General features: G+C 71.6%; 43 protein-coding genes and 2 pseudogenes (2 of these 45 cut by a window edge). 17 read left to right on the top strand and 28 right to left on the bottom strand.

Going from position 1 to position 57,671, the window contains the following annotated elements; genetic code table 11:
- Both IPN03_15410 and IPN03_15405 read left to right on the top strand, forming a co-directional pair.
- Positions 1-895 carry the 3' portion of an O-antigen ligase family protein gene (locus IPN03_15410; GenBank protein MBK9375066.1) on the top strand. It extends 1,091 nt beyond the left edge of the window, so the window shows 895 of its 1,986 coding nt (coding positions 1,092-1,986); its start codon lies beyond the left edge, outside the window; the stop codon is at positions 893-895.
- Entirely contained in the window at positions 892-1,866 is a 975-nt protein-coding gene (locus IPN03_15405) for a M23 family metallopeptidase (protein ID MBK9375065.1), read from the top strand. Before IPN03_15410 ends, IPN03_15405 begins: the two co-directional genes overlap by 4 nt.
- Positions 1,867-1,879: 13 nt before the next feature.
- Here IPN03_15405 and IPN03_15400 read toward each other — a convergent pair whose 3' ends face one another.
- Complete coding sequence (locus IPN03_15400; protein MBK9375064.1) at positions 1,880-3,034, bottom strand: aminotransferase class V-fold PLP-dependent enzyme; 1,155 nt, start codon at positions 3,032-3,034, stop codon at positions 1,880-1,882.
- 5 nt (positions 3,035-3,039) lie between these two features.
- Positions 3,040-4,218, bottom strand: a complete 1,179-nt coding sequence (gene aroC / locus IPN03_15395; protein ID MBK9375063.1) for a chorismate synthase — start codon at positions 4,216-4,218, stop codon at positions 3,040-3,042.
- Between the two features lie 195 nt (positions 4,219-4,413).
- Here aroC and IPN03_15390 point away from each other — a divergent pair, with 195 nt between their 5' ends.
- Positions 4,414-7,275, top strand: coding sequence for a DUF11 domain-containing protein (locus IPN03_15390; GenBank protein ID MBK9375062.1), 2,862 nt, complete (start codon positions 4,414-4,416; stop codon positions 7,273-7,275).
- 113 nt (positions 7,276-7,388) lie between these two features.
- On the opposite strand, the gene IPN03_15385 is transcribed toward IPN03_15390, so the two are convergent.
- Positions 7,389-9,095 (bottom strand): Kef family K(+) transporter, encoded by a 1,707-nt coding sequence (locus tag IPN03_15385; GenBank protein MBK9375061.1) that lies wholly within the window; start codon positions 9,093-9,095, stop codon positions 7,389-7,391.
- A 133-nt stretch (positions 9,096-9,228) separates the two neighbouring features.
- Entirely contained in the window at positions 9,229-9,843 is a 615-nt protein-coding gene (locus tag IPN03_15380) for a PEGA domain-containing protein (protein MBK9375060.1), read from the bottom strand.
- A gap of 223 nt (positions 9,844-10,066) precedes the next feature.
- Between IPN03_15380 and IPN03_15375 the strand changes: the two genes are divergently transcribed.
- The 3 genes from IPN03_15375 to IPN03_15365 all read left to right on the top strand — a co-directional run bounded on the left by IPN03_15375 (position 10,067) and on the right by IPN03_15365 (position 14,389).
- Positions 10,067-11,704, top strand: coding sequence for a C69 family dipeptidase (locus IPN03_15375; GenBank protein ID MBK9375059.1), 1,638 nt, complete (start codon positions 10,067-10,069; stop codon positions 11,702-11,704).
- A 55-nt stretch (positions 11,705-11,759) separates the two neighbouring features.
- On the top strand, positions 11,760-14,009 hold the full coding sequence (locus tag IPN03_15370) for a carbohydrate binding family 9 domain-containing protein (protein MBK9375058.1): 2,250 nt from the start codon (positions 11,760-11,762) through the stop codon (positions 14,007-14,009).
- A 173-nt stretch (positions 14,010-14,182) separates the two neighbouring features.
- Entirely contained in the window at positions 14,183-14,389 is a 207-nt protein-coding gene (locus IPN03_15365; GenBank protein ID MBK9375057.1) for a hypothetical protein, read from the top strand.
- A gap of 34 nt (positions 14,390-14,423) precedes the next feature.
- Here the strand turns inward: IPN03_15365 and IPN03_15360 are convergent, their stop codons facing one another.
- Positions 14,424-15,128 (bottom strand): cytidylate kinase-like family protein, encoded by a 705-nt coding sequence (locus IPN03_15360; GenBank protein MBK9375056.1) that lies wholly within the window; start codon positions 15,126-15,128, stop codon positions 14,424-14,426.
- A 256-nt stretch (positions 15,129-15,384) separates the two neighbouring features.
- Here IPN03_15360 and fadB point away from each other — a divergent pair, with 256 nt between their 5' ends.
- The 3 genes from fadB to IPN03_15345 are packed head-to-tail and all read left to right on the top strand — an operon-like array spanning position 15,385 to position 19,963.
- Positions 15,385-17,532: a fatty acid oxidation complex subunit alpha FadB gene (fadB, locus tag IPN03_15355; protein ID MBK9375055.1), complete on the top strand. Its 2,148-nt coding sequence runs from the start codon at positions 15,385-15,387 to the stop codon at positions 17,530-17,532.
- A 4-nt stretch (positions 17,533-17,536) separates the two neighbouring features.
- Entirely contained in the window at positions 17,537-18,700 is a 1,164-nt protein-coding gene (gene fadA, locus IPN03_15350) for an acetyl-CoA C-acyltransferase FadA (protein MBK9375054.1), read from the top strand.
- A 15-nt stretch (positions 18,701-18,715) separates the two neighbouring features.
- A complete protein-coding gene (locus tag IPN03_15345) occupies positions 18,716-19,963 on the top strand; it encodes a hypothetical protein (GenBank protein MBK9375053.1) in 1,248 nt (415 codons plus the stop codon).
- A gap of 121 nt (positions 19,964-20,084) precedes the next feature.
- Here IPN03_15345 and IPN03_15340 read toward each other — a convergent pair whose 3' ends face one another.
- Positions 20,085-23,714, bottom strand: coding sequence for a S8 family serine peptidase (locus tag IPN03_15340; GenBank protein MBK9375052.1), 3,630 nt, complete (start codon positions 23,712-23,714; stop codon positions 20,085-20,087).
- A gap of 187 nt (positions 23,715-23,901) precedes the next feature.
- Here IPN03_15340 and IPN03_15335 point away from each other — a divergent pair, with 187 nt between their 5' ends.
- Complete coding sequence (locus tag IPN03_15335) at positions 23,902-24,804, top strand: exopolyphosphatase (GenBank protein ID MBK9375051.1); 903 nt, start codon at positions 23,902-23,904, stop codon at positions 24,802-24,804.
- A gap of 4 nt (positions 24,805-24,808) precedes the next feature.
- Here the strand turns inward: IPN03_15335 and corA are convergent, their stop codons facing one another.
- The 7 genes and pseudogenes from corA to IPN03_15300 form a co-directional block, all read right to left on the bottom strand.
- Positions 24,809-25,768: a magnesium/cobalt transporter CorA gene (gene corA / locus IPN03_15330; GenBank protein MBK9375050.1), complete on the bottom strand. Its 960-nt coding sequence runs from the start codon at positions 25,766-25,768 to the stop codon at positions 24,809-24,811.
- Between the two features lie 49 nt (positions 25,769-25,817).
- Entirely contained in the window at positions 25,818-27,026 is a 1,209-nt protein-coding gene (locus IPN03_15325) for an ATP-dependent 6-phosphofructokinase (protein MBK9375049.1), read from the bottom strand.
- Positions 27,027-27,076: 50 nt separating this feature from the next.
- Positions 27,077-29,737, bottom strand: a complete 2,661-nt coding sequence (locus IPN03_15320; protein MBK9375048.1) for an efflux RND transporter permease subunit — start codon at positions 29,735-29,737, stop codon at positions 27,077-27,079.
- Between the two features lie 40 nt (positions 29,738-29,777).
- A pseudogene (locus tag IPN03_15315) lies at positions 29,778-30,185 on the bottom strand (efflux RND transporter permease subunit).
- A 15-nt stretch (positions 30,186-30,200) separates the two neighbouring features.
- Positions 30,201-31,115 carry an efflux RND transporter periplasmic adaptor subunit gene (locus IPN03_15310; protein MBK9375047.1) on the bottom strand — a complete coding sequence of 305 codons (915 nt, stop codon included), beginning with the start codon at positions 31,113-31,115 and terminating at the stop codon, positions 30,201-30,203.
- On the bottom strand, positions 31,112-32,422 hold the full coding sequence (locus tag IPN03_15305; protein MBK9375046.1) for a TolC family protein: 1,311 nt from the start codon (positions 32,420-32,422) through the stop codon (positions 31,112-31,114). Before IPN03_15305 ends, IPN03_15310 begins: the two co-directional genes overlap by 4 nt.
- Entirely contained in the window at positions 32,419-33,051 is a 633-nt protein-coding gene (locus IPN03_15300) for a TetR/AcrR family transcriptional regulator (protein MBK9375045.1), read from the bottom strand. The genes IPN03_15305 and IPN03_15300 overlap by 4 nt, the downstream gene beginning before the upstream one ends.
- Before the next feature lie 250 nt (positions 33,052-33,301).
- Here IPN03_15300 and IPN03_15295 point away from each other — a divergent pair, with 250 nt between their 5' ends.
- The gene (locus IPN03_15295) at positions 33,302-34,243 is read left to right on the top strand and encodes a hypothetical protein (GenBank protein ID MBK9375044.1); all 942 of its coding nucleotides are present in this window, start codon (positions 33,302-33,304) and stop codon (positions 34,241-34,243) included.
- Positions 34,244-34,319: 76 nt separating this feature from the next.
- Here IPN03_15295 and IPN03_15290 read toward each other — a convergent pair whose 3' ends face one another.
- From IPN03_15290 to IPN03_15260, 7 genes are all read right to left on the bottom strand, one after another.
- Positions 34,320-35,156: a carbohydrate ABC transporter permease gene (locus tag IPN03_15290; GenBank protein ID MBK9375043.1), complete on the bottom strand. Its 837-nt coding sequence runs from the start codon at positions 35,154-35,156 to the stop codon at positions 34,320-34,322.
- Positions 35,153-36,046 carry a sugar ABC transporter permease gene (locus IPN03_15285; GenBank protein ID MBK9375042.1) on the bottom strand — a complete coding sequence of 298 codons (894 nt, stop codon included), beginning with the start codon at positions 36,044-36,046 and terminating at the stop codon, positions 35,153-35,155. Before IPN03_15285 ends, IPN03_15290 begins: the two co-directional genes overlap by 4 nt.
- On the bottom strand, positions 36,043-37,314 hold the full coding sequence (locus IPN03_15280) for an ABC transporter substrate-binding protein (protein ID MBK9375041.1): 1,272 nt from the start codon (positions 37,312-37,314) through the stop codon (positions 36,043-36,045). Before IPN03_15280 ends, IPN03_15285 begins: the two co-directional genes overlap by 4 nt.
- A complete protein-coding gene (locus tag IPN03_15275) occupies positions 37,311-39,017 on the bottom strand; it encodes a chloride channel protein (GenBank protein MBK9375040.1) in 1,707 nt (568 codons plus the stop codon). The genes IPN03_15280 and IPN03_15275 overlap by 4 nt, the downstream gene beginning before the upstream one ends.
- A gap of 86 nt (positions 39,018-39,103) precedes the next feature.
- Positions 39,104-41,494 carry a sucrose synthase gene (locus IPN03_15270; protein MBK9375039.1) on the bottom strand — a complete coding sequence of 797 codons (2,391 nt, stop codon included), beginning with the start codon at positions 41,492-41,494 and terminating at the stop codon, positions 39,104-39,106.
- Complete coding sequence (locus IPN03_15265; protein MBK9375038.1) at positions 41,488-43,632, bottom strand: HAD-IIB family hydrolase; 2,145 nt, start codon at positions 43,630-43,632, stop codon at positions 41,488-41,490. Before IPN03_15265 ends, IPN03_15270 begins: the two co-directional genes overlap by 7 nt.
- On the bottom strand, positions 43,629-44,588 hold the full coding sequence (locus IPN03_15260; GenBank protein ID MBK9375037.1) for a carbohydrate kinase: 960 nt from the start codon (positions 44,586-44,588) through the stop codon (positions 43,629-43,631). Before IPN03_15260 ends, IPN03_15265 begins: the two co-directional genes overlap by 4 nt.
- Before the next feature lie 106 nt (positions 44,589-44,694).
- On the opposite strand from IPN03_15260, the gene IPN03_15255 reads away from it, so the two are divergent.
- On the top strand, positions 44,695-45,201 hold the full coding sequence (locus tag IPN03_15255; protein ID MBK9375036.1) for a MarR family transcriptional regulator: 507 nt from the start codon (positions 44,695-44,697) through the stop codon (positions 45,199-45,201).
- Here IPN03_15255 and IPN03_15250 read toward each other — a convergent pair.
- From IPN03_15250 to IPN03_15215, 8 genes and pseudogenes are all read right to left on the bottom strand, one after another.
- Entirely contained in the window at positions 45,158-46,483 is a 1,326-nt protein-coding gene (locus tag IPN03_15250) for a permease (GenBank protein MBK9375035.1), read from the bottom strand. The two genes, IPN03_15255 and IPN03_15250, sit on opposite strands and share 44 nt — an antisense overlap.
- On the bottom strand, positions 46,480-47,118 hold the full coding sequence (locus IPN03_15245; protein ID MBK9375034.1) for a hypothetical protein: 639 nt from the start codon (positions 47,116-47,118) through the stop codon (positions 46,480-46,482). The genes IPN03_15250 and IPN03_15245 overlap by 4 nt, the downstream gene beginning before the upstream one ends.
- Positions 47,115-47,585 (bottom strand): hypothetical protein, encoded by a 471-nt coding sequence (locus tag IPN03_15240; protein ID MBK9375033.1) that lies wholly within the window; start codon positions 47,583-47,585, stop codon positions 47,115-47,117. The genes IPN03_15245 and IPN03_15240 overlap by 4 nt, the downstream gene beginning before the upstream one ends.
- 44 nt (positions 47,586-47,629) lie before the next feature.
- Positions 47,630-48,883 (bottom strand): cation:proton antiporter, encoded by a 1,254-nt coding sequence (locus IPN03_15235; protein ID MBK9375032.1) that lies wholly within the window; start codon positions 48,881-48,883, stop codon positions 47,630-47,632.
- A 404-nt stretch (positions 48,884-49,287) separates the two neighbouring features.
- A pseudogene (locus IPN03_15230) lies at positions 49,288-49,818 on the bottom strand (DUF2202 domain-containing protein).
- 257 nt (positions 49,819-50,075) lie between these two features.
- Positions 50,076-50,507 (bottom strand): hypothetical protein, encoded by a 432-nt coding sequence (locus IPN03_15225; GenBank protein MBK9375031.1) that lies wholly within the window; start codon positions 50,505-50,507, stop codon positions 50,076-50,078.
- Positions 50,508-50,718: 211 nt separating this feature from the next.
- Positions 50,719-52,128, bottom strand: coding sequence for a sigma-54-dependent Fis family transcriptional regulator (locus IPN03_15220; protein MBK9375030.1), 1,410 nt, complete (start codon positions 52,126-52,128; stop codon positions 50,719-50,721).
- Positions 52,106-53,899 carry a CHASE2 domain-containing protein gene (locus IPN03_15215; protein ID MBK9375029.1) on the bottom strand — a complete coding sequence of 598 codons (1,794 nt, stop codon included), beginning with the start codon at positions 53,897-53,899 and terminating at the stop codon, positions 52,106-52,108. The genes IPN03_15220 and IPN03_15215 overlap by 23 nt, the downstream gene beginning before the upstream one ends.
- Before the next feature lie 90 nt (positions 53,900-53,989).
- Between IPN03_15215 and IPN03_15210 the strand changes: the two genes are divergently transcribed.
- From IPN03_15210 to IPN03_15190, 5 genes are all read left to right on the top strand, one after another.
- Positions 53,990-54,715 (top strand): FecR domain-containing protein, encoded by a 726-nt coding sequence (locus IPN03_15210; protein MBK9375028.1) that lies wholly within the window; start codon positions 53,990-53,992, stop codon positions 54,713-54,715.
- Positions 54,716-55,181: 466 nt separating this feature from the next.
- Positions 55,182-55,775 carry a thioredoxin family protein gene (locus IPN03_15205; GenBank protein ID MBK9375027.1) on the top strand — a complete coding sequence of 198 codons (594 nt, stop codon included), beginning with the start codon at positions 55,182-55,184 and terminating at the stop codon, positions 55,773-55,775.
- A gap of 114 nt (positions 55,776-55,889) precedes the next feature.
- Positions 55,890-56,420, top strand: coding sequence for a sigma-70 family RNA polymerase sigma factor (locus tag IPN03_15200; GenBank protein MBK9375026.1), 531 nt, complete (start codon positions 55,890-55,892; stop codon positions 56,418-56,420).
- On the top strand, positions 56,417-56,773 hold the full coding sequence (locus IPN03_15195) for a hypothetical protein (protein ID MBK9375025.1): 357 nt from the start codon (positions 56,417-56,419) through the stop codon (positions 56,771-56,773). Before IPN03_15200 ends, IPN03_15195 begins: the two co-directional genes overlap by 4 nt.
- Positions 56,770-57,671 carry the 5' portion of a hypothetical protein gene (locus IPN03_15190; GenBank protein ID MBK9375024.1) on the top strand. The gene runs 208 nt beyond the window's last position, so only the first 902 of its 1,110 coding nucleotides appear in the window; its start codon is at positions 56,770-56,772; its stop codon lies off the right edge, out of view. Before IPN03_15195 ends, IPN03_15190 begins: the two co-directional genes overlap by 4 nt.

Genomic DNA, 57,671 nt, shown 5'->3' with positions numbered 1-57,671 from the left:
CGAACCCGAGAGGCTCCTTCTCTACGAAGGGGCCCTCGCCCTCGCCAGAGAGCATCCGGTCACGGGCCGCGGCCTCGGTTCCTTCCGCACCGAATTTCCCGACGCCGCCTTCGATCTCCTCGGCAAGACGGTGGCGTTCACCGACCACCCTCCGTCGCTCTACCTCGGCGTCCTCGCGGAGACGGGTCTCGCCGGAGCGGCCGTCTTCGCCCTTCTTCTCGCCGGGCTCGCTTCGGCGCTCGGCGGGGCGCTCTCGTTCGGTGCGGAGAGGACGGAGGAATCGCTTCGCGCGGCCGGGGCGGCGGCCGCCATCGTCGGGATGCTCGTGATCTTCCTGTTCGGGTCCCACCTCGTCTACGCCGAGATCGGCGCGCTCGTCGGACTCCTCACCGCGCGCCTGCCCGCGCCGCCGGAAGGACGCTCCGTCCGCGTTCTCGGACACGTCCTGCCCGTCCTCGTCGCGGGCGCCTCCGTTCTCCTCGTGGGCGGAGCGCTCGCGAGGTGCGTCGAGACGTGGGGCACCGCCTCCGCGTTCGCGCACGGGCCGACTGCCGGCCTCTGGGCGGTGGAGCGTGAGCCGGACGGCCGGCCGTTTCGGTGGACGGCCGAGGCGGCGGCCTTCCGGATCGATGCTCCCGGCGGCCGGCGGTCGTTTCTCGACCTTCCCGTGAAGAACGCCCGCCCCGACTCCGAGAGCGTGACGGTGACCGTCTACTGGAACGACGCGATGCGTGGCGCCGTGGAGCTGCCGCACGGCGGCTGGAAGGCGCTCCGGCTCGCGGTCGAGGGCCCCGGCGTCCTCCGACTCGTCCCCGAGCGGACGTTCCTGCCGCTCTCGCGCACGGACGGACGGCGGCTCGGAATCGAAACCGGCCTTCCCGTCGTCGGCCCGTGACGGAGATCCGCTTCCACTCGCGCGATCCGAGGCGCAGGCCCCGCGCCTGGAAGCTCGACGAACGGGGCGGACGCGTCGCCGCGGCCCTCCTCGTCCTCGCGGGGACGCTGGTCGCGATCGGTCTCTTCGGTGCGCCCGACCTCGTCACGTACGTCGTCCGGTCGGCCGAGCGGCTCGCGCTGCACGTGAGGGCGCAGCGGGGGCTCCTCGCGCTCGATTCCGTCCGGCTCCGCTTCGAGCGGCTCGAGAAGAGGGTCGCGGCCGACGAGCTCTTCCTGGCCCGCGTGGCCGCCGTCCTCTCCCTGCCTCTGCCCGGGACGTTTCCGGAGCAGGAGCGCCCGAGCGAGGGCGCCACGGCGACCGATCTCGAGGTGGAGGTGCACCGGCTGGGCCGGAGGCTCCGCGCGATGGAGACGTTCCGGAGGAGGATCGCCTCGGCGGAGACGTCCGATCCGGCACGCATTCCCTCGCGCTCGCCGGTCGAACCCTCGTCCGCCGTTCCGCTCTCCGCTTTCGGCCCGCGCATCTCGCCCCTGACCCACCGCCCCGAGTTCCACGCCGGCCTCGCGCTCGCGGCGTTCGCCGGTACGCCCGTCTTCGCCCCGGCCGGCGGGCGCGTCGTCTTCACCGGGCGCGTGCCGGGGAGCGCGGGCGCCGCGTGGAGGACGTTCGGCACCGTCGTCGTCCTCGCGCACGACGAGCGGACCCGGACGCTCTTCGGCTACCTCGGGAGCGTCCGGGTGAAACGCGGCCAGACCGTGCGGCGCGGAGAAGTGCTGGGCGCCATCGGTCCGAACCGCTTCTCGCCGACGTCCCAGCTCCACTACGGCGTCTGGAAGCACGACGGGAAGAGCTGGCGTCCCGTCGACCCGCGCCTCCACGTCCTCGACGCGGAGTGGATCACGGCGCCGGAAGTGAGGAGCCCGCCGGAGCCCCCGCGCGACGCCGAGCTGCCGGCGGCTTTCCGCTGAGGAGGCGCCGCGATCAGAGCCGCGCGAGGAGGTCCAGGACTCTCACGGCCTCTTCCGGTTCGTTCCCGACGTGCGGCGAGAGCCGGAGGAAGCCGGCGCGGGCCGAGCAGGCGACCCCGTTCGACTCGAGGTGGCGCATGGCCCGGCGCGGGTCCGTGCCGGCGGGCGGGCGGGCCGAGAGAATGCCCGAGCGTATCGCCTGAGCGTGGAGGACCGGCTCCCAGCCGAGGCGCGGCAGCCCCTCCTCCAGGACGGCGAGCACCGCGCGGATCCTCTCCCCGATCACCCCGGTCCCGGCTTCGAGGAGGAGACCGATCGAGGCGTGGAGGGCGTAGACGCCCGGGGTTGGCGGCGCGCCGATCTCGAACTTCGTCGCGTCTTCGACGTACTCGGGCCGGTCGCCGACGTCGTACTGCGCCGGGCTGGTCCGCTTCAGGTTCAGCCAGCCCGACGGAGGGCGCAAGCGCGTGCGCAGCGACGGGGTCGTGAAGAAGAGCCCGCACCCTTCGGGCCCGAGCATCCACTTGTGCCCGTCGGCAGAGAGGTAGTCGGGCCCGAGCGCGGCGACGTCGACGGGGACCGCCCCGACCGCCTGGATCGCGTCGAGGCCGAAGACGATCCCGTTCCCGCGGCAGAACGCGCCGATCTCTGCGGCCGGCGCGACGAATCCGGTGTGGTACGCGACGAGGGAGAGCGAGACGAGGCGCGTGCGCGGATCGCAGGCCGCGAAGACCTCCTCTGCCGTGAACGCCCCGTCCCGGGTCGGAATCCGCCGGACCTCGACTCCGTGACGCGCCAGGTCGAGCCACGGCGTCAGGTTCGCCGGAAACTCCGACTCCGTCGTCACGACGACGTCGCCCGGCCGCCAGTCGAGCCCCTGCGCGACGAGGGAGAGTCCGAACGTCGTGTTCGGGACGATCGCGATCGACCCGGCGCCTCCGAGCTCCTTCGTCACGCCGAGGAGCCTCGCCGCGGTTTCGCGGAGCGCGGTGATCCGGGCTGCCATTTCGGAGAAGGCGAGCGGCCCGCGGGTCGAGAGCAGTTGCGCGTACTCGGCGAGAGCCGCCACGGCGCGCGTCGGAAGCGGCGACACCGCCGCGTGGTTCATCTGGATCGTCGAGAGGCGCGAGGGGAACTCGCGGTCGAGGGATTCGCGGGAGAAGTCCATCGCGCTCAGAACCTCCGCTGGGCCGCGAGGAAGCCCTCGAGGTTCCGCCGGACCTCTTCCATCGCGTCTCCGCCGGTCTTCTCCAGGAGCGCCCCCGCGAGGACGAGCGCGAGCATCGCCTCGGCGATGACGCCGCAGGCGGGGACGGCGGTCACGTCGGAGCGCTCGTACTGCGCCCGGTGCGGCTCCTTCGTGTCGAGGTCGACCGACGGCAGCCCCTCGCGCAGCGTGGCGATCGGCTTCTGGAAGAGGACCACGAGGACGTCCTCGCCGTTCGTGATCCCGCCCTCGAGGCCTCCGGCACGGTTCTGCGTCCGGTGAAAGCCGCGCTCCTCGGAGTAGGCGATCGGGTCGTGCGCCAGGGAACCCGGAGCGAACGCGTTCGAGACGCCCGAGCCGATCGAGACGGCCTTGACCGAGGGGATCGAGAGCATCGCCTGGCCGACGATCCCGTCGAGCTTGCGGTCCCACGAGACGTGCGACCCGAGGCCGGGCGGCACGCCGCGCGCCGCGACGAGGATCGTCCCGCCGAGCGTGTCGCCCGCCTTCGCGGCGGCGTCGACCGCCTGCGTCATCTTCGGCTCGAGGCTCGCGTCGACGGCGCGGAAAGGTGAGTCCTCGCGCACCGCCGCCAGGCTCGCGAACGACCATCCCTCGCGCGGCTCCTCGCTCGCGACCGGGCCGACCGACAGGACGCCGCTCTTCACCTCGATGCCGAACGCGCCGAGGAGCTGCCGGCAGACGGCGCCCGCCGCCACGCGCGCGGCCGTCTCTCTCGCGCTCGCCCGTTCGAGGACGTCGCGCAGGTCGTGGCGGCCGTACTTGAGCCCGCCCGGCAGGTCCGCGTGCCCGGGGCGCGGCGAGGAGAGCCGCCGCTTCGCCGCGGCCTCCGGGTCGACCTCGACCGGCCCCATCACCTTCTCCCAGACGCCGTGGTCGAGGTTCTCGACCGTCATCGCGAGCGGAGAGCCGAGCGTCTCCCCGCCGCGCAGCCCCCCGGTGAACCGCACCCGGTCCCGCTCGAGCTTCATCCGCCCGCCGCGGCCGTACCCGTGCTGGCGCCGTGCGAGGTCGGCGTCGATTGCGGCGAGGTCGAGCCGCAGGCCCGCAGGGAGCCCCTCGAGGATCGCCGTCAGGAGCGGCCCGTGCGATTCGCCGGCGGTCAGGAGGCGGAGGCGTGGCATGGCCGGAAGTGTAGCGAAGCGTCTGGGCGGGTCCCCACGGTACGGCCGGGCCGACAGGCGAACCGCACCGAGACGAGAGGCTCCCGTGGCCTCCTCGAACTTGTCACGAGTGCAGGTCGAAGATAGGCTGCGGCGACTTCAACGAGCCTCGAGACTGCCGAGTGGGCGCCGGACCGGCGCCCGAGAGGAAACCCCATGCGCCAGACCTGGATCGTCCCCTCTATCCTCGCCCTTTCGCTCGGCGTTTCCGCCGGCACCGTTCGGGCGCAGGTCGCGGGCGGCCTGCCCGTCGTCGAGATCGCTCCGCAGGACGACGCCCCTGAGAAAGCGGGCACGAGCGTTCCGATGACGGGGTCGAGGGAACCGCGGGTCTCCAGGGTCGGTTCCGTGAGGCGCGGTCAGGGGCTGGGTCGTGAGGTCGAGCCGAACGGAACGGCCGTCACGGCCACTCTCCTCGGCGGATCGAGCGCCGTCCTCGAAGGGAACGTCTTCCCCAACGGCGACGTCGACTTCTACGTTTTCGCCGCCGGGGCGGGAGACCGGGTCTATGCCGCCACGATGACCTCGCTCAGCGCGAACGCGTCGGTCGACTCGGTCCTCGACCTGCTCGCCACCGACGGGACGACCGTCCTGGAGACGGACAACGACGACGGCAGCTTCGGCGCGACGTCCTCCTCGATCGCGGGCTTCACGATTCCCTCGGCCGGGAGCTACTACCTCCGGGTGAGGCACAACGTCGGCACGAGCCAGCTGCGCCCCTACCGCCTCTATTTCCAGCTGCGGACCGGCGCCCCGACGGCGGAAATCGAGCCCAACGACACCCTGCCGGGACAGGGGCTACCCGCGGGCGGGTGGGTGAGCGGTTCCACCAGCGCGACGACCGACGTCGACCTCTACTCCGTCGCCCTGAACGCAGGGGACACCGTCTTCCTCTCGCTCGACCTCGACCCGGAGCGGGACACGACGGAGTGGAACGCCCAGCTCGGGCTCGGTCCGTTCGGCGCGGGCGCCTCGATCCTCGTCGTGAACGACGCCGGGACCCTGACCCCCGACTCCGAGGCGTACTTCATGACGGTCAGCGCCGCCGGCAACTATTCGGTCTTCGTCGGCGTTCCCGCGGGAGGGACGACCTTCGGGACGTATCACCTGAGCGTGACGGTCTTCCCCGCCGTGGACGAAGGGGTCGCCTGCACGACGTACACCTCGACGGACGTGCCGTCCGTCATTCCGACGGGGCCCGGGATCATCACGTCGACGCTCAACATCCCGGGCAACCCCCGGATCGCCGATCTCGACGTCTCGATCCAGTTGACGCACGACTTCATGGCGGACCTCGACGCCGAGCTGACGGCCCCCGGCGGCAACACCGTGGGTCTCTTCACGGACATCGGGTCGGCCGTGGCCGGAGTCCAGACGACGATGGACGTCACGCTCGACGACGAAGCGGGCGCTCCCATCGGCTTGTACACGATCGTCCAGGGCCTCACGTTCGCCCCGGAGCTCGCCTATCGCCTGTCGTGGTTCGACGGCCAGCCGGCGGGCGGAACGTGGACGCTCACGCTCCGCGACGACGCGGCGGGAGACGGCGGCACGCTGACCGGCTGGAGCATCCGGGTCTGCGAGCCGCCCCCCGCGGCGACGTGCGCGGCCGGCTACGCCCCGACGACCGTGTACGCGACCGACTTCGAATCGGGGGCGGCCGGCTTCACGCACTCCGGGACGCTGGACGAGTGGGAGATCGGCCTCCCGACGTTCGCCCCCGTGACGGGCTGCAACAGCGGCGCGAACTGTTTCAAGACCGACCTCGACAGCGGCTACAACGCCTCGAGCGACCAGGAGCTCCTCTCGGCGCCGATCGACCTGACGGGGCTTTCGGGACCGGTCGTCGTGACGTGGGCCCAGAAGTACCAGATGGAGAGCGCCACGTTCGACACGATGCTCGTCGAGATGCGCGAGGTCGGCGCTCCCGCGAACGCGATCCGGTTCTTCGACTGGCTCGGCGCCACGATGACGAACACGGTCGGAAACCCCTCCACGACCACCCAGGAGGCGGCGGGCTGGGGGCTCTTCTCGGCGAGAGCGGACGACCTGGCGGGGCTGAACACCGAGCTGAGTTTCCGCCTCACGAGCGACACGACCGTGCAGCTCGCGGGGCTGGCCATCGACGACGTCACCGTCACCGCCTGCCTGGCCCTGCCGACGCTCGCGATCACGAAGACCGACGGCCTCGCCGCGGCGGTCGCGGGGCAGGCCACCACTTACACCATCGTCGCGTCGAACGCCGGGCCGGGCCCCGCGCCGGCAGCGACGGTCAACGACACGTTCCCGGCGGCGTTCTCGGGTGCCATCTGGACCTGCATCGCGGCCGGGGGGGCGACCTGCACGGCGGCCGGGGCGGGGAACCTCGCCGACGCCGTCTCGCTTCCCGCGGGCGGGTCCGTCACCTACACCGTGCAGGGAACGATCTCCGCGGCGTTCGTCGGCGTCCTTTCCAACACCGCCTCGGTCGACGACGGCGGGACGCCCGTCGAGGCGACCGACGTCACGCAGGTCAGCGCTCCCGCCCTCGTGACCGGCACGAAAACAGTCTCCGGGGCGTTCGTCCCGGGAGGAGGCGTCGTCTACACGATCGTCCTGACGAACTCCGGTGGCGGGTCGCAGCTCGACAACCCGGGCGACGAGTTCACCGACGTCGTGCCCGCGCCCCTCGTCGTCGGGGCCGTCGGGGCCAGCAGCGGGACCGCGGGCGCTGCGGGCAACACCGTGACCTGGAACGGCTCGATCCCCTCGGGCGGCTCGGTCACGATCACGATCCAGGCGACGATCTCATCCGTCGACCCGGGCCTCGTCGTGAGCAACCAGGGGTCGATCGCGTTCGACGCGGACGGGAACGGCACGAACGAGTCCGCGACCGTGACCGACGACCCGGGAACGGCCACGAGCGGCGATGCAACGGCTTTCGCCATCGCGGCGGAGTCGATCCCGTCGCTTTCCACCCTCGGTCTCCTGGCGCTCGCGGCGGCGCTTGCTCTCGCGGGAGCGTGGCGTCTGAGGTAGCGGTCGCGGGCCGCCCGGGCCTTCGGCAGAACGCAGCCGGCGCCCGTCCGACCAGGTGGTCGGCGGGCGCCGATCCTCTTTTTCGGGGTAGCCTCCCCGACGCCGGACGGGCTTCAGCCGGCGGCGGGGTGGTCCATCCGCGCGAGGACGTGCCCCGCCATCGCGAGGGCGAGCTCGTGCTCGCCCATGAAGACCGTCCCCGCCTTCTCCTCGCGCAGGAGGTCGGCCTCCTCCTCCGTGTGCGTGCGCAGGACGATCTCGATCGACGGGTTCAGGAGCCGGGCCGTCTCGACCATCTTCCGGACTTTCGCCGGGTCTGGTGTCGCGACGACGAGCATCGCGGCATTGGCGATGTGGGCCTGGACGAGGACGGCCGGGTCCGACGCGTCGCCGGAAACGGCGGGAACGCCCTTCTCGCGGAGCGCGGCGACGGCTTCCCGGCTCATCTCGGCGACGACGAACGGGACATTCCTCTCGGCGAGCGCTTCGGCGATGCGCCGGCCGACGCGGCCGTACCCGACGAGGACGACCTGGCCCGCGAGCCGCGACTCGTCGACGGTCGCCGGGAGCGCGGCCGTCTCGTGCTCCAGAGCGGCCAGGTGCCGCGCAAGGGCCGACTTCCGCTTGAGCCACTCCGTCAGCGGCCCCACCGTGGAGAAGACGACCGGATTGAGGCCGATCGAGATGATCGAGCCGACGAGGATGAGGCTGTGCCCCGCGGCGGGGAGGAGGCCGAGGTCGCGGCCGAGGACCGCGATGATGAAGGCGAACTCGCCGATCTGCGCGAGCGCCGCGCCGACCGTCAGCGCGGTGTGGAGCGGGTAGCGCATCGCCAGGACGAGCCCCACGGCGCCGATCGTCTTCCCGAGCATGATGATCGCGACGACCATCAGCACCTTCACGGGCTGCTCGACGAGGACCCGCGGGTCGAAGAGCATTCCGACCGAGACGAAGAAGAGGACCGAGAAGGCGTCGCGCAGGGGGAGAGACTCCTCGGCCGCGCGGTGCGCGAACTCCGACTCGCGCATCATCATTCCGGCGAAGAACGCCCCGAGCGCGAACGAGACGTCGAACAGCATCGCCGAGCCGTAGGCGACGCCGATGGCCGTCGCCAGGACGCAGAGCGTGAAGAGCTCCCGCGAACCCGTCCGTGCCACCCAGAAGAGGATCCGCGGGAAGACCCTTTTGCCGACGACGAGCATCAGGACGACGAAGAGGGCGACCTTGCCGAGCGTGATCGCGACCGCCGCCAGGAGGCTCCCTCCGGCCGCTGCGCCGGCGGAGGCGTTTCCGCCGAGGAGGGTCGCGAGCGGCGGGAGGAGGACGAGGGCGAGGACGCAGGCGAGGTCCTCGACGACGAGCCAGCCGATCGCGATCCGCCCGTCCTGAGACTCGAGGATCCCCCGGCTCTCGAGGGCCCGGAGGAGGACGACCGTGCTCGCCGTCGCGAGCGAGAAGCCGAAGACGAGCGCCGCGCCGGTGCTCCATCCCCAGAGCTTCGCGGCGCCCATCCCGAGGAGCGTCGCGAGCGCGATCTGGACGATTGCGCCGGGAACCGCGATCTTCTTGACGGAGAGGAGCTCCCCCATCGACAGGTGCAGCCCGACGCCGAACATCAGGAGCATCACGCCGATCTCGGCGAGCTGGCTCGCGAGCCCCATGTCGGCAACGAAGCCGGGCGTGGCCGGCCCGATGACCATGCCCGCAACGAGGTATCCGACGATCGCCGGCACCTTCAGCTTCGACGCGATCAGGCCGAAGACGAGCGCGAGGCCGAAGCCCGCGGCGAGCGTCGTGATGAGGCCGACTTCGTGAGGCACGCGGCTCCTTCCCCCGTCGCGCGGGGTCAGTGCAATCTTGCTTCAACGTTCCCGCTCCCGGAAAGATTCCCGGAAGCGAGGGCGGCGGCGACCGAAGAGGCGGGGATCGGAGCCGTCGGCCCGGGTCCGGTCGTCACGGCTTCGGCAGCGGCCTCGGCAGCATCACCCGGAACTCGTACAGCCCGTCCTTGCGTTTCTTCATCTCCTCGAGCGCGGGCGTGCAGGCGCACTCGGACTTCAGCCCGTCGATGAGGGGGAGGACGTCCGTGGCGCCCGACGCGACGCCGGTGACGAGGGTCCCTCCGGGCACGTTCTTCCGGTCGAGGATCACGGCGCGGACCGGGACCGGCGTCGGCGCGGGGGTCGCGCCCGGGGGAGGCGTCCAGCCGGGCGGAAACGGAGTCGGCGTCGCCTTCGGTTTCAGGCCGAGAATGCGGACGTCCTTCGTGTCGCCCTCGGCCACCGTGACCTTCACCAGCTTCGGCTCGAAGCCCGGCTTCTCCACGCGCAGCGTGTAGGTCCCCGCGGGCAGGTCCTCGATGACGAGACCCTGCCGGAGCGCATCGGTGGTCCCGGCCGGCGCGTCGTCGAGGAAGACGGAGAGGCCCGGCGCCGCCACGACGCGTATCGACGAAAAACCCCTGGGCCTGGAGATGACCCCGAACTTCGGCAGCTCGACCGCCGCCGCGGGTCCCGCGAGGACCAGGGCTGCGAGAAGCGTACCGATGTGAAAGGGGGCTCGGTTCACGGCACCGCCATCGTATTCGCGCAAGGGCCCGGGAGCGAGCGGGGCCGGGACTGCTCCCACGACCCGGCCGCGCGGCTGCGAGCGACGCCCGGCACCTCCTGTCGAAGTCGGAGCCCTCTCGCGGCGCGCGCCGGACCCGTTCCTCCGGTAGGATCCCCGGTCGGGGCGGCTCCCCGCGGCGCACGCGGGCAGGGCGGCCCCGTCAAGGAGCCGCGAACCCCTCATGAGAAAGCCCGCTGCCCTCCTCGCCCTCGCGACGACCTTCGCCCTCGTCACGCCCGACGCCCTCGCCTGCACGAACATCCTCGTGACGAAGGGGGCCTCGGCCGACGGCTCGACGATGATCACCTACGCCGCCGACAGCCACGAGCTGTACGGCGAGCTCTACTTCACGCCGGCGGGGGTCCACACCTTCGGCGCGATGCGCGAGATCGTCGAGTGGGACACCGGCAAGACGCTCGGCCGGATCCCGCAGGTGTCCGTGACGTACCAGGTCGTCGGGAACATCAACGAGCACCAGGTCTCGATCGGCGAGACGACGTTCGGCGGGCGGAAGGAGCTCGCCGGGCCGGCCGGGATCATCGACTACGGCTCGCTCATGTGGCTCGGCCTCGAGCGCGGGAAGACGGCGCGCGAGGCGATCGACGTCATGACGAAGCTCGTCGACGAGTTCGGCTACGCCTCGTCGGGCGAGTCGATCTCGATCGCCGACCCGAACGAGGCCTGGGTCCTCGAGATCATCGGGAAGGGCGAGAAGCAGAAGGGGGCGGTCTGGGTCGCCGTCAAGGTCCCCGACGGGATGATCTCGGCCCACGCGAACCAGCCCCGCATCCGGCAGTTCTCCCTGAACGACCCGAAGAACGTCCTCTACTCGAAGGACGTGATCTCCTTCGCGCGCGAGAAGGGGTGGTTTTCGGGGAAGGACGAGGAGTTCTCGTTCGCCGACGCGTACGCCCCGCTCCGGGCGAGCACCCTCCGGAGCTGTGACGGGCGCGTCTGGAGCGTCTTCCGCCGCGCGGCGCCGTCGCTGAACCTCTCCTCCGACTGGATCCTCGCCGTTCCGGGCGCCAAGCCGATGCCCTGGGCGATCAAGCCGGACAGGAAGCTGTCGACGAAGGACGTCATGGAGCTGATGCGGGACCACTTCGAGGGGACCGAGCTCGACATGACGAAGGACATCGGCGCCGGGCCGTTCGTCCTGCCGTACCGCTGGCGCCCGATGGGCTTCAAGGTGGACGACGTCGACTACGTCCACGAGCGGGCGATCTCCACGCAGCAGACCGGCTACTCGTTCGTCGCGCAGCTCCGGTCGTTCCTCCCGAACCCGGTCGGCGGCGTCCTCTGGTTCGGCCTCGACGACACCTACTCCACGGTCTACACGCCGATGTACTGCGGCATCCGCGAGGTGCCGAAGAGCTTCGCCGTCGGGACGGCCGACTTCTCGGCCTTCTCCTGGGACTCGGCGTTCTGGGTCTTCAACTTCGTCTCGAACTGGGCCTACTCGCGCTACAGCGACATGATCCAGGACGTCCGCACGGTGCAGGGCGAGCTCGAGGGGCGCTTCCTCGCCGAGCAGCCCGAGGTCGAGAAGGAGGCCGTGCGCCTCCACGCCGCCTCGCCGGCCGCGGCCCGCGACTACCTGACGAAGTACTCCGTGGCCGCGGGGGACATGGCCTTCGCCCGCTGGAAGAAGCTCGGCGAGTTCCTCCTCTGGAAGTACATGGACGGCAACGTCCGCGACACGCAGGGCAACGTCACGCACCCGCGCTACCGCGAGGAGTGGTACCGGGCGATCGCGAAGGACGGGGGCGACCGCCTGAAGGCGCGGAAGCTCGCCGAGGAGCCGAAGCGGCCGGAGTAGGAGCACCGGAAGGAGGAGCGAAACCCGGGACCCGCCCGTTCGTATCAGTGAGCGGGTGACAGCCCGAGGTTCCCTCCTCCTCCTCGCCGGGTTGGCCGTCACGGCCAGCCCGGCGCTTTGTCGGCCCTCCTCCGCCGACGAGCTGAGGGGGGCCGAGATCCGGATCTCGAGAGCTTCGGGTCCCATCGCGGTCGACGGCGACCTCGGGGACGACGGCTGGTCCGGGGCGACGCTCGTCGAGACGTTCTACGAGACGAACCCGGGAGACAACCTCCCGCCGAAGGTGCGGACGCTCGCCCGCCTGACGTACGACGACAGGTTCCTCTACGCGGCGCTCGAGTGCGACGACCCGGAGCCGAAGAAGATCCGCGCCCCGTTCTCGCAACGCGACGTCCTGGGCGGCGACACGGACTACGGCGGGATCATCCTCGACACCCGCAACGACGGCCGGACGGCGATCCTCTTCCTCGCCAACCCGCGAGGCATTCAGTACGACGCGGTGACCGACGACGGCAACGAGTCCTCCTCGCCCGACTTCTTCTGGGACGCGGCGGGGAGGCTGACGCCTACCGGCTGGAGCCTCGAGATCCGGATCCCCTTCTCGTCCCTGCGCTACGAGAAGAAGGACCCTCAGACCTGGGGAATCCTCGTCTACCGGAACCGCCCCAGGGACTTCCGCTACCAGATGTTCTCGGCGCGCCTCCCCCGTGGCCGGAACTGCTTCATCTGCTCCGAGAACGTCCTGACCGGTCTCTCCGGCCTGCCGCCCGGCGGGAACCTCGTGGCCGCGCCGTACGTCACTGCTTCGCAGGAGACGGTCCCGCGCGAGGACGGGAGCGGTCTCGTGCGAAAGCCGGCGGAATTCGACGCCGGCCTCGACGTGAAGTGGACCCCCTCGGCAGGGGTCGCCCTCGACGCCACGCTCAACCCCGACTTCTCGCAGATCGAATCGGACGTCGCGAAGATCGGGGTCAACGAGCGCTTCGCGCTCTTCTACCCCGAGAAGCGCCCCTTCTTCCTCGAGGGGGTCGACCTTCTCTCGACGCCCGTGACGGCCGTCTACACCCGGTCGATCACCTCGCCCCGCTGGGGCCTGCGCGGCACGGGAAAGCTCGACGCGACGAGCTGGACGGCCCTCGTCGCGTACGACAGGGGGGGCGGCAGCGTGATCCTGCCGGGACCGAGCGGCTCCGACCTCGCGGACCAGGACTTCTCGTCCCTCGATTTCATCGGCCGCGCCCGGCACGACCTGGGCCGGTCCTTCGTCTCCCTTCTCGTCACCGACAAGGAGATCCAGGGCGGGGGCAGCAACCGGGTCATCGGCCCCGACCTCCGCTTCAGTCCGAGCGAGTCCGACACGGTCACGGGGCAGCTCCTCTTCTCGCGGAGCGACACCCCGGATCGGCCCGACCTCGCGGCGGAGTGGAACGGGCAGGCCCTCTCGGGCCACGGGGCGGACGTCTGGTGGGAGCACTCGACCGAGACGGTCGACTGGGGAGTGGAGTACAAGGACTTCTCCGACGGGTTCCGGGCCGACCTCGGGTTCGTGCCGCAGGTGGGCTTCCGCGAGGGGTTCGTTCAGGGCGGCTACACGTTCCGTCCGAAGGGCTTCTTCTCGCGCGTGAGGCCCTTTGCCTTCGGCGACTACATAGCCGACCGCGAGGGAGACCTCCTCAGCCAGGTCGTTTCGGCCGGCGTCAGCCTCGACGCGAAGTACAACAGCTCCGCGGTCTTCCAGGTGCGGAGCGACAAGGTCCTCGCCGGGGACACGGTGCTCCCGAGGACGCGCCTCGTCTACAGCGTCAGCACGGCCCCGGTCCGCTGGCTCGGGAGGATCTCCGTCGACGGATCGATCGGTGAGGAGATCGATTTCGTCGGCGCCCGTCGGGGCCACGGCGGCCGGACGGCGGGGAGCGTCGTCGTCCGGCCCGGCAACCACCTCGAGCTGGACCTCGTGGGTGAGGTCCAGTGGATGAACGTGAAGCCCGAGGGAGAGACCGGGTCGAAGCGGCTCTTCACGGCCTTCGTCGAGCGGCTGAAGGCGACCTACACCCTCACCGCGAGGAGCTACGTGCGCGTCATCGGGCAGTACGTCGAGACGCGCACGAACCCCGAGCTCTACGCCGAGCCCGTCGAGGAGAGGTCGGGGTCCTTCTCGGCGTCGGCCCTCGTCGCCTACAGGCTGAACTGGCAGAGCGTCGTCTTCCTCGGCTACGGCGACACCCGGACCCTCTCTGAGGAAGGCGGGCTTCCCCCGGGAGCCCGGCAGCTCTTCCTGAAGGTCTCCTACGCCTTCCAGCGCTGAGCTTCCGCTCCCGGCGTAGACTTTGGGCAGCCCAGCACGTCACCGGATACAGCCCGAAGCCTCGAGGGGCCGGGGAGGTCGCCATGCTCGCCCGCGAACGACTCGCGAAGTGCCCGACATGCAAGGGAACAGGCCTCGGGGGCGCCTGCATACGCTGCAAGTCCCTGGGGAGGATGCGCTTCCAGGGTAACGAGGAGCTGTGGATCGTCTGCGGATACTGCCGGGGGACCGGCACGGTCGACTGCCCGCGCTGCAACCGGGAGGGGCGCGTCCGCTACTTCTCGTTCCGCTGTCCCCGCTGCAGCTTCGTCGGGCCCGAGGCCGAAGGGCGCCTCGACGAGCTCTACGCCGACCTCTGCCCGAAGTGCGGCCACTTCTGACCTCCGGGAGTGAAGCCCTGGAGGCGCCTTCCCGCTACGCCCGCGCGAGGACGGCCTCTCCGACGATGCGCGCCGCCTCGTCGATCGGGACCCGGTCGACGTTGATGACGAGGTTGTAGAGAAGAGGGTCGTTCACGTCCGCCTGGAAGGTGCGGCGGATGAAGCTCCGGCGGGCCTTGTCTTCCGCCTCGACGTACGCCCGCGCCGCCTTCTTCGACGTGCCCCGCAGCTCGGCGATGTTGGTGATGCGGCTCTCCAGCGACGCGACGAGCCTCACGTGGAACGCCTCCGGCCGGTGGCCGAGAATGACGTTCGCGCCCCGGCCGACGATGACGACGTTCCCCATCTCGCCGAGCCTCAGGATCGTCTCGGTCGTCTCCTGAATGGGACGCGACGAGGCGCGGTGAAGGCCGAGGAGCTCCTCGATGACGAACGAGACTCCGGAAAGGTGGTCCTCGGGCGACCAGGAGGCGAGGCGATCGGGAAGAGCCTCGTCCTCGAGGATCTTGTCGACGAGCTCCTTGTCCACGACCACCCAGGACCCGCGTCCCTTCGGCTGGGCTCTCTCGAGCCATTCGCAGAGAGCCTCGCCGAAGGCGTTCCCTCCGGCGCCCGTCTGGCGCGACACGGTGACGACGGGGCGCCGGCGTTCGCGCGCCTTCAGCGGACCCTTGGGCGAGGCGCCGAGCATGGCGGCGACGAAGGCGAGGGTCTTCTCTTCGGACGAAACGAAGGACATGTCCATCCCCCTTCCGGTTCTCGAAGATCAGGAGCTGCCTCGAAGTCTACGCTCAGGATTTCGTCGTGACGGGCCGTTCCGCGCGAAGCTCCCGCCGGGCAGACGGACCCGCAGAGTGTAGAACGTAGACCAGACCCCATCCTCCCGGTATGAGGCGCGGCTCATTTTTCGGTGCTCTTGCTGCGGCGCGGCGGATATGATCACGGACCGTTCCGGACCCGATTCCCGACGCACCCGGAAGAAGGAGCAGAGGCGGATGAAGTACGAAGGGCAGGCGATCCAGACCGCGCCGTTGGACGGAGGCTTCGTCGAGCTGACGTTCGACCTGAAGGGCGACTCCGTCAACAAGTTCAACGCCCTGACGATGGGTGAGCTGAAAGAGGTCGTCGAAAAGCTGACGGAGGCGCCTCCGAAGGGGCTCCTCGTGACGAGCGGCAAGGACGTCTTCATCGTCGGCGCCGACGTCACCGAGTTCCTCGGCCACTTCAAGAGGACCGAAGAGGAGCTGACGGCCTGGCTCCTCGAGGCCGACGCGGTCTTCAACGGCATCGAGGACCTCCCCTGTCCGTCGGTCGTCGCGCTGAACGGCTTCTGCCTCGGCGGCGGCTTCGAGCTGGCCCTCTCGGCCCACTTCCGGGCCGCCTCGACGGCGGCGAAGGTGGGCGTTCCCGAGACGAAGCTCGGCATCTTCCCCGGCTGGGGCGGCACGGTCCGCCTCTCGCGGATGTGCGGGGCCGACAACGCCATCGAGTGGATCGCCACGGGCGAGCAGTACCCGGCCGAGGAAGGCCTCAAGATCGGCGCGGTCGACGCCGTCTGCGCGCCGGAGAAGCTCCGCGAGGTCGCCCTCCGGATGCTCCAGGACGCCGCCGACGGCAAGCTCGACTGGAAGAAGCGCCGCGACGAGAAGAAGGCGCCGCTCCAGCTGAACAAGATCGAGGCGGGAATGGTCTTCGAAGGGTCGAAGGCGTTCGTCGGCGGCAAGGCCGGTCCGAACTACCCGTCTCCCGTCGCCGCGATCGAGGCGATGCAGAAGGGAGCCGGCCTCGGGCGCGACGAGGCGCTGAAGATCGAGGCCGCGACCTTCGCGAAAATTGCCAAGACGCCCACCGCCCACGGCCTCGTCTCGGTCTTCCTCGGCGACCAGCTCGTCAAGAAGTTCGGCAAGAAGGCGTCGAAGGGCGCGAAACCCGTGCAGCGCGCGGCGGTCCTCGGCGCGGGGATCATGGGGGGCGGCATCGCCTACCAGTCCGCGTCGAAGGGGACGCCGATCCTGATGAAGGACATCGCGCCGAAGGCGCTCGAGCTCGGGATGGGCGAGGCGGCCAAGCTCCTCGAGAAGCAGGTCGACCGCGGGAAGATGACCGCCGGAAAGATGGCGCAGGTCCTGGCCGGCATCACGCCGACCCTCTCCTTCGGCGACTTCGGCGCCGTCGACATCGTCGTCGAGGCGGTCGTCGAGAACGAGAAGGTCAAGAAAGCGGTCCTCGCCGAGCTCGAGGCGAGCGTGAAGCCGGGTACGATCCTCGCGTCGAACACCTCGACGATCTCGATCACCCGTCTCGCCGAGGCGCTGAAGGCTCCGGAGAACTTCTGCGGGATGCACTTCTTCAACCCGGTCCCGCGGATGCCCCTCGTCGAGGTGATCCGGGGCGCGAAGTCGAGCCCCGAGGCGATCGCCACGACCGTCGCCTGGGCGCAGGCGATGGGCAAGACCCCGATCGTCGTCGGCGACTGCGCCGGCTTCCTCGTCAACCGCGTCCTCTTCCCCTACTTCTCCGGCTTCGAGCTGCTCCTGAAGGACGGCGTCGACTACAAGCGCGTCGACAAGGTGATGGAGAAGTGGGGCTGGCCGATGGGGCCGGCGCTCCTCCTCGACGTCGTCGGGATCGACACGGGCGTCCACGCCGACAAGGTGATGGCCGCCTCCTTCCCCGACCGGATGTCGCACGAGGGGGAGAGCGCCATCGAGAAGATGTTCGCCGCCCAGCGCTTCGGCCAGAAGAACGGCAAGGGCTTCTACGTCTGGGAGCCGCAGAAGAAGGGGCCGCCGAAGAAGGCGGTCGACCCGGTCGCCGAGGAGCTGCTGAAGGCGCACGCGACGGCGTCGCCCGAGGTCTCCGACGCCCAGATCGTCGAGCGGATGCTGCTGCCGATGCTCCTCGAGTGCTCGCGCTGCCTGGAGGACGGCATCGTCGCCTCGCCGACCGAGGTCGACATCGCCCTCGTCTACGGCCTCGGCTTCCCGCCGTTCCGCGGCGGGGTCTTCCGCTGGGCCGACGCCACCGGGACCCCGGCGCTCCTCGCGGCCGCGGAGAAGAACGCGGCGCTCGGCGCCCTCTACGCCCCGACGCAGCAGCTGAGAGACCTTGCCGCCGCCGGCAAGGGCTTCCACGGAGAGTGATGAGATGAGAGACGTCGTCATCGTCGATGCCGTCCGCACCCCGATGGGCCGCTCGAAGGGCGGCATCTTCCGGAACGTCCGTGCCGAGAACCTGTCGGCCGACCTCGTCAACGCGCTCCTGGCGCGCAACCCGGCGGTGGACCCCGCCGAGGTGGACGACGTGATCTGGGGATGCGTCCAGCAGACGCTCGAGCAGGCCTACAACGTGGCCCGCTTCATCCAGCTCATGACGCCGATCCCGAAGCAGGTCCCCGCGCAGACGATCAACCGCCTCTGCGGGTCGTCGATGACGGCCCTCCACTCGGCCGCCATGGCGATCATGGCGGGCTATGGCGACCTGTTCGTCGTCGGCGGCGTCGAGCACATGGGGCACGTTCCGATGACCCACGGCGTCGATTTCAACCCGTCCAACTCGAAGCGCAACGCGAAGGCCGCCGGCGCGATGGGCCTCACCGCCGAGTACCTCGCACGCCTTCACGGCATCACCCGCGAGCAGCAGGACGCCTTCGCCTACCGCTCCCAGATGCGGGCCTCCGAAGCGATGCGAACCGGCGCGTTCGCGGGAGAGATCGTGCCCGTGAACGGGCACGACGAGGACGGGGCGCTGAAGCTCTACGACTTCGACGAGGTCGTCCGCCCCGAGACGACGCTCGAGGGGCTCGCCAAGCTCAAGCCTGCCTTCGACCCGAAGAGCGGAACGATCACCGCCGGCAACTCGTCGGCCATCTCCGACGGCGCCGCGGCGCTCCTCGTGATGTCGGCCGAGAAGGCCAGGGAGCTCGGCGTGAAGCCGATGGCGAAGATCCGGTCGATGTCGGCCGCCGGCTGCGACCCGTCGATCATGGGCTACGGGCCGGTGCCCGCCACGAAGAAGGCGTTCGCGCGCATCGGCATGAAGTCGGGCGACGTCGACCTCTGGGAGCTGAACGAGGCCTTCGCGGCGCAGTCGCTCCCGGTCATCAAGGACCTCGGCCTCCTCGACGTCGCGGACGAAAAGGTGAACCTCAACGGCGGGGCGATCGCCCTCGGGCACCCGCTCGGCTGCTCGGGCGCGCGCATCTCTGCGACGCTCCTGCACCTGATGAAGGCGAAGAACGCCACGACCGGAGTCGCCACGATGTGCATCGGCTTCGGCCAGGGTGTGGCGACGGTCTTCGAGAGGGTCTGAGCCCGGAAAAGCGGGATGCGCGGGCGGCGCCTTCTTGCAGCTTGCCTCCTCGTGGCAGGGGTCGCGGAGGCGGAGGGATTCCGCCTCCGCGTCGGCGGCCTCGTCGACCTCCGGGCCGCCCGCACGGACCAGACGACCGGGTGGCTCGACGGGGGGCTCGGCAAGCTCCGCTGGGGTGGGGAGGACGGTGAGCCGAGGACGGTGCTCGCCCTGGCACAGTCGGCGGCGGTCTTCCGCGCGAGCCTCGGCGAGGAGCTGCGGGCGTACGCCCACGTCAGCGCGGATACCGGTTCCTACCCCGTGTCGGGCCTGGCCGGCCTGGACCTCGTCGAGGGCTGGGTCTCCTGGCGCCCGCGGCTCTCGAACGCGCTCGGTGTGCGCCTCAAGGGCGGCCACTTCTTCCCGCCGCTCTCGCTCGAGAACGACGGGGTTGCCTGGAGCCCGACGAGGACGCTGACGCCCTCGGCGTTGAACGCGTGGATCGGCGAGGAAGTCCGCGTGACGGGCCTGGAGGCCTCGCTCGAGGTGTTCCTCCCGACTTCGGATCTCACGTTCACGGGAGCCGTCTTCGGCGGCAACGACCCGTGCGGGAGCCTTCTCGCGTGGCGGGGCTGGGCGATGGGCGACCGGCAGTCCGGGTTTTCCGACAGGCTCCCGCTCGCGGCCCTCCCCACCTTCGAGCAGGACGGGATCTTCCCGGCGCAGGACCCCTGGGTCGCGCCGTTCCGGGAGGTGGACGGGCGGGCCGGCTGGTACGCCGCGGCGTCGTACGTCCTGCCCGAGCGCCTCGAGCTGCGGGCGCTCCTCTACGACAACCGGGGCGACCCGCTGGCGATCGAGGACGGGCAGTACGCGTGGAAGACCCGCTTTTCGGGGGTGGGCGCGAAGCTGCGCCTGTCGCGAGGCGTCGAAGTCCTCGGGCAGTTCGTGGACGGGTGGAGCGTCATGGGACCGGAGGAGGCCGTCGACGCCTACTACAGGACCTGGTACCTCCTCGTGAGCGCGACCCGCGGGCCCCACCGCCTCTCGGTCCGTTACGACGAGTTCCGGGTGCGGGACGAGGACCGGTACGTTGCGGCCGACCCGAACGACGAGGAGGGCGATGCCTGGACCGCGGCCTGGTCCTTCGAGCTCGACCGGCGGACGTCCGTACTCCTCGAGCTCCTCTCGGTCGATTCGGCCCGCCCGGCCCGCGCGCTCGTCGGCTCTTCCGAGAGAGCCCGCGAGACGCTCGTGCAGGTCGGCGTGCGCGGGCGGTTCTAGCCGACCGGGCCTCACCGGCCGGGTCTCCTGCCCGCGCGCAGCGACGGCCCGGAGACGACGACGCCCCGCCGGGTGGCGGGGCGCCGTGAAGAACGGAGAGGAAATTTCTACGGCGTGCGGCCTACCCCTGGCTCGCCGGGAAGATGCGCCGCAGGCTCCAGATCGCGGCCCAGGCCATCAGGAGTCCGGCGATACCGAGGCCGGCTCCGGAGAGGGTCGGGACCGCAATTTCGGCCAGCGCCCTGAAGCTCGTCGCGTCACCCGCCGCGCCGCCCGGCGCGTCGGTGAGGACGGTCGTTTCGTTGGTGCCGTCGTTGTTGGCGTCGAAGCTCGCCGAACCCTGGTTGCTGATGATCTGCCCGGCCGCGGTCATGGAGATCGTCGCCGGGATCGTGATGACGACCGAGCCACCGGCCGGGATCGTCCCGTTCCAGGTCACCGGGTTCGCGCCGGCCGCCGAGACGATTCCGGAGCTCGCCGTGGGGGTTCCGACCGTCAGGAGTGCCGGGAGCGTGTCGGTGAACTCGTCGCCCGGGTTGTCGAGCTGGTCGGCGGTGCCGGAGTTCGTCAGCGTCACCGTGTAGACGACGGTCGTACCGATGAGCTGCATTCCCGCGACGGACTTCGTGGCGGTCACGATGGGCGCGGGCGGGGCGAGGACGATGAAGACGGTCGGTTCGCTCGGGCCGCCGCCGGGGGCGTCGGTGGAAACGAAGAGCTCGTTCGTGCCGTCGCGGTTCGCATCGACGAGGGCCGTCCCCTGCGCGGAGATCGTCTGCCCCGTCGTGCCGGGGTCGATGTCACACGGGATCGTGATCGTCACCGACTGGCCGGCCGGAATGGCGCCATTCCAGATCACAGGGTTGACGCCCACGCCGGACACGGTGCCGGTGCTCGCAGTGGGGGTGCCGACGACGAGGCCGGCGGGGAGGAGGTCGGTGAACTCGTTCCCGGCGTTGTCGGGCTGGCCGCCGGTGCCGGTGTTCGTCAGGGTGATCGTGTAGACGACGTCGCCGCCGTCCGCCTGGTTGCCTCCGGTGATGGCCTTCGTCGCCGTGATGACGGGCGCGGCGATCGGCGCGTCGCAGATCGCGGGGGTGATGGTCAGAGAGAAGGCGCGGATGCTGCCGGTATCGAACTGGAAGAAGTCCTGGGCCCTGAGGTTCCAGGTACCGTTGGCCGTCTCTCCGTCGAAGGCGGAGAGGGCCGCGTTGGGCGTGAAGGTCCCGGTGAAGGGGGCGTTTGCCGTGACGACGGACTGGATGCTCGCGCCGGCACTTTCGTCGTCGAGGACCGTCTGGCAGAAGTTGTTCCCGCTTCCGTCGGTATTGCTGATGGCCATGACGATCGTGCCCGTCGGTGACTCGAGGGAGATCTGCAGATCGTTGACCCAGCTGTGATCGATGCCGACGGTCGTGGACCCGGTCGTCGTGTCGCACGTGGCCCCGTCGATCCGGAGGTCGACGTCGAAGACGTTGCCTGGAATGGCGGCCACGGCGAGTGGCACCGAAACCACGGCGCCGGGGAGTGCCCCGATCCCGTCGGGAATCGGCACGGCGGCACCGGCGTAAGTGAACGTGACCGGGGTTCCGGGCGACCCGTTCAGGAGCGTGAAGGCGAGCACCTTCGGGCTCGGGCCGCCGGTGTACGTGACCGTGAGAGTGAACTGGAGCGTCGCGCCGCAGGGGACCGTCGAGCCGACGCCGAAGACGAACGGCGTCGTGTTGTTCCCGGAGACTGTCGCCGCGAGGTCGGCGTAGGAGGAAGCTCCGGAGAGGATGAAGACCCCGGGCGTCGACGACGTCAGGACCGCGGAGATCGCGGTGGCGCTGGCGCCACCGGCGTTCGTCAGCGGGATCGTGAGGCTCCAGTCCTCGCCGTTCTCGATGTAGGCGTCGCCGTCGCCGGCGACCTGTGCCCGGACCGCGGCCCCGGCCGTCAGGTTGGCCGCGGGCGGCGCGCCGAGCGCCAGGAGCGTCTCGTACGCCATGACGATGCCGGCGCCCGAGTCGCGATCGACGCCGGCAGCCTCGATGTCGAGGGCGTTGTTCACGAGGGCCGTGCGCATCTGGGCCGGCGTGTAGGCCGGGAATGCCTGCCAGATGAGAGCCGCGATCGCGCCGGCGTGCGGGGCCGCGGCCGACGTGCCGAAGAACGGGTTGAAGCCGGGGGCCGCGCAGGCGACGCCGTCGGCGGCGGCGATGTCGGGCTTCTGGCGGACGACGCCGCCGGTTGTGGAGAAGTTGGCGGCGGGGGCGCCGGGGAGGAGGTTGCCGTTCACGTCGAAGAAGATCCGGCGGGGGCCGTCGGCGCTGAACGTCTCGACGGGGTTCGTCACGCCCCCGACGAAGGGGCCGACACCGGCGGTCGCGACGTCGACGGCGGCGACGCTGAACGCGGCCGCCGCGGCGCTGTGGCCGCGTGTCGTGCCGGAGGTCGACAGAGCCGGGTCGAGCTCGCCCCGGAAGGCGATGAGGTTGAACATCCGGTCGGCGGCGCCCGGGGACTGGATGATGACGACGCGATCGTCAAGGTAGATGGGGCTGACGAACTCGATCGGGTCGTCGTCTCCCCCGGCTCCGTCCTGGACATCGAGCGAGGCGTCGTAGATCGTGGTGAGACCGGGGTCCATGACGTAGACGTCGTAGTCGTTCGCCGCCGTCCCGAACGGGTCGGCCCAGTGCAGGATGAGGTAGTTCGATCCGCCGGTGACGGTGATCGACTGCCCGCCGTCGCCGAAATCGTGGGCCGCACCCGTTCCGGCGAGAGGCGCGGGGAGCGCCAGAGCGCTCGCTGCGAAGTCGCCTTCCCACGTGCCCGACGTCCCGTCGTTCTTGTTTCCCTCGTTCCCTGCGGAAGAGAAGTAGAGGGCGCCGTCCGCCGTGACGGTATTGACGGCCTCGGCGATCTCCAGGTCCTGGAAGGGGGACTCGTAGAGATAGATGATGTCGTCGACGATGACGTCGCAGCCAGCGACGAATCGCAGGTCCTGGATGTTCTGCGCGAAGTCCGCGGGAGTGCTGAAGGCCGTGGCGAAGCCGAGCGTGGCTCCGGGCGCGAGGTCGTGGATGATCTCGAGCATCGCCGACCCCTCGTCGCCGGTCCCGGCCTGCCCGGGAAGGACGTCGACGGCGGGAAGGTCGCCGCTCGCCTGGAGCGCCGCGAGCGAGTCGACGCCGTCGGAGAGGACGCAGACCTTCATCCCGGTCCCGTCGACCCCGAAGAAGTTCCGGGCCGCCGCGGCCCGGTGGGTGACGTCGCCCTCCGAGGTGTTGATCTTGTTCGTGAGCATCGGCTGCGCGAGCTGGATCTTCAGGACGTCGGTCCGGGTGGCGAGGGTCGTGATCTTGTCGAGCGGGACCCTGGCGCGGATGGCGCGATACCGCGCGCTCGCGCTCGTGGTGGAGCCTCCGAGAGCGTCGATCGCCGACATGATCGGCTTCATGGCCGCGCCGATCGTCGTATCGATGTCGACGAGGATCGTCCCGTCCGCGTTCGGCTTGACGAACCGGAAGGTGGGCAGGGCCGCGAGCCGGGGATCGGCACGCTGGAAGAGGACCGCGTTGTAGAGCCGCGAGGAAACCTTCCTGTCGCTGGCGGAGCGGGACTCCTTGATGCCGCGCAGGGCCGCGACCTGCTTGGCCGCCGACTCGGCCATGCGTGGGGCCTGGGCCAGCGCGTTGGCCGATGGGCCCAGGATCATGGCGACGGCGAGCACCGCCATCGCGGCTAGCGAACGACCTGGCTTCATCTGGATTCTCCTCCGCTCGGATGGGTCCCGGTGAGGGGGGCGCACGGGACGGGGTGAAAAGAAATCGTATGGAAGGTTGGACACTATTTCGACCCGGGAAGGGGCGTCAACTCTAATTCCCGCCCGCACGATCTTCCGGTCCCGACTGGTCCGGTTTCGCGAATGGGGAGAGAATCACGGGCCCGACATGCGCCTCGTCACCCGCGGAGACCTCGACGGCCTCACCTGCTCGGTGCTCATCACCTCGGTCGAGAAGATCGAGTCGATCGAGCTCGTCCACCCGCAGGCCCTGACCGACGGTCAGTTCGAGGTCCACGAGGCGGACGTCCTCGCGAACCTCCCGTACCATCCGCGCTGCGCGCTCTGGTTCGACCACCACGAGCTCGTCGACGCCAACCTCAGGCCCGCCGAGGGGTTCCAGGGGCGGCACGGGATCGCACCGTCCACCGCCCGGCTCGTCCACGACTACTACGTCGAGAAACGGGGCCCGAGGATCTTCGAGCGGTATGGCGAGCTCCTGGAGGGGACCGACCGGCTCGACTCGGCGAACCTGACCCGCCAGGACGTCCTGAGCCCGCAGCGGGTCCTCCTCCTCGGCTTCACGATCGACTCCCGAACCGGGCTCGGAACCTTCCGCGACTATTTCCTGTTCCTCGGGATGGCCTTGCGGTCGATGCCGTTCGACGCCGTCCTGAAGACGCCGCAGGTCGTCGAGCGCGTGGAGCGGATGCGGGCCGAGGACGAGAAGTTCCGGGCGGCGCTCCTGGCCTGCTCCCGTGTCGAGGCGAACGTCGTCGTCACCGACTTCCGGGGGCTGTCCGAGATTCCCATCGGGAACCGCTTCCTCGTCTACACGCTCTTCCCCGAGGCGACCATCTCGGTTCGGCTGCAGTGGGGGCCGCGGCGCGAAGCGGTCATGGCGACGGTGGGGCACAACATCTTCGAGCGGTCGAGCTGGAGCGACATCGGGCACACGATGTCGCTCTTCGGCGGCGGCGGGCACCGCGGGGCGGGCTCCTGCCCCCTTCCGCCCGACGACGGCGACGCGACGCTGCGGAGGCTCCTCGCCGAGCTGAAGCGCCAGGGTTGAGGGCCTACAGCCACCCCTTCCGCTTGAAGATCCAGTAGGGGGCGATCCCGGACAGGACCATCAGGACGAGGGCGAAGGGGTAGCCCAGCGGCCACGCAAGCTCCGGCAGGACGCGGAAGTTCATCCCGTAGATGCTCGCCACGAGCGTCGGCGGGAGGAAGACGACGGCGGCGATGGAGAAGATCTTGATGATCTTGTTCTGCTCGAGGTTGATGAACCCCATCGTCGCGTCCATCAGGAACTTGACCTTCTCGAAGACGAACCCCGAGTGGCTCGTGAGCGACTCGATGTCGCGCAGCGCCCCCTTGATGACGTTGGCGCGGGGCGTCGTGCCGACGACGTAGCGCATGAGGAACGTGAGGCTCCGGCGCAGGTCGAGGAGGACGAGACGGGTCTTCCCCTGGAGGTCCTCCTCGGCGGCGAGCTTCTCGAGGAGGTCTTCGAGGTCGCGGGCCCCTTCCGTCAGGACGGCGCGGCTCACCCGCTCGAGGCGGGCGTAAGCGGCTTCCAGGACGTCGGAGAGGACGTCGATCTCCGCCTCGATGACCCCGAGCGGGATGTCGATCGGCTCGCGCACCTCCTCCGGCTGGCTCTGGGCCCGGAGCCGGAAGAGCCGGAACGGGGAGAGCCTCTCCGGGCGGACGGTGAAGAGCCGGCCGTGGTGGAGGTTGAACCAGACGTCCACCGTCCGCGCCGGGCCCGGGTCGGTCACGACGAACGCCGTCAGGAGGTGAAGGCTCTCCTGCTCCTGGTAGCAACGGGAGCTGGCCTCCAGCTCGCGCATCTCGGATCGCGAGGGGACCTCGATGCCCCACGTCTGCTCGACCCATGCCTTTTCCTCGGGAGTGGGGTCGAGCAGGTCGATCCACCCGACGGCGTCCCACTCGGGGCCCGTGGCCTCTCCCCCCGTCCCGAGGTGGAGCGCCCGGAGCCCGCCTTCGACGAAGCCGTAGAGCCGGATCACGTCTCCTCCCCCGGGCCGAGGTACCAGCGGATGGTCACGGGCCGGCGTCTCAGTAGTCGCTCGTCATGATGAATACGGGCTTGTTGTTGAAGTTCTCGTATCGAGGCCGGAGGCGGTCGACGATGTAGTGCTTGTCGAGGTCGACCGTCTTCTTTCGGCTCGTGACGACGTCCACCGGGACGTTGTCGTACCGGCCGTTCCTCACGTTCACGAGCCGGCCGTACGTCCCCTCCAGGATCAGGTCCATCGCGAGGTTCCCGAAGGCCATCGGGACGATCGAGTCGAGGGCGTCCGGGTCGCCGCAGCGGACGAGGTAGCCGAGCCGCTGGCTGATCGTGTTGATGCGCCGGCCTCCGGCATGCTTGGGCGAGAGCTGCTTGAGCTTCTCGGCGACGAGGTCGCCGACGCCGCCGAGCTTCTTGTGCCCGTAGGCGTCCTTTTCCTGGTCGGAGAAGACCATCTCGTTCATCCCGGCGATCTTTGCCCCCTCCGAGACGAGGACCACGCTGTAGCGGCTGGGGTTCGAGTCGCGGTCGGCGATGAGAAGCTCGGCGAGCCGGTCGACGTCGAAGGCGTGCTCGGGGATGACGCAACGGTTCGCGGCCCCCGCCATCGTCGGCAGGAGGGCCGTGAAACCGGCGTAGCGCCCGAACACCTCGATGACGAGGAATCGCTCGTGGCTCCCGGCCGAGGTCCGGAGCGCGTGGGTCATCTCGATCGTCCGGGTGACGCAGGTCGAGAAGCCGATGCAGTAGTCGGTCCCGGGGACGTCGTTGTCCATCGTCTTCGGAATGGCGATGACCTTGACCCCCTCCTTGTGGAGGCGAACGCCGTAGGAAAGAGTGTCGTCGCCGCCGATCGGGACGAGGACGTCGATCCCGAGCTTGCCGATGTTCGCGAGGACCTCGGGGGTCAGGTCGTTCATGTCTTCGGTGTACCTGTCACGAAGATGCTCCGGGACGTTCGCCTTCGGGACGTGGGAAGGTCGTGTCCGTGAGGTGTGGAGGAAGGTCCCCCCTGTCCGTCCCACCTTGTTGACGATCTCCTCGGACAGCTCGACGACGCAGTCGCCGTCGGGGCGGTCCCGGTCTCCGTGCAGCTCTATGAGCCCCGCCCAGCCGCGGCGGATGCCGAGGACCCGGTAGCCTTCTCGCAGGGCGCGGACGGTGAGGGCCCGGATGGCGGGGTTGAGGCCGGGAACGTCTCCTCCCCCGGTGAGGATCGCGATCGTCCCGCGTTTCGTTCGCACGTTCGACATGGCCGGCTGCTCCTTCTATCGGGGAGGAATCATCGCACCGCGCGCGGTCGTCACGAAGCGGACCGGGAGGGGCCCAGCGCGGGGACGAACCTCCCGAGGAACGTCCTCAGGGGTTTCTTCGTCGACCAGTCGTCGAAGAGGCTGTAGGCGACCGGCGTTCCGACGAGCGTGAGGACGAGCGCGAGCGTCTGCCCGCCGATGATGACGCTCGCGATCGCCCGGTTCGTCCCCGAGCCGACGCCTGAGGAGACGACGAGCGGGAGCATGCCGGCGACGAAGGCGAGGGTCGTCATGAGGATCGGCCGGAGCCGGTCGCGGTTCGCGCGGCGGATCGCCTCTTCGCGCTCCACGCCCTGGTCCCGGAGCGAAATCATGTTGTCGATCTGCAGGATGCCGTTCTTCTTCACGATGCCGAAGAGGACGAGGATGCCGAGCGACGAGAAGATGTTGATCGACTGGTTCAGGACGACGATCGACAGGAGCGCGAACGGCACCGTGAGCGGCAGCGCGAGGAGGATCGAGACGGGGTGGACCCAGCTCTCGAACTGCGCCGCGAGGATGAGGTACATGAAGATGATCGAGAGGACGAAGGCGGTGAGGAACGCCGACGCTGCCTTCCCCTGCTCGCGCGAGCGCCCCGTCAGCCCCGACGTGTAGCCGGCGGGCATCTTCAGGTCGGCCGCCTTCGCGGTCAGGGCGTCGATGACCGCCTGCGACGAGTAGCCGGGCTTCACGTTCGCCGTCAGGAGGACCTGCCGCTGGCGGGCGATCCGGTTGACGAGGGACGGGCCCGTCCCCTCTTCGAGCGTCACGACGTCGCGCAGGGCGACGGTCCCCCTGGCCGCCGGGACGCGGGCCTGCGCGAGGGCCGCCGCGGAGGAGCGGTCACGTTCCTCGGCGCGGGCGCGCACCTCGTACTGCTCGCCCCCTTCGTAGTAGTCGGAGACCTTCTGCCCGCCGACGAGGACGTTCAGCGTCGTGGCGACGTCCTGGACGTTCACGCCGAGGTCGGCCGCCTTGGCGCGGTCGATCCGGGCCCCGAGCTCGGGCTTGCCGTCGATGAGGTTCGTGTCGACGTCGACGACGCCGGGGACGGACCTCATCGTCTCCAGCAGGGCTTTCGAGTACTCGCCGAGCTGCGCGAGGTCGGGACCGCCGATCCAGAACTGGATCTCGGCGTTCGACCCGCCGCGAAAGGCGTTCACGGGTGTCACCTGCGCGCGGAGGTTCAGGCGCGCGTACTGCGGCATCACCTCGTTGCGGACCCGGTCCATGATCTGGAACTGGTCTTCCTTCCGGTCGCCGACGGGCGCGAGCTTCACGTAGACCGACCCGAGGTTCTGGGTGATCTGGGCGTCGTCCCCGATCGTCAGGAGGGTCGCGGCGACGCCCGGAATCGGACGGATCCGCGCCGCGATCGACTCCAGGATCGCCCGGGTCGTCTCGACGCTCGACCCCTCGGGGGCCCGGACGATGACGTCGAACTGCCCTTCGTCGTCCACGGGGAGGAAGTTCTTGTTGGCGACGATGCCGAGCGGGACGGTCGAGGCCAGGACGAGGGCCATCACGACGACGACGGCCCAGCGGTGGGCCATCGACCATTCGAGGATCGTCATGTACGCGTTTTCGACCACCGGGTAGAAGCCGCGCTGGCGCGAGCTCTCCTCCCCTTCGACGTCCTCGTGCTTCAGCCAGCGGGAGGCGAGCATCGGCGTCAGCGTGAAGGCCACGACGATCGAGACGCCGATTGCGAACGCCATCGTCACGCCGAACGACGCCATGAAGCGCCCGACGATCCCTCCCATGAAGGCGACGGGGAGGAAGACGGCGATGAGGGAGAGGCTCATCGCCACGACCGCCATGCCGATCTCGCGAGTCCCCTCGACGGCGGCCTGGACGGGGCCGACCCCCTTCTCCTCCATGTGCCGGAAGATGATCTCGAGGACGACGACCGCGTCGTCGACGACGATGCCGACGGCGAGCGTCAGCGCCAGGAGCGTGATGACGTTCAGCGAGTAGCCCATCGCGTCGATGGCGGCGAACGTGGCGATGAGCGAGGCGGGAATCGAGACCGCCGCGATGAGCGTGGGGCGCAGCTTTCGCAGGAAGGCCCAGACGACGAGGGCGGCGAAGATCGACCCGAGGACGAGGTGCTCCTTGACGGCGTCCACGGCCGCGACGACGTACTCGGACTGGTCCCTCACGAGGTCGGTCTTCCACCCCTTCGGGAGCTGCTCTCCGAGGGCGTCGATCCGCTCCTTCAGCCGTTCGACGACCTCGATCGTGTTCGTCCCCGACTGCTTGCGGACCTGGAGGACGACGGCGGGCGTGCCGTTCAGGCTCGCGAGCGTCTCGACCTCGGCCTCGGTGTCGCGGATCGTCGCCACGTCGGCGACGCGCACCGGCTCGCCGTTTCGGACGGCGACGGGAATCGACCCGAGCTCGCCGGGAGTCGAGACGCGGCCGTAGGTCCGGAGCGTGAAGTCCTTCACCCCCTGCTCCACCTTGCCGCCCGGCACCTGGACGTTCTGGGTCTGGAGGGCGCGGACGACGTCGGCCACCGTCAGGTCGAGGCCCGAGAGGCGGTTCGAGTCGACGACGACGTTGACCTGCCGGGCGCGGCCGCCGATGACGCGGACCTGGCCGACGCCGAGGACCGACTCGAGGGCGCGGCGGTACTTCTTGTCGGCGAACTCGGTCAGGTCGCGGATCGGTGCGGGGCCGGAGAGGACGACGGAGAGGACGGGGGGTGGCGTCGGGGTCGATCTTCTCGATGACGGGCGGGTCGGCGTCGCGCGGGAGGTCGGCGAGGACGGCGTTGACGCGGTCGCGCACCTCCTGCGCGGCGACGTCGCCGTCCTTCTCGAGGACGAACTGGACGGTGACGACCGAGACCCCCTCGGCCGAGACCGAGAGGAGCTGGTCGATGCCGCTGATCGTGTTGACCGCCTCCTCGATCTTCTCGGTCACCTCCGTCTCGATCTCCTCGGGCGCGGCGCCGACGAGGCGGGTCGAGATGGAGACGAACGGGAAGTCGATGTTGGGGAAGCGGTCGACGCCGAGGCGGCGGTACGAGAAGAGCCCGATGACGACGAGGGCGAGGACGATGACGGCCGCGAAGACGGGCCGCTTGACGCAGAGCTCGGCGAGCTTGTTCACCTCGGGACCCTGGCCTTACCGTTTCGCCGCCGGACGCTCGAGCTCGACGCGCGCGAAGAGCCCGGGGCGCAGGCGCCCGTCGCGGTTCGGGAAGAGCGCCTCGACGGCGAACGTCCGGCTCGCCGGGTCGAGGGCGGCAACGACGACCGAGACGGTGCCGTCGAAGGTCTCTCCCGGGTACGGGTCGACCGTGGCCCGCACCTTGGCGCCCCGCTCGGCGGCGCCGAGGAAGCGCTCGGGGACCCGGAAGCGGAGCTTGAGCGGCGCGGTCTGGACGACGACGAACGTCACCGTCCCCTCGCTCAGGCGTTCCCCCACGTCGACGCGCTTCTCGAGGACGACGCCGTCGATCGGGGAGCGCAGGACGGCGTCGGAGAGGCGCTGTTTCGCCAGGTCGAGGCCCGCCTGCGCGCCGAGGCGGGACGCTTTCGCTCCTTCGAAGGCGGCCTGCGAGCGTTCGAAGGCGGCCGGGGCGACCGACTCCTTTGCCACGAGCTCCTTCTTCCTGCCGAAATCGCGCTCGGCGTCGGCCAGGACGGCGGCCGCGCGGGCCACTTCGGCCTCGGCACGGGCGGCGTCGAGCCTCAGGTACTCGGTCTCGAGCGTCAGCAACGGCTGGCCCATCGCGACCCGCGCGCCCTCGTCGACGAGGACCTGCGCCACGCGCCCGGTGACCCGGGCGACGAGCTCGGAGCGCACGAGCGGGATGAACTCGCCGGTGGCGAGAAGAACGCGCTCGTCCGCGGCGGCGGCCGCCGGATCTGTGGCGGGTGCGGGCGCGAGAGCCGTTTCGAGCGGCTTCACGTCGTCGGGGAGGGCGGCGGGTGTGGTCTCCTTCGGCGCGGCGACGGGGCCTTTCGGGCCGCATCCGGAAAGGGCGAGGACGAGTGGAAGGGCCGCCAGCGCGGCGGGGATCGGTCTCGGGCTCATCGGGCGGTCTCCTTGCGGGTGGCGGGGGCGAGGACGCCGGCCGCGTGGAACGTGCGGACCTCGGCCAGGAAGAGTCCGAGGCGGGCGGCGATGCGGCCGCGCCGGGCCTCGGCCAGCGACGTTTCGGCGGACTGGACGTCGAGGGTCGTCAGGAGCTGGCTGCGGTACTGCTCGAAGGTCTGGTCGTAGTCGGCCTGGGCCGCGCTCAACCGCTCGTCGGCGAGCTTCGTCCGTGCCCGCGCCGCCTCGACGGCGAGCAGGGCGACCTGGACCTCCTCCTTCACCTCGCGCCGGAGCTCCTCCACGGCGAGCCGGGCCTGCGTCTCGCGCTCGCGGGCTGCGGCCACGCGGGCGGCGGTCTCGCCGCCGCGGAACAGGTCGACGGAGAAGCGGAGGGCGCCGTAGCCGTATTCGTCTACGGGGAAGGCGCGCTTCTGCTTCACGTACCCCGCCTCTGCGAAGAGGACGGGGAGGTATGCACCCCGCTGCTTCTTCACCTCGATCCCTGCGGACGAGAAGGCGAGCTCGGCCTGCCTCACGTCGGGTCGCGCGAGGGCCGACGCGACGAGATCGCTCTCGGGCCCGAGCGGCGGGAGGAGAGCCGAGCCGGCGTCGACGTCGACCGGACCGTCGAGGGCGAGGGCGACCCGGAGCCGGCCGAGCGCTTCCTCGAGCCCCTGCCGGGCCGAGATGAGCCGTTCCTCGGCGGCCTTGCCGTCGGCCTCGGCCCGCAGGAGGTCGACGCGGGTGGTCTCTCCGGCCTCGAAGAGGTCCTTCGCCTGCTTCTTCCGCTGCGCCACGAGGGCGACGTTGCGCGTCTCGACGTCCACGAGCGCCTCGCTCCCGGCGGCTGCGGCGAACGCGGTGGCGACACGCAGAAGGACGTCCTCTTCCGCGCCGCGGCCCGTTTCGCGCGCCCCCTCGACGGCGAGCTTCGACTGGTCGTAGGCGCGCTTCTCGCGCAGCCCAGCGAAGAGCGGCTGGACGGCGACGACCCGGTAGTCCCAGTCCTGCTTCGGGAGGACCGTCCGGTCGTCCGGCGGCTCGCCGAACGAGACCTCGGTGCTGTTGAGCCCGAGGTTCCCGGCGGCCGCGACCTTCGGGAGAAGAGCCGCGAAAATCGCCTTGCGCTCTGCGTCGGCGGCGGGGAGCTCGCGCCGTGCCCTCTCCAGCGAGAGGTTCGAGGAGAGGGCCCGCTCGAACGCGTCGGCGAGCGTGAGCCCCTCGGCGGGGGCGGGCGGCGATACGGAAAGGAGAATCATGGCCGCTGCGAGCGCGGCCCGGTGGTGTCCTCTCGAGAGGTTCAAGCGATCCTCCTGGCGGTGATGCCGCAGAAGAGCGTGTCGACGACGAGCCGCACGTCCTCCTCGACGGGGGGCGGGTCGGTCTCCCCGAGCCTTCGCAGGATCAGGCCCGCGATCCCTTCGGCGACGAAGAGGGCGAGCCGGTCGGGGGGGAAGGGGCGCATCTCCCCGCGGGCCTGGCCCTCGGAGAAGAACGAGGCGAGAAGGTCGAGGTAGGCGCGGTAGAGCGGGTTGCAGCTGCGTGCGTGCCGCGCGGAGCGCTCGGCGCCGGGCCCGGGGTGGGCGACGGAGAGGAAGAGCCGGAACAGGTCCCGGCGCCGCTCGAAGAACGCGACGTGGGTCAGGATTGCGGCCTCGAGCCTCTCGGGAATGGCTCCCTGCCCGCCGAGCGCTTCGGCGACAGCGAGCTGGAGCTCCTCGAAGGCCGATTCGGCCACGTGGACGACCAGCTCTTCGCGGTTCTCGAAGTAGAGGTAGAGGGTCCCTTTCGCCAGGCCCGCCTCGTCCGCGATCTCCTGCATCGTCGTCCCCTCGACCCCCTTGCGCGCGACGACCCGGAGCGTGGCCTCGCCGATCTCCCGGATTCGCACCGGCTCGAGGACTTCCCTCAGCTTTCGTCGTGTACCAACCATCGAGTCACTTCCCTGACCGTTCGGTCAGCGAATACTACGCGGGAGCCCGCGACTCGGTTTCAACGGGCCGGCTGGCAAAGGCCTATGTAACTGTCTTCGAGCGGCTTCCGCGCGGGAGAGGACCCGTGGAGGACGGTGTCGGGGGCCTGGCAGGGCAGGTCGACGGCCCCTGGACCCTCCGGCCCCGGGTTGGGGTAGTCTTGCCCGTCACCCATAACCAACGACCGCTCTGTAGATGAGGAGGAAGACCATGACCCACGGGATCACCGCGACGCGCGTCGCCTTTGCAGGGATCCTCGCCGCCGCGCTCGCCCTCGGGGGCTGCGGCTGGAAGAAGGAGATCGAGCAGCTCAAGACCGACAACCAGAAGCTCTCGCAGGAGAAGCAGCAGCTCGAAGGGCAGCTGACGTCGGCCGGGGTCGAGAGCACCGAGATGCAGGTGACCCTCGACGAGGTCGCCACGAGCCTCGAGGAGCTCCGCGCCAAGGAGCTCCAGATCGTCCGCAGCTCGATCGAGGTCGTCCAGGAAGGCAAGCCGCGCAGCACCCGGCGCGACGAGCTGAAGACCGAGATCGAGGCGATCCGCAAGGCGATCAAGGAGAACCTCGAGAAGCTCGCCAGGCTCGAGCAGGAGAAGAAGGACGCCCTCGCGAAGGCGAAGGCCTCCGGCAAGAAGGTCACCGAGCTCGAAGGGCAGGTCACCTCGATGGAGCGCCTCATCGGCGAGATGAAGAAGTCCCTCGAGGAGAAGGAGACGATGATCGGCGAGCTCGAGACGAAGGTGCTCGGGCTGACCCAGACCGTCGAGCAGCAGACGGCGACGATCGCGGAGAAGGAAACGGTCATCGAGACCCAGACGAAGACGATCAACACGGCGCACGTCGCGATCGCCGGCCAGAAGGAGCTTCAGGCCGCGGGGGTCATCGAGAAGAAGGGCGCCTTCCTCGGCATGCGCGGCAGCTGGGTGCAGACCGGGAAGTTCGACACCGACCTCTTCAAGGAGATCGACATCACGAAGGAGACGGAGTTCGCCATCGCGGCCCCGCTCAAGAAGATCCAGGTCATCTCCTCGCACCCACAGGGGAGCTACGAGCTCGTCGCGGCGGACGAGAAGAACTCGACCTTCAAGATCGTCGACGCGGCGAAGTTCTGGTCCGGCGAGAAGTTCCTCGTCGTCAAGTACAAGGACTGACACTCCCTCTTCACCAGGTGAGAACGGAAGGCCCGCCGGGGAAACCCGGCGGGCCTTCGCGATTCCCGGGGGGGCTTCAGCCCTTGACCGCGCCCCCCGTCAGCCCGCCCGAGATCCGCCGCTCGAAGACGAGGACCAGGAGGACGACGGGGAGCGTCGCGAGGACGATCGCCGCGGAGAGCTGCCCCCACGGCACCTCGTAGAGCGAGGCGCCCGAGACGCTGGCGATCCCGGCGGTGACGGTGCGGCTCGTGTCGCGCGTCGTGAAGCTGAGGGCGAGGAGGAACTCGTTCCACGACGCGATGAACGTCAGGAGCGCCGCGGCCGTCACGGACGGGGCCGCAAGCGGGAGCTGGACGCGCAGCAGGCGCCCGAGCGGGCCCAGGCCGTCGAGAGTCGCGGCCTCCTCCACCTCCTTCGGCAGCTCCCGGAATCCGGCCTCCAGGACCCATACGGCGAGCGGCAGGCCGAAGGCCGCGTAGGGGAAGACGAGCGCGAGGGGAGAGTTCACGAGGCCGAGGAGACGCACTCCCTCGTAGAGCGGGAAGAGAAGGAGGATCGGCGGGAAGAGGGAGACGAGGAGGAGCCCCAGGAGCCACCGGTTCCGCGCGCGTGGCCGCATCCGGCAGAGCGCGGCGGCCGCGGGGGCGGCGGCCGCCAGGCAGAGGAGCGTCGCCGCCAGCGCGATCCCGGCGCTGTTGGCGAGGTAGCGCGCGAAGGGCTTCCTCTCCCAGAGCGCGCGGACGTGCTCGGCCGTTGGTGGGTTCGGGACCCAGACGGCGGGGACCGACGTGATCTGCGCGTCGGGCTTGACGGCCGTCAGCGCCTGCCACGCGGCGGGGACGAGGCTCCAGACGGCGGCGAGCACGATCGCCAGCGCCAGGCCCGCCGCAGCGAGGGGGCGGCGCCTCATTCCACCTCCCTGTGAGAGGCGAGCCGGACGACGACCGCCGCCAGGACGAGCGCCAGGAGCATTCCCTGGACCGCGATCGCGGCGCCGTAGCCGAAGTCCAGGTAGCGGAACCAGCTCTGGTAGGCGTAGAGGGCGAGCGTCTCCGTCGAGCCTCCCGGCCCGCCCCCGGTCATCACGTAGACGATGTCGAAGGCGCCCCAGGACTGGATCGCCCGGAAGAGCGTGGCGACGACGAGCGAGGGAAGGAGGAGCGGGAGGGTGATGCGCCGAAAGCGCTGGAACGCGCCCGCGCCGTCGACCCGCGCGGCTTCGAGGACCTCGGAGGGAATCCCCTGCAGGCCGGCCAGGACGATGAGGGCGACGAACGGCGTCGCCTTCCAGGCGTCGGCCACGACGAGCGCCGCCATCGCCGTCGCGGGCTGGGCGAGCCAGGCGACCGGCTCCCCGAGAAGGCCGAGGCGGGCGAGGAGGTCGTTCGCCATCCCGAACGTGTCGTGGAAGATCCAGGCCCACGCGAGCGCCATGACCGACGTCGGGAGCGCCCACGGGACGAGGACGACGGCGCGCAGGCCCCCCCGCCCGCGGAACGGCCGGTCGAGGAGGAGCGCGAGCGCCGTCCCGAGCGTCACCTCGAGGAGGACGGAGAGGCTCGTGAAGAGCGCCGTGTTCCGGAGGGCGCCGAGGAATCGCCCATCGCCGAACGTCCGCGCGTGCGTCGCCAGCCCGGCCCAGGAGGAGACGACGGCGTCGTCGAGCCCGGTCCGCGTGAAACCGAGGTAGACGACGCGCAGCGCCGGGATCGCCACGACGAGCGCGAGGAGGACGAGGACCGGCGCGAGGAGGAGCACGCGCTCGCGTCGCGCCCGCGCGGCGAGCGTCCCGGCGCTCACGGCGCGTCCCCGATGACGAGGCGCGTCTCGCGGGCTGCGGACGCGAGCGCCGCGCGCGGCGTCGAGAGACCCGCGAGGGCGGCCGTCAGGTGTCGCTGGAGGATGTCGGACGCCTGCGCGTACCGCGCGATGACGGGCCGGGGTGTCGCGCCGGCGTGGATCCGCCTCAGGTCGGCGAGGAACGGGTTCGCGGCGAGCAGGGCCGGGTTTTCGTACGCGTCCGCCCGCGCGGGCGCGAAGCCGGTCGCCTCGCAGAAGAGCCGCTGGCTCTCGAGCGTCGTCGCGTGACGGACGAAGGCGAGCGCCTCTGCGGGGTGGCGCGAGGAGCGGGCCACGGCGAGGCCCCAGCCGCCGAGCGTCCCCGAGCCCGCGTCGCCCGAGAGGGTCGGCACGGGGAGGACGCCGATCTTCCCCGCCACGGCGGAGCCTTCGCGCTGCGCGAGGCGCCAGACGTAGGGCCAGCTTCTGAGGAAGACCGCGCGTCCCGACTGGAAGAGGTGGCGCGTCTCTTCCTCCTTGTACGCGGCCACGCCCTGCGGGCTGATGCCGCCCGGTGCGCGGGCGCGCAGGAGGAAGGAGAGCGCGGCCTCGGCCTGGGGCCTGTCGAGGCCGACCTCGAGCGTCCCCGGGTCGATCCAGGAGCCGCCGTGGCCGTGCAGGACCTCGAGAAAGAAGCAGACGAGCCCCTCGTACTGGGCCCCCTGCCAGAGGAACCCCCAGCGTTCCGGCGGCGACTGGAGGCGCCGCGCGGCGGCTTCGAGCTCGGCGAACGTGCGGGGCGGGGCGATCCCCGCGGCCGCGAGGAGGTCGGCGCGGTAGTAGAGGAGCCCGACGTCGGTGCGGAAGGGGATGCGGTAGAGGCGACCGCGGAAGAACCCGGCGGCGAGCGCCTGCGGGAGGAAGGCGGAGCGTTCCGCCTCGCCGATCTCGCCGTCGAGCGGGAGGAGCCAGCCGGCCGCCGCGAGCTTCGAGGTCCAGGTGACGTCGAGGTAGACGAGGTCGAATGCGCCGTCCGCAGAGAGGAGGGCCGCGGTCGTCAGGCTCTCGCGCAGGTCCGTCGGGACCGGGCCCTCCTCGAGGACGATCCGTGTCCCCGGACGGGCTTTCGTGAAGCTCTCGGTGAGGGGCATCCAGAAGGGGCGCTCGTTCGCCGGCACGAGCATCCGGAGCGTGACGCCGTTGCCGGGGGGCGTCTCTCCCGCGCGACACCCGGAGACCGCGAGCAGCAGAGCGAGTGCCGGCGCGGCGCCGGCCCCGCGCGCGCTCATCCGAGGTCCGCCATCGACGGGCCCGAGCCCTCCTCCTCGTGAACGTGGAGCCGCGCGCGGATCAGGTCGGACGACGAGAGGAAGCCGACGAGCCGTTGCGTTTCGAGAGACGCGACGACCGGGGCGCGCGTCTCGCCGGCCTGGGCGAGACGGAGGGCGGCATCGGCGAGCGTCAGGTCGGGCGTGAGGACGAGGACGGGGGGGAGCGCGAGGCTCCCGGCGCTCGTGTCCTGACGGTTCTCGAGAATCGCGGCGTCGAGGTCTCTCGCGAAGAGGATGCCCGCGAGGACGCCGTCCTCGTCGACGACGGGGTACTGCTCGTGCCGCGTCCCCGCGGCGGTCCGCGCCGCCTCGAGGGCCGTCATCGACGCGCGCGGAGCGCGGAGCTCGGTCGTCATCACGTCGCGCACCCGCCGGCGCGCGAGCGGGTCGGCGCCGTCGAAGGAGCGCCGCGCGGCCCCGGGCCCGAGGGCCCGCTCGACGAGCGTCTCGCGCGAGATCCGGCGCGCGACGACGGAAGCGAGGACGACCGCCAGCATCTGCGGCAGGATGAGGCCGTAGTCGCCCGTCACCTCGAAGACGATCAGGACGGACGCGATCGGCGTCCTGAGGAAGCCCGCGAAGAACGCTCCCATCCCGACGAGGGCCCAGGCTCCCGGCTCGACGTGCGCCATCGGGAAGAGGAACTGCCCGAGGTGCCCGGCAGCGGCGCCGAGGGACGCCCCGAGGAACAGCGACGGCGCGAAGATGCCGCCCACGAGCGGCGCCGCGAGCGCGAGGGCGACCCCCGCGAGCTTGGCGGCGAACGCGATCGCCGCCTGCGGGCCGGTCCCCCCGCCCCCGAGCCACTCGGCGACGGCGGGGTAGCCGATGCCGAGCGTCTCCGGCGCCACGACGCCGAGGAGGCCCGCGACGGCCCCGGCGATCGCGCCGCGCGCGACGAACGCGCCGCGCCCCGCCCGCTCCACGAGCTTCGTGAGGCCCTTCTGGAGGATCGGGACGACGCGCGGAAGCCACCCGGCCGCCGCCCCGCAGAGAAGGCCGAGGACCGCGAAGCCGAGGAGCTCGCGCAGGTCGCCCCACCGGGCGGGAGAGGCGGGAAGGAGCCGTTCGCCTCCGAGGAACGTCCGCTCGACGACGGCCGCCGCGACGGCGGCCAGGAGCGAGCCGCCGAGGACGCCGCGCGAGGCCGCCCCCAGGATCTCCTCGAGCGCGAAGACGACACCGGTGATCGGCGCGCTGAAGATGGCGGCGATCCCCGCCGCGGTGCCGATCGGCACCATCCCGCGGACCATGCGACCCGGCAGCCCGAGGGCGCGTGCGGCCCGCACGGCGAATCCGCTCGTCAGGACGACGGTCGGCCCCTCGGGGCCGAGGGGCGTCCCGGCGCCGAGCGAGAGGGCGTTCGCGCCGAACGCGCCGACGAGCGTCCGCCCGTCGAGGAGGGTCGAGGGCTCTCCCGCGTACGCCCTCCGCACGAGGGCGAGCCCGCCCCCGGCGCGCGGCGCCAGGCGGGGAACGAGCCAGGCCAGGAGGGCCCCGGCCGCGGCGGGGAAGGTGACGAGGAGCGCGCCGCGCACGAGCCCGCTCGTCCGGTCCATAGCCGTGCCGACGAGGAGGGCCCGGACGAACTCGATCGCGCCGTGGAACGCGACGGCCACGAGGCCGCACCCCGCCCCGATCAGGACGACCGCGACGAGCACCGCCTGGCGCGAGCGCGGCCTGAGGAGGCCGAGGAGAGCCTCGAGGCGTTCGCGGGCGTTCCCCCGGCCGGTTGTCGCGTCCTCGCTCAGCCAGCGCCTCCACGGACGGCCGCGGCCCGCGGCCCGAGGAGGAGGTGGTCGAGGGTCTGCAGATAGCGCGCCGTCTCCTGCCGCTCGAGGCCGGAGACGAACTTCCAGAAGCCGTAGATCCGCGAGAACGTCATGATCCTCTCCGCGTAGCGGCGCCACGTGTAGCGGGCCGCGACCCGCGCGATGCCGGCCTCGGAGATCACGCTCCAGGCCCGGGGGTCTGCGGCGCAGCGCTCGAGGAAGTCCGCGATCCGCGCCGTGGCGGCGGCCCCGTCGTTGGGGTCGACGTGGAAGCCCGAGCGGCCGTCCTCGATGATCTCCGAAGGGCCCCCGTGGCAGGTCGCGAAGACCGGAAGGCCCGACACCATCGCCTCGACGACCGTCAGGCCGAAGGCCTCGAAGAGGGCGGGCTGAACGAAGACGCCGCGCCGGTCCGCGACCCAGCGATAGAGCTCGCCCGTCAGGTGGCGGTCGAGCCGCCGGCCGATCCAGCGGACCCCGCCGTCGAGCGCGTGGCGGGTCATGAGGTCGTGCAGCAGGAGCGCCTGCTCGCGCTCCTCGCCGTCGGCGCAGAGGCTCGTGTCGACGTGCCCGCCGACGACGACGAGGTTCGCGAGGCCCCGGAGCCGCTCGTCGTTCGCCCACCACGAGACGAGGCCGGCGAGGTTCTTGATCCGGTCGAGGCGGGCCATCGTGAAGACGATCGGCCGCTCCGGCGAGACGAGGCGCCCGCGGGCCGTGGGCCCCGGGTCGCCGAGGACGAGCTCCTCGAGCATCGGCGCGAGGCTCCCGAGGCGTCGCGCACCTTCGGTGAACGGGAAGTAGACGTCCTCGTCCGCGCCGGGCGAGACGATGTTGAACCGCGGGTCGAAGACGTCGACGCCGTTCACGACGCGGTAGAGACCGGGCATGGTGAACGAAGAGTAGCTCTCGTACTGCCCGACCGCCTCACTCGTCCCGGCGATCTCCTGGTAGGTGCTCGTCACGATGAAGTCGGCGCTGTTCATCGCGAAGAGGTCGGCGGTGTACTGGACGGAGAAGGCGTACTCCTCCTCCATCTCCTGCCAGTGGAGGGCGGAGAGGAGGTACTTCGTCTTCTCCAGGGCGTGGGCGATCGTCGCGTGCGTCACGCCGAGGCGCATCCCGATCAGGGCCGCGACGAGGTTGCCGTCGGAGTAGTTCCCGAGGATCAGGTCGGGGCGCCCGCCCATCTCCGCCGCGGCCTCGCGCTCGACCTCGCGCGAGAAGCGGTGGAGGTAGGGCCAGACCTTGAAGCGGGAGAGAAAGGAGCGGACGACGCTGCCGTCGGCCTCGCGGAACGGGACCCTCAGGATGACGGCGCTCCGGCAGCCGTCGATCGGCTCGAGCCGCTCGTCGCAGCCGGTCGACCCCGCTTCGGGGATGAGGCGCGTGACGACGACGATCCGCGGCTCGACGTCGACCCCCTGCACCGCCATCCGGTCCCGCATCTCGCGCTCCAGCGCGCGGACCTGGTCGAGGATGTAGACGACCTGCCCGCCGGTGTCCGGCAGGCCGAGGACCCCCGACTGGCCGAACCACCCGTGCGGAGACAGGACGAGGACGCGCGAGATCATCGGGACGCGGGCGAGGAACGCCTCGAGAAGCTCGGCCGAGGGAGCCTCGAAGAGGTCGATGAGGAGGCTCATCGTCTCGGCGGCGCGCCCCGCGGTCGCGCCCCAGCCGGGCGCGAAGCCGAGCCCGGCGAGGCGTTCCTCGAGGTCGCTCCACGGGGTCCCGGGGTTGGCCGTGGCGAGGAGCGCGTGCCCCTTCCTGAGGGCCGACCTCAGGGCCGCGGTGTCCGGAAAGCCCACGCGGAGGAGGAGCGAGCGTCCCTCGAGAGCGTGGAGGCCGAGGAAGCTGTGGATCCGGTCGGCCCCGGCGCCGCCGTCGCGGAAGAGCTGGCTGGCGAGGTGCCGGTTGAGGAACGAGAGCCCCTGGCCGATCGACCGCGGTTCGGTCAGTCGCGGAAAGCCGCGGGAGAAGGGGCCGAAGTCGAGCTCGAGCGGGTCCACGGCGTCCGCGTGCGTCACGAGGCCTTCCTTGAAGCGGAGGAACTCGGTGCTGGAGATCTCCTCGGGGACGAGGCGGTCGGCGTGGATCCGGGCGTAGGCCCACCGGCCGGGGCCGATCCGAAAGGAGAAGGCGGCCCACGGCGCCCGGAAGATCCCCTCCTGCACGGCGGCGACGGCCATCCCGAGGGCAGTCGCGGCGAGGTCGGCCTGCGCGTAGGCGAGGCGGACGTCGTCGAAGCCGCGGACGAGGTCCGAGCGGAGGAGGACCCCGCGTCCGTCGCGGAGCCAGCGGTTCATCAGGAGGACGAAGACGTCCGGGTGCGTCTCGGCGAAGTCGTGAAGACGGCTCAGCATGGGTCCTCCGTCGCGAACCGGTAGTGCCCGATCCCCTCGAGGATGCCGCCGGCGAAGGAGGCCGAGGCGAAGTAGACGCGGTCGCGGCCGCGGAGCTCCTCGAGCTCGGGCTTGTGGTTGCCGACGACGACGGCCATCGTGTCGCCGACGAGCATCTCGAGATCGTTCCCCGAATCGCCCGCAACGAGGAAGCTCTCGAGCGGCAGGCCGAGCCGGAGGGCGAGGAACCTCACCGCGAGCCCCTTCGAGGCGCGGACGGGCAGGACGTCGAGGAACTTCCCCTGCGAGAAGACGAGCCGGGCCGCGAGGCCGCGGGCGCGCAGGAGTCGCCTCACTCCTTCGAGGTCGACGGTCCTCCCGGGCAGGACGTCCCAGCTCGCCTTGAACGGCCCGTCGTTCACCGCCGGCTGCTTTTTCAGGCCCGGGGCCCCGGCGAGCGCGCGGACCACCTCCTCGCGCCTCCAGCCGTGGCGGATGTGGCCCTCCCAGGCCTTGTCGGGCTTCAGGTCGGGGGCAAAGCGGATCTCGGTGCCGACGGAGGTGACGAGGACGTCCGGGACCGGCACCTTCCAGGTCTCGAGGACCTCGAGGGTCCGGGGGAAGGAGCGCCCCGTGGCGACGCCGAACGCGACCCTCGGCGCGTTCGCGACCCGCCACCGAAGGAGCCGCGCGAGCGCCTCCTCGTCCCCGATGAGCGTGTCGTCGATGTCGGTGACGAGGAGGTGCGAGGCGTCGGCGAGACGGGCGAGAGGTGTCGCCCCGAGCGCGGCGTGTCGCCGCCGGAGGGCCTTGCGCTCACGCCGGAGGAGCCGGGTGCAGAGGGCGAGGTAGCGCTCCACGTGTCCGTCCCAGGAGTAGGTGTCGTGGACGCGGCGCAGCCCGTTGCGGGACCACTGGCTCCAGCGGGCGGAGTCGGAGAGGGCCTCGCGCAGGGCCTGCGAGAGGGCGTCGACGTCGCGGGGGTCGACGAGGAGGCCGTTGCGGCAGTTCGAGAGGATCTCCCGGGGGCCGCCGTCGGCGGTCGCGACGACGGGGAGGCCGCTCGCGGCCGCCTCGAGGATCGTGAGCCCGAACGGCTCGGTGAGAGCGGGGTTCACGAAGACGCCGCGGCGCCGGGCGGCGACGCGGTAGATCTCCGGGACGTCCTCCGGGGTGTGCGTCTTCGGGAGCGCGATCGAGCCCCAGAGGTCGTGCCGGTCCGCGGCGAGAAGGAGGTCCGTGAAGACCTCCCTCGCCTCCTCCTCGGCCGTGGCGACGTCGTCGCGCACTCCCGGCAGGATCGCGAGGTTCGCCCTTTCCCGCAGGGCCGGGTCGCGGCCGAACGCCTCGACGAGGGCGGGGAGGTTCTTCTTCGGCGAGGGGCGGCTGATGGCGAGGACGAGCGGGAGGTGCGGGTCCCGGAGCCAGCGGTCTATCGCAGGGAAGGACGTCCGCGTGCGGATCGGGATCGGCGGGGAGAAGCGCGACGTGTCGACGCCGGGCGGGACGACCGCGAACCGGCCGGGGCGGAAGTTGTCGTACTCGCCCCACTGCTCTTCCGCTTCCTGGCGCGTGCTCGCGAGGACGAGCCGGGCGTTCTCGAGGACCTCCTCCTCCGCGGCGATCCGGTGGGTGAACCGGAACTGGCGCTCGAGGCCCGACTCGAGCCGGCCGCCGGCGAGGAGGCGGGACCTCTTCGTCCGGCCGAGGGAGTGCCCCGTGTGGACGAGCGGGATGCCGAGGAGCTGCGAGAGGCGCACCCCGACGTAGCCCGCGTCGGCGTAGTGGGTGTGGATCAGGTGAGGGAGGCGTTCCTGGGCGCGCAGGTACTCGACGCAGCGGTCGACGAGGGCGGGAAGGTGCGGCCAGAGGAGCTCCTTGCGCAGGTACCGCCGCGGCCCGAAGGGGAGCCTCACGAGGCGGGCCTTCTCCCCGAGCGGCTCCTGGGGCACGGCGTAGTCGGGCCCGGCCGCCGGGTCCTCGACGAGGCGCGTCACGAGGTCGACGCGGGCGACGGCCGGGGAGCGCGCCAGGGCGCGCGCGAGCTCGAGGACGTAGGTGACCTGGCCGCCGGTATCGGGGTCGCGGCCGAGCTCCGGGCTCGTCCCGCGGACGAGCCCGTGGAGGCTCAGGTGGAGGAGGTAGAGGCCGCCGGTCACGGCGTCCCCCGTCCCCACGCCGAGAGGAACGGGGCGTAGAACGCCGGGTCCCCCGGGGTGGCCCCCGCGATCCGCGTCACGGCGCCGGCGAAGTCGACGCCGCGGCGGAGGCTCTCCTCGGCCGTCCAGCCCTTCACGAGGCCGAGGAGGACGACCGACGTGAAGGCGTCGCCGGCCCCGACGGTGTCGACGACGGGCCCGGGGGGCTCCGCGGCGGGGACCTCCACGAAGGTCACGACGTCTCCGCCGATCCGGGCGGCGACGAACGCCCCCTTCGCTCCGCGCGTGACGTAGAGGGCGCGCAGCCGGAAACGGCGGACGACGTCGGCCGAGAGCGCCTCGTGGTCCCGGAGCGTCAGACAGAGGAGGCGGCGGACCTCCTCGAGCTCCTCGTCGCTCACCTTGACGACGTGCGCGGCCGAAAGGGCCCTGCAGACGACGGAGCCGTCGTACCAGGAGGCGCGCAGGTTCAGGTCGGCGAGGCGGAGGGCCTTCGTGGCCGAGAGGACCTCGTGGAGGGCCGCCCGGGAAACGGGGTCCCTCTGGGCGAGGGTCCCGAACGCCACGACCGAGGGGCCCCACTCCTTCGTCACCCGTCCGGCGGCCTCGCCGTCGATCGCGTCGAATGCGGCCCCCTCGGGGATCTCGAACCGCGGCACACCGCCGCGGAGCGAGACGACGGCGCGCCCGCTGGGGCGGACCGCGTCGACTCCGACGCCGGAGGCGGGGACGCCGGCCGCGGCGAGGGCGCCGAGGAGGGTCGCGCCCGCCTCGTCGCGCCCGACGCGGGTCACGAGGAGCGGGGCGAGCCCGAAGCCCGCCGCGTGGCAGGCGACGTTGAACGGGGCGCCGCCGGGGACCTCTCCGCCGGGCAGCGCGTCGACGAGCGCCTCGCCGAAGACGCAGACGCGGGGCGACGGGGAGGGACCGGGGCGGGACGGGTGGCGCGGCGTCACGCACCGATCCTACCGGAAATTCGTTTGAGGTCAAAAGATTGGACCCCAAACCAACAGAGTCGTGGTGAAATCGGGGCGCGGCCGGCGCGGGCCGCGCGGAGGAGAGATGGGAACGTCCGGAGGACCGGAGAGCCCCGAGGAGGCACCGCTCGGAAAGGCTCTCGATTTCATGAAGCTCCTCTGGAGGCTCGACCACGCCCTCCAGACGGCATCGCGGCGCATGGCCTCGGCGCTCGGCGTCACGGGGCCCCAGCGCCTCGCCCTCCGGGTCGTCGGGAAGTTCCCGGGGATCAGCCCCGGGGAGGTCGCGTCCGTCCTGCGCCTCCACCCGAGCACGGTGACCGTCATCGTCAAGGGGCTCGAGCGCGCCGCGCTCGTCGAGCGGACGGAGGACCCCGTGGACCGGAGGCGGACCCGCCTCCGCCTGACGGGCGCGGGGAAGAGGGTCGCCGTCTCCGCATCGGGGACGGTGGAGGAAGCGACGCGCCGCACGCTCGGGCGGGTCGCTCCCGCGGACATCGAGGCCGCCGCGCGCGTCCTCTCGGCGCTCGCCGCCGAGCTGGAAGCCCCTACAGCGCGAGGATCGTCGAGACCAGCCCGACGGCGAGGATGATCCCGAAGGCGAGGAACCCGACCGGCGCGAACTGGAAGAAGCCGAGCTGGAGGGGCGTCCCGTCGTCGCCGCGCAGGCCGGCGCGCTCCACCAGGGCCTGCGTCAGCGGGCCGGCGGTCGCCGCCGTGAGGAAGAGGGAGCTGCCCGCGCAGACCGAGAGCGCGAGGCCGACGTAGATCGCCTCCGGCGGGTGGTCGCGGGCCAGCACCTCGGCGACCTCGAGGAGCGCCGCCATGCTCGGCCCGGCGGAGAAGACGCCGGTGAGGAAGGCGGAGGAGACGAGGAAGACGGCGACCTGGGCCGTCGGCGGGACCGGGAGCGACGCCAGAAGGCCGGCGGCCTCCTGGAAGACGCCCGTCTCGCGCACCGCGCCCACCATGACGAAGAGGCAGAGGAGAAAGAGGGTCGCCTCCACGTCGACGCGCGTCCGGGCGAGCCTCTCGCCGAGCTTACCGGCCGAGAGGAGGGCGGTCGCGGTCCCGACCCAGCAGATCAGCTCGGGGCCGACGCCCGAGGAGGCCGGGACGAGCAGCCACGCGGCGACCATGCCCGCGAGCGGGAGGAGCCCGCAGAGGAGGGCGCGGCGGTCGAGGCGGACGCCGCGGTAGAAGGCCGAGAGCGTCGCGACCGTCAGGCGGGCCGAGAGCGGCGTCTGCGCGAGCCCTCTCTCGGGCCGGGCGAACCCGAAGACGACGGCCAGGAGGACGACGAGCGCGACGAGCGTCAGGGGCGCGGCGCGAACGAGGTAGTCCGTGAACCCCATCGCGCCGCGGCCCAGCAGGAGGATCGCCGGGAAGTCGCCGATGGGGGTCGCGGCGCCGCCCAGGTTGCAGGCGACGAGGAGCGTCGAGAGGGTCCAGGTGAGGTAGCGCTGCGAGACCCCCATGAGCCGGAAGACGATCAGGATCACCGGCAGGAGGAGCATCAGCGCCGTGAGGTTGTTGACGAGGCCGCTCACGGCGTACATCCCGGCGACGAGGACGACCGCGAGGAGGCGCGGCGCGGCGCGCGTGGCGCGCGCGACCCGGACGGCGAGGAGGCCGAAGAGGCGCGATGCGACGAGGACCTCGGTGACGAGGCCGAGACCGACGAGGAGGACGAGGACGTCCCAGGGGACGCCCGCGAGGAGCTTCCCCGTCGTCGAGATGCCGGCGAGGCTGACGACGAGGCACGAAAGGGCGGCCCCGAACGTGACGACGACGAGGCGAAGCGAAGGCCGCGCCGCCTGCAGGAGGATCGCAGCGGCGAGGATGGCCGCCGTCGCGGCGGCGGCGGGCGTCACACGAGCCTCGTGAAGGTCCCCGCGGGGACCTCGGTGAGCCAGCGGGGGTAGAGGCCCATGGGACGGCCGAGGACGTCCCAGCCGACGAGCTCGCGGAAGATCGGCCTCACGTCGTCTCCCGCGACCCTGAGCCACGCCGGCGCGACGTGGGTGACCTCGCCCTCGACGCCGTAGACGAAGGTCATCAGGCCGCTCTTCGACCCGGCCCAGCTCGCAAGGGCCGGCATCTCGACGAGCTCGAGGCGGCCGGCGTAGTTGTCGGCGAGCCGGGTCCAGTCGGCCTCGAGGGTCGCGGTCCTCACGAGGCCGATGCGGACCTCGTGCGCGGGAAGCGCCGGGACGAGCGCATCGAGGAAGTCGGCCTCGAAGCCGACGACGAGGATGCGCCGGAGGCCGGAGAGCGCCTCGAGTACCGGTTCGGGGTCTGGCTCGTGGGACGGATTCCCGTCGAGGGCCGCGGCGGAGACGGCGTCGAGGACCGGGAAGGGCCGGCCGAGCCGGTCCCGGAGCTCCACGAGAGCCTCCGTTCCGGCCGCGGAAGCCTCCCTCACGAAGAGGCGGGAGGCGCTGCACATTCCGAGCTCGGCGGCCGCGGTCCGGAAGGCGTCCTCGAGGCCGGGGCCGAAGAGGCTCATCGCCTCGCGGCGCGGTCGAGGAGCTCGTGGAGGATGGTCGCCATCACGACGTTGGCGACCGCGTGCTGCGGCGGGCCGTCGGCGAGGCAGTCGACGATGGCGTCGAAGTCGCGGCTCTCGCGGGGGGCGAGGCGTTCGACCGCCGCCTCCGGCAGGCGGATCGGGTAGGTGGCGTCCTCGCCTCCCTCGTGCCGCAGGTGGGGCGGCAGGCGCATGGGGACCGGAAGGCCCGGGCCGCTTCCTCGACCGTCCGCCCCGAGGGCCTTCGCGAGGTCGCCCAGGAGCTTCAGGAGGACGAAGTTGGCGCCGCGGTGGTGGAGCGGCCCCTCCTCCACGAGGCAGCGGGTGAGGAACCTCCGGTCCGCTGGGTCGGCGACCCACGGCTCGAGAAGCGCGTCGATCTCCTCGGGGCGGATGAAGCGCGTCACCGCGGACTGCGAGCGGTGGTGGTGCGGGCCGGGAGGCATGGCGGGACGATAGCAGCCGGGAGGGAGAGAGCCGGGTGGCCGGGTCAGGCGATGCGGCCGGCGGAAAGAACCCTTGCCTGCCCCCGCCGGGTCGCCTGGAACGCGAAGACCATCGCGAGGTTCGTGACGACGAGGACGACGAACGCGTAGAGCGGGAAGCTCTCGGATCCCGGGAGGCCCGCCGCCATCGCCTCGAAGGCCAGGACGGCCGTCACGAGCCCGCGCGGGAAGAGGGCGGCGACGTCGTTCGTCTCGGCCCGCGTGAGCGGCAGGAGGCCGACCCGGTTCACGCCGACGATCGCCGCGCGCCGGCCGAGGACGCAGATCGCGGCGAAGGCCACCGCCGCAGCACCCGTCCTCGGCGTGATCCCCCTCCAGTCGACGACGACTCCGAGGAAGACGAAGAAGAACGTCAGGACGACGAACGTCGTCTGGCGCATGAAGCGGTGGATCGCCTCGCGCATTTCCTCGAAGCTCCTCACGTCCTGCTCCGGGAGCTCCCGCCGGAACGCGCGCTGCAGCAGGACGGGCTCGTTGGCGAGGACGATCCCGAAGGCGACGACGGCGACGGCCGAGGCGCCGCCCATGGCGCTCACGGAGCCGTCGAGGAGGAGGGCGACTCCGAACGTCAGGGCCTCGCCGAGGCGCAGGGCGCCCGTTCCGGAGGCCCAGCGGAGGTAGCGGCTCCAGACGAGGCCCACCCCGACGGCCACCGCCGCCCCGACCGCGAAACCCACCACCGTGGACCTCAGGACGAGGGCCGGGACCGACTGGCCCGAGAGCGCGCCGATCGCGATCTCGACACCGAGGATGCCGAGGACGTCCGCGGTGGCGGCGTCGAGGACGAGCCGGGTCCGCAGTTCCGTCCCCAGGCCGAGGGTGCCGAGGACCGGAAGGACGACCGCGCTCGACGGGACGCCCAGGACCGAGCCGAGGGCGAGCGCCGAGGGACCGGGGAGGCCCAGGACCCCGTGGGCGAGAAGGGCGATCGTTCCGGCCGTGAGGACGAAGCTGAGCGCCGCGAGGAGGGTGCCCGCGGCGAGCCCCTTGATCGACTCGTCGAGGTCGAGGCCCATGCCGCCCTCGAAGAGGATCGTGACGAGGGCGAGGCCGCCGAAGTAAGGGGCGGCCCTGAGGAACTCGGCGCCGGGGAGGATCTTCAGGACCGGTCCGAGGAGAACGCCGAACGCGATGAGGAGGACCGCGGCCGGGACGCGGGTGCGGAGGAAGAGGACGTCCGCCGCGTACGAGAGGACGAGGAGCGCTCCCAGCAGCCAGAGGAACGCCGAGGGCGTCACAGGCACATTCTAGGGGAGGGGTTTCGTCTGCCACTGGCTTCATCTCCTTCCCGTCGTTCCGCGCGAGGCCTCTCCGGCGGAGTCCCCGGGGGCTGGAGCGCCGGAAACGGGGGCGGGCGGCCCCTCTGCCGGCCCGCCCCTCGGGCCGCCCGGGCTGCGAACCCGACTGGCGGCTCGTCAATTGCCTCCGCCGTTGCCGCCACCGTTGCCGTTCCCGCCGCTGGTCGCGCCGCCGTTGCCGTTCCCGGTTCCCGTGCCCGTGCCGTCACAGCTGCCCTGGCCACCGGCCGGCCCCTGGCCTGCCGCGGGTCCCCTGGGGCCCTGGCCTGCAGCAGCCCCAGCCCGTCGCAAGGGCCGGCGGGGATCCCTTCGACGGGCAGGCCGGCCGCGTCATAGACGACGTGCCGTTCGGCCGGCGTCGAGATGATCTCGGCGGCCTCCTCCGGGCTCAGGAACTGGGGTACGTAGGTCACGCCGGAAGCGGCGAGGAGGGCGACGAAGGAGCGGAGATGGTTGCGCGATCCTTTCGCGAGGTTCTGCATCACCGTGTCGACGTCGACGTTGTCGGCGTCCTCGATCAGCTCTTCGACGTCGGCGAGGTCGAGGTCTTCGATCGTCGCCCCGACGACGAACGCCTCGGCGAGGCTGACGGAGCCCTTCTCGACGAGGCTCACGTAGAGAGCCTGGAGCCGCTCGTTCGCGAAAACGCCGGGAGCCTTACCGTCAGCCGGGTCGGCCAGCTCGTAGCGCGTCAGGAGGAAGGCCACGGCGTCCATGTGCTGCTGCTCGGCGGCGGCGATCGCCGTGAAGGCGCGCTGGCCCCACTTCGCGGCGAGCGCGGTGTAGACGTCGCGGGCCAGCTTCTCCTCCTCACGGGTGAAGAGCAGGCCTTCCTTCTCGACGTCGGAGAGCGGCGCGACGGGGAGCGTCGCCATGTAGGTGGAGAGGCCGTCGCACGGCGGGTCGGTCGGCTTGCCGGGGCCGGCGGCGGCGAGCGGCGTGGAGACGGCGAAGGAAGCGAGGAGGACGAACGTCGAAAGGGCGTGGCTTCTCATGGCTTTCTCCTTGTGGACCCGCGGGTCCGGTCTTTATCTGGGCGCTTCGTCGGGAGTGGCTCGGATCGGGAGGGAGCGGCCCCGACCCGTTCGGGGCCGCTCCGGGTGGTTCGGGAGGATTCGTTACGGCCCGGCGTTCAGCCGCGGCCGCCGCGACGGCCGCCGGAGCCGCGGCTCGAGGAGCCGGAGCTTCCCTGGGGGCCGGACCCGGTGCAGGTGCCGCTCCCCGAGCCCCTTCCGCTCGCCTTGCCGTAGCCGGTCCCGTCCTTCGGGCCGCTCCCGGCGTTGCCGGTGCCGTTGCCCGGGCCGGCGCCGGTCCCCTTGCCGGTGGCCTGGCCGCCGGCCTGCGGGTTCTCTCCGCCGTATTTCGCGGACGAGCCGTAGCCGGTGCCGTCCTTCGGGGCGGGGGCGGGGGCGGTGCCGTCGCCGGGGCCGGCCTTGCGGGCCTCGCCCGACTGCGCGCCGGAGCCGTTCGCGGGGCCCTGCTGGGCGTCGGCGGGGAGGGCGAGCGTGCCGGCCAGGAAGAGGGCGCCCACGAGGAGGGTCGAGAGCTTCTTGGTGCTGTTCATCTGCGTCTCCTTTTCGTCGCTTCCGGGTCGTCCTCGTCGGCTCCCGGTTCGCCTTCCTCCCTTCCAAGAGGCGTGCCAGGGGCCGCCGGCCGCCGCGTGAAGAGCGCAAACCCGCATTCTTAGGGGCTCGCGGGCGATTCGGGGGCTCCCGGGAGGACTTTCGGCGACTGCAGCTCCTGCAGTGCGGGGTGAAAGGACGCAGGCCCCGGGGTCAGTCGGACCCGGGGTCGTCCCCGTCCGGGTCGGCCGCGCCCCACGCCTTCAGCTTGCGCGAGAGGGTCTTGCGCTCGATGCCGAGGATCCGCGCGGCCGCCGACCGGTTTCCGCCGGTGGCGGAGAGGACCTCGAGGATGTGCCGGCGCTCCACCTCGTCGAGGCTCGAGAGCGCCTCGGCGGGTCCGGCAGCGGCGGCGGCCGCGGGAGGAGCGGGAGCGGCGGCGTCCTCTGCCGCCGGGGTGGCGGCCCGCCCGGACGACGCGAGGAGACGCGCCGCGACGGCGGCGTCGGAGAGCGCCCCCGTGTCGATGAGGAGCCGCCTCACCACCTGCTCCAGCTCGCGGACGTTGCCGGGCCAGGCGTGCGCCGCGAAGGCGGCGAGGACCGCGGGAGAGGCGGGGGGCGCTTCGGCGAGGCCCAGCTCCCGAACGGCCCCGGCGCGGAAGTGCTCGACGAGGAGCGGCAGGTCGGCGAGCCGCTCTCGCAGCGCCGGCAGCCGGACCTCGTAGCCCGCGAGCCGGAAGTAGAGGTCCTGCCGGAAGCTCCCCGCGGCCGAGAGCGCGGCGAGGTCGCGGTGCGTCGCGGCGACGACCCTCACGTCGACCGGCTCGGAGCGCTCCGCGCCGACGGGCCGCACCGTCTTCTCCTGGAGGAAGCGGAGGAGCTTCGTCTGGAAGGAGGGCGAGACGTCGCCGATCTCGTCCAGGAAGACGGTGCCGTGCTGCGCCTCGCGCAGCGCCCCGCGCCGGTCGCGGTCGGCCCCGGTGAACGCGCCGCGGACGTGCCCGAAGAGCTCGCTCTCCAGGAGCGTGTCGGGGATGGCGCCGCAGTGGACCGCGACGAACGGGCCGTCGGGGTGCGCGCCGAACTGGTGGAGGGCGCGGGCGACGAGCTCCTTGCCCGTGCCGGTCTCGCCGAGGACGAGGACCGTCACCGGCAGGCGCGCGACGCGCGCCACGGCGTTGTAGACCTCGACCATCGCGGGGTGCGAGCCGACGATGAGGCTCCGCGGCCCGTCCGGGTCGACCGGCTCGCCCCCCGCCGGGGGCGGCGCGAGGGCGGCCGCGATCCGGCCGAGGAGGTGCGCGAGGTCGAACGGCTTGGCGACGTAGTCGGTGACGCCGAGGCGGGCGGCGATCGTCGCGGTCTCGACCGTCCCACGCGCCGTCATCAGGACGATCTTCGGCGGGTGCGATCCCTCGCGCAGGCGGGAGAGGAGCGAGAGGCCGTCCTCTCCCGGCATGTAGATGTCGGAGAGGACGAGGTCGACCGGCGCGCGCGTGACCTGCGCCATCGCCTCGGCGACGCTCGCGGCGCGGCGGACCGTATACCCCGCCTTCTCGAGGGCGAGGGCCGCCGTCTCGCGGATGGCGGTGTCGTCGTCAACGACCAGGATCGTGGCCAGTGTCCGGCTCCTTCGTGCGGGGCTGCTCCCGGAGAGCGGGGAGGACGACCTCGAAAACGCTTCCCGTCCCGTCCGCGCTCCGCACCGAGACGTGCCCGCGGTGCCAAGTTACCACCTCGCGGACGAGCGAGAGGCCGAGGCCGAGCCCCTCGGCGCCGCCGGTCCCGCTGCCGCGGACGAACCTCCCGAAGACCCTCTCGCGCTCGGCCTCGGGAATCCCCGGTCCCCCGTCGGTCACGCTGAGGAGCGCATCGTCCCCGCGAAACGTCACGGCGAGGCGGACGGGCGAGGAGGGGGGCGAGAACTTCAGCGCGTTCCCGACGAGGTTGTCGACGACGCGGGCGAGGAACCCCTCGTCCCCGAGGACGAGGATGCCCTCCTCCGCCGTGGCCGACACGCGCCCCGGCGCGCCTGCGCCAATCGCCGCGGCCCTGTGCGCGACGAGGGCGCCGAGGTCCACCGGGCGGGCGGTCGCGTCGAAGTCCGCGAGGCGCACCTTCTCCACCGCGTTCAGCGACTCGATCATCCCGCCGAGCCGCTCGGTCTCCTCGCCCACCATCGCCACGACGCGCGCGCGCTCGGCCGGCGAGAGGTCGAAGCCGGAGAGGAGCTGCGTGAGGCCGCGGACGGCGGTGAGGGGCGTCTTCATCTCGTGGACGGCGACGCGCCGCGCCTCCGCCTCCTCGGTCCTCAGGGCTTCTCCGCGGGCCGCCTCCCTCTCGCCCCGCCACGCCGCGCGCGCCTCGACCGCGAGGATCACGAGGAGCGTGCCACCGGTGAGCGTCGCGACCGGCAGCTCGACCCCCGCCGCCAGGAGCGGCGCACCGAGACCGAGCGGCACGAGCGCGAGGGCACCGAGCAGGAGACGCCGTCGCGGACCCGCGCTTCGTCCCGCGAAGAGGGCCAGAACGGCGAACGCCGCCGCGAGGAAGCCGGAGGCGAACGGCGGGACGGGCCAGAGGAGCCCGCCCGCGAGGAGGCAGGAGGCGGTGGCCGCGTGGATGAGAACGCCCGGCTCGGGTGTCCCCGAAGGGGAGCCGGGCGTGACGAAGCGGTCGCCGAGCCCGGCCGCGGTGACGCCGAGGAAGACGACGCGGCCGCGCAGTTTCCCGCCGGAGCGCCCCGCGAGGAGGTCGGCCGCGCCGACGAGGGGGACTCCCGCCGGGCGGTGACGGAAGTCGGGGACGAGGACGCGCCCCACGGGGACGGGGCGCGCCGGCCCGTCCGCGAGAGAGACCGCGGCGACCGCGAGCGCCGGGAGGGAGAAGCCGTCCCGCTGCTTCGTCGCGCTCAGCCGTCGCATCACGCCGTCGTGGTCGACGTCGAACGAGGTCTCGGCCAGCCTCCCGGCTCCGCGCAGCGACGGCGCCGGGAGGAGCCAGCCCGCCTTCGCGTCGAGGCCGGCCGCGAGGATCGACGGCATTTCCCCGAGGCGTGCCGCGAGGGCGTCGTCGCCCTCGCCGGGCGCGACGAGGAGGACGTCGATCGCGAGGACGCGCGCCCCCGCTTCGCGGGCCGCCCCGGCGACCGCGGCGAGCCGGGTACGGGGCCAGGGCCACGGTCCCTCGGTGGCGAGTGCGCCCTCGTCGATCGCGACGACGGCGACGTCGGTTACCGGTCGCGACGGGAGAGTCCGGAGGAGGGCGTCTCTCACCGGCAGGTCGAGCGCCGCCGGAAAGCCCGACGCGAGCGCGAGGGAAACAGCGAGAAAGGCCGCGACGGGGACGGCGGCCTCGAAGGTGGCGGGTCGAAGACGCAGGCGCGGGGGCACCGCTCGCCAGTATCCTCGACCGGGAGCCCCGCCGGGGCCTGGGGGCACGATGGCCCGCCGCTTGCGAACGGCGAAGGGAAGGAGGAGCCGATGACCAGGACCTCGACTCTCTTGTTCACGCTCCTCGCCGCGACGGGCCTCGGCCTCGCCCAGGCCCCGTCCGGCGAACGGCTCGCCTACCGCTTCGACGAGGTGAAGAGCAAGGTCGTGAGGGTGCCCGGCGGCGACGAGGAGCGGGGCGTCCGGGTCTCGGCCGGGGACCCGGCGGAAGCCGGCGACGTCGTGAAGACCGGTCTCTTCGGCCGGACGGTCCTCGCCGTCCCCGATCGCGCCGCGCGCTTCGAGGTCTTCTCCTCCACGCGGGTCCGTCTCGCCGGCGGCGAGCCGGGGGTCCTCCTCGTCCTCGAGAAGGGGCGCCTCAAGGCCGCGTTCGACGCCTTCACCGGCGCGTCCGAGGCGCGGCGCGTCGCGGCGCCCGGGGCCCTTCTCGCCGTCCGGGGAACGCGCTACGGCCTCGAGGTCGCGGGAGGCGAGAGCGTCCTGGCGGTCTTCGAGGGGACGGTCGAGGTCTTTCCCTCGGACGGGTCTCCGATCGTCCGCGTGGAACGGGACCAGTACTGCGTCTTCGGGCCGAAGACCCCGCCGCGCAAGGAACAGATGGGGAAGACCGGAATGAGCGAGAAGTCGTGGGGCTCGCGCGGCTCGGGGATGACGGACGGCAGGCAGGGAACACCGGGTGAGGGCTCGCAGGGTCCTGCCGGTCCGGGAACGCAGGGGCGCCAGGGCGGCTCCGGCGGGGGACGCGGAGGGCACTGAGCGAGACGGGCGCCCCGGACCCTTCAGGCCCGGGACGCCGTCCCTTCCAGACCCGGCCCGGGTCATTACGACCCGGCGGGGTACGTCCTTTGCGCCCTACCTCGGCAGCAGGGTCCTCGGGTCGTTCGTCCTCGCATCGATGACCGAGGCATAGGCGGCGAAGGCGCCTCCCGAGGGACCCGAGGGGTCAGTTCCGTTTTCCGTTGGAGCCGTCGGTGCGCGAGGAGGTTGCGCAAGGTCCGCCCCTCGTTATTCGGGCTCGCCGCCACTCGAGAGCCCAACGAAAAACGGAACTGACCCCAGTGTCCGAGAGCCAACGAAAAACGGAACTGACCCCAGCGTCTCCAGGGACCGCAGGTCGGCCATTCGTTCGCATGGGACCTCCGGAGGAAGTGTCGGGCGGCTAACGCGCCGTGGCCGGCGGAACGCAACGAAGGCGGACCGGCCTCCGTAGAATCCCCATGTGATGAAGAAGTCCCTTCTCTCCCTCGCCGTCGTCGCCCTGTTCGCGTTCCCGGCATCCGCCCAGCCCGGGCCCGGAGTCACTCCCGCCCCGCAGGTGAAGCCGACCGACGCCCCCCGCCGGGGAGGGCCAGGGTTCGGCCCGGGCGTCGGTAGCGAGACCCCCGCGACGCCGGCTCCCGCGGCGGCGAAGCCCGCGGCACCCGCCGTCTACGACGAGTCGGCCGACGCAAAGGCCGACGTGGCCGCCGCGCTGGCGAAGGCGAAGAAGGAAAAGAAGAGAGTCCTCGTGACGCTCGGTGCGAACTGGTGCGGCTGGTGCCGGAAGCTCGACGGTCTCTTCACGAAGGACGAGAAGATCGCGCCCGCCCTCGCGAAGTCGTACGTTCCGGTGAAGGTCGACGTGGGAAGGATGACGAAGAACCTCGACCTCGCCGCCTCCTGGGGCGTCGACCCGAAGAAGGGCGTCCCCCTTCTCGTCGTCATCGACGAAAAGGGGAACGCGGTGAAGGTCCCGTCGACGGAGACCCTCGAGTCCGGGAAGGGGTACGACACGGCCAAGGTCCTCGCCTTCCTCGAGACGTACGCCGGGCACTGACGATCTCCCGGTAAGGGATGTCCCGGACCGGCCCGGGCCGTCGCCGTCGAAGGCATCAATGAGCTTTCTGGGCACGGCGGCGTCACGGGACGCCGCCGTGCGACATTACGGAGCGTGGACGCCGTACGGAATGAGGTCGAGCGGGCTCCGGTCGAGCCGGTCCTGCAGGAAGCCCTTCGCCTCTCGTCAGCTCTCCGGGCCTTCTTCGAGCATCGCGGTCACGGGGACGAGGCCCGGGATCTCGTCCAGGATCTCTTCGTCCTCCTGCTGAGCCGTCCGGGCGGCTTCGTCGCCTCCGCGCCCGGGCCGCTCCGTTCCCTCCTCTTCGCCGTCGCCTGGCGCATCGGGGCGAACGCGTCGAGGCGGCGCCGCCCCCTCTGCGCGTTCGACGAGGCGGGCGACGGCCTGCCGGTTCCGGCCCTCGACCCCGAAGCCCGCGCCGTTCTCACCGAGCGAGCCCGCCGGGCCGCGGCGGCGCTCGACTCGCTCCCCGAAGGGACCCGCCGGGCGCTCCTCCTCGTCGCCGACGAGGGGATGACTCCGGCCGAGGCCGCCCGGGCGCTCGGCATTCGCGAGGAGGCCCTGCGGGCGCGCCTCAGCCGCGGCCGGCGCCGCATCGCACAGATCCTGGAGGAAGACCGATGACCTGCCCCCTCTTCGACCACCTCGACGACGAGGCCCTCTCCGCGCACCTCGAAGCCTGTCCCGCGTGCGCCGGCGCGGCGCGCGCGGATGCCCGCCTCGCGGACCCGCTCGTCGCCGCGGCCACGGCGGCCCGCCGGTTCCGCGCCGCGAGGCGCCGGGCCTCGTCGGGGCTCCTCGCAGCATCGCTCGTTGCCGTCGCGCTCCTCGCCGTGCAGGCCGCGCGCCGCCCCGAGCCCCGTCCCGTCTACGTCCTCCAGGGAGACGACACGGGCGTCGTCCTGACCGGCCCCGACCTGGTCCGCCGCGCCGAGTCGCTCGCCCCTCGCGCTCCCCGGAAAGGAGATCGCACGTGATCGCTTCGCTGCTTCTCGCCGCCCTCCTGGCGGCGACGCCCGGGCCTGAGCCCGCCCCGCCCCAGGCCCCCGTCGCGGTGAAGCCTGCCCGCCTCGACGCGCCGATCACGCTCCGCGTCAAGGACTCCTCGCTCGTCGACCTCCTCGAGAAGATGGCCGACCTTCTCGGCGTCACGCCGATCCTGGAACCGGGCGTGGTCGGCCGGGTGAGCCTCGACCTCGAAGAGATTCCGCTTTCGAAGGCTCTCGTGGAGATCGGCGTCCAGACGGGAACAGAGATCACGATCTCCGGAAAGGTTCTCCGCGCGAGGTGGAAGGACAGGGCCCGGGCCGGCGCCGCGACCGCCCCGCCGTCGACGCTGCGGACGGGCGTCTTCGGCGAGGTCCTCCGCGTCTGGATGGAGGGCGCCGAAGACCGGCCGACCGCCATCCGCGTCCCCGCGTACGTCGGGACCGTCGACCTGCCGGGCTGCCGCGAGCCCGTCACGATCGCGCCGCTCGGGCCTTTCAGCGGGAAAGCGTACGGCGTCGCGCTGGCCTCGCGTGACGGCGAGAACGGACGGCCGATGGCGAGGATCCTGTACGGTGCCGCGGCGGAGGGAAGGAAGCTCCTCCTGCCGGGCTGCGATACGAAGCTCGTCGCCGAGGGCGGCGACGTGGGGGCCGCGACCGGCGTCGTGGAGCCCCGCCGCGTCGACATGGGTGAGCCTCTCGTCGCCACGATTCGCCTTCTCGAAGTGACCGAGGAGCGCGAGGAGGCGCTCTCCGAGCCGAAGATCGCCTTCCCCGCCAACTCGGGGTGGAGCGTGAAGAGCGGGTGGGAGGCCGCCGGGCCGAACGCGTCCGCGCAGGAGTTCGAGGTCCACGGCGCCGCCCTCGTCGTTCGCGAGGCCGACGA

Source organism: Holophagales bacterium, from assembly GCA_016719485.1.
Lineage (GTDB): Bacteria > Acidobacteriota > Thermoanaerobaculia > UBA5066 > UBA5066 > UBA5066.
The sequence above is the reverse complement of the archived record's forward strand: the minus strand, read 5'-3'. Positions and strand labels throughout refer to the sequence as shown.

Bases quoted from the DNA above. Each gene is read 5' to 3' on its own strand.
- fadB (MBK9375055.1), top strand. From the start codon at position 15,385: ATGAAGTACGAAGGGCAGGCGATCCAGACCGCGCCGTTGGACGGAGGC.
- IPN03_15205 (MBK9375027.1), top strand. From the start codon at position 55,182: ATGAAGAAGTCCCTTCTCTCCCTCGCCGTCGTCGCCCTGTTCGCGTTC.
- IPN03_15300 (MBK9375045.1), bottom strand. From the start codon at position 33,051: ATGGTTGGTACACGACGAAAGCTGAGGGAAGTCCTCGAGCCGGTGCGA.
- IPN03_15340 (MBK9375052.1), bottom strand. From the start codon at position 23,714: ATGAAGCCAGGTCGTTCGCTAGCCGCGATGGCGGTGCTCGCCGTCGCC.
- IPN03_15365 (MBK9375057.1), top strand. From the start codon at position 14,183: ATGCGCTTCCAGGGTAACGAGGAGCTGTGGATCGTCTGCGGATACTGC.
- IPN03_15270 (MBK9375039.1), bottom strand. From the start codon at position 41,494: ATGCTGAGCCGTCTTCACGACTTCGCCGAGACGCACCCGGACGTCTTC.
- IPN03_15345 (MBK9375053.1), top strand. From the start codon at position 18,716: ATGCGCGGGCGGCGCCTTCTTGCAGCTTGCCTCCTCGTGGCAGGGGTC.
- IPN03_15295 (MBK9375044.1), top strand. From the start codon at position 33,302: ATGACCCACGGGATCACCGCGACGCGCGTCGCCTTTGCAGGGATCCTC.
- IPN03_15375 (MBK9375059.1), top strand. From the start codon at position 10,067: ATGAGAAAGCCCGCTGCCCTCCTCGCCCTCGCGACGACCTTCGCCCTC.
- IPN03_15390 (MBK9375062.1), top strand. From the start codon at position 4,414: ATGCGCCAGACCTGGATCGTCCCCTCTATCCTCGCCCTTTCGCTCGGC.
- IPN03_15245 (MBK9375034.1), bottom strand. From the start codon at position 47,118: ATGAGCCTCTTCGGCCCCGGCCTCGAGGACGCCTTCCGGACCGCGGCC.
- IPN03_15310 (MBK9375047.1), bottom strand. From the start codon at position 31,115: ATGAGCCCGAGACCGATCCCCGCCGCGCTGGCGGCCCTTCCACTCGTC.
- IPN03_15195 (MBK9375025.1), top strand. From the start codon at position 56,417: ATGACCTGCCCCCTCTTCGACCACCTCGACGACGAGGCCCTCTCCGCG.
- IPN03_15210 (MBK9375028.1), top strand. From the start codon at position 53,990: ATGACCAGGACCTCGACTCTCTTGTTCACGCTCCTCGCCGCGACGGGC.
- IPN03_15240 (MBK9375033.1), bottom strand. From the start codon at position 47,585: ATGCCTCCCGGCCCGCACCACCACCGCTCGCAGTCCGCGGTGACGCGC.
- IPN03_15225 (MBK9375031.1), bottom strand. From the start codon at position 50,507: ATGAACAGCACCAAGAAGCTCTCGACCCTCCTCGTGGGCGCCCTCTTC.
- IPN03_15360 (MBK9375056.1), bottom strand. From the start codon at position 15,128: ATGTCCTTCGTTTCGTCCGAAGAGAAGACCCTCGCCTTCGTCGCCGCC.
- IPN03_15325 (MBK9375049.1), bottom strand. From the start codon at position 27,026: ATGTCGAACGTGCGAACGAAACGCGGGACGATCGCGATCCTCACCGGG.
- fadA (MBK9375054.1), top strand. From the start codon at position 17,537: ATGAGAGACGTCGTCATCGTCGATGCCGTCCGCACCCCGATGGGCCGC.
- IPN03_15255 (MBK9375036.1), top strand. From the start codon at position 44,695: ATGGGAACGTCCGGAGGACCGGAGAGCCCCGAGGAGGCACCGCTCGGA.
- IPN03_15335 (MBK9375051.1), top strand. From the start codon at position 23,902: ATGCGCCTCGTCACCCGCGGAGACCTCGACGGCCTCACCTGCTCGGTG.
- IPN03_15280 (MBK9375041.1), bottom strand. From the start codon at position 37,314: ATGAGCGCGCGCGGGGCCGGCGCCGCGCCGGCACTCGCTCTGCTGCTC.
- IPN03_15290 (MBK9375043.1), bottom strand. From the start codon at position 35,156: ATGAGGCGCCGCCCCCTCGCTGCGGCGGGCCTGGCGCTGGCGATCGTG.
- IPN03_15400 (MBK9375064.1), bottom strand. From the start codon at position 3,034: ATGGACTTCTCCCGCGAATCCCTCGACCGCGAGTTCCCCTCGCGCCTC.
- aroC (MBK9375063.1), bottom strand. From the start codon at position 4,218: ATGCCACGCCTCCGCCTCCTGACCGCCGGCGAATCGCACGGGCCGCTC.